Below are 55,483 nucleotides of genomic sequence, written 5' to 3' on the forward strand. Positions count from 1 at the left end.
CGATTCGCTAGCCGCAGCTACTCAGAATCAAGCAGCTCACAGAGCTTGGCCGTCGCGGCGATCATCTGCCCGCTCGGCCGCTCCAGGCCTTTATCGCTGATCAGCAACAACCTGCCTTGGGCCACGGCCTTCAGTTGCGGCCAGGCTTTCCAGGCGTCCAGCTGGGCCTGGGTGCTGGCCAGGATCACTTCAGGGTTACGCTGCAACACCGCCTCGACGCTGACCTGGGGCGCCGGCAGCGGCAGGTCGGCAAACACGTTGCGCGCGCCGCACACACTCAAGGCATCACTGATGATTTGCCCGCCGCCCACGGTGTACAGCGGCTGGTCCCAGACCTGATAAAACACCACCATCGGCGCGCTGCGGGCATAGCGCTGACGCAGGCTGGCCAGTTGCTGCCGCAACTCGTTGGCTCGCACCAGGCCGCGTTGTGGACGTCCGAGCTGGGTGGCGATGGTTTCGATCTGGGTGGTGAGCTGGTCAAGGCTGTGGGGTTCGGCCACCAGGGTCGGGATACCCAGGCGGCTGAGCTGCTCGCGCTGGGCCGGGCCGATGCTGCCGGGCCAGAGCAGGAGCAGATCCGGCTTGAGACTGAGCAGGCGCTCCATGTCCAGCTGGCCGTAGCGGCCCACCGACGGCAGGTGCTGCAATTGAGGGGGACGCTCGCCGGCATCCAGCACGCCGACCAGCAGATCGGCGGAATCCAGCTCGACAACGATTTCCGACAGCGAAGGCGCAAGGCTGACCACACGCTCCACAGCCAGCGCCGGGCCAGCGAAGGCCAGCAGCAGGACTGCCAGCCAGCAGCGCATCAACCGAGCTGACGCGGGATGCGGTAGAGGTAGAACAGCACCGCGGTGGACAGCGCCAGCAGGATCAGCGGCACAGCTTCCAGGCCGACGAACACCGCCAGGGCGCCGACCCAGGCCGGCAGCGCCGCGGCCAGAAATGCCGCGCGGCGGCGGGCCGCCAGTTCGATCCAGGCGGCTGGTTCTTCAGGGGTATCGAGGGCTTTATGGGTGGCGATTAGCGCGCGTTTGTAGCCGCCGAAGAAACGCAGGCTGACAAACATCGAAGCCACCCCGGCAATGAACAACGGCATCGCCAGGATCGGCAGCAGCGGCTCGCCCTGGCCAAACACCAGGTTGAGCACGAACAGCGGCAGCAGCGCCAGCGCCAGGTATTGCCACCAGCTGACGGCCAGGCGCCGCCGGACCTGAGCGCGGGTCACGCCCGGTCTACCTCGCCCTGGTGCTCGTTGCCCATCATGTGGTCGAGCTTGCTGGCCTTGGTGGCCAGGTAGAGTTTGTTGTGCGGGTTGTGGCCGGTATGCAGCGGCACGCGCTCGGCCACGACTATGCCCATCTCGGTCAGGGCTTTGACCTTGCGCGGGTTGTTGGTCATCAGGCGCAGGGATTTCACCCCCAGGTGCTCGAGCATCGGCAGGCACATGGCGTAGTCACGCTGGTCGGCGGCAAAGCCCAGGCGCTCGTTGGCTTCCACGGTGTCGGCGCCGCCGTCCTGCAACTCATAGGCGCGGATCTTGTTGAGCAAGCCAATGCCACGGCCTTCCTGACGCAGGTACAGGAGTACACCACGACCTTCGCGGGCGATCGCCTGCAGGGCGGCTTCCAGTTGCGAACCGCAGTCGCAGCGCTGGCTGAACAGGGCATCGCCGGTCAGGCATTCGGAGTGCAACCGGCCGAGCACCGGAGCGCCATCGGCAATATCACCCAGGCTGAGCACGACGTGCTCGCGGCCGGTGGCTTCATCGAGAAAACCGTGCATGGTGAATTGCGCAAAAGGGGTGGGCAGCTTGGAAGCGGCAACAAAAACGACGGGCACCGTTGTGCTCCTGATCTGTATGGGACTGGAGATTCGCAGAGGCGGCATTGTAACAGCAGCTTCCGACAGACGCTTAGGCTGAATTATCGAGCATAAAGATCGAGAAGTTAGATCAACGGTCGTCAGGCGGACGTCCGGCATCGAACGGATAGGGCTGCTTCCAGCGCTGGAAAATCGGCCGCAAACGGCCGTTCTTCACCAACTCGGCCATCCGCCGATCGAACAGCGCGCGCAGTACCCGGCCCCGTTCATTGTTGGCAAAACCCAGGAACAGCGGCAGTTCGGCCAAGTGAGTGCGCCGGAATTGCGCGCGGTCCTCGGCCTGGGACAGGACAAAATCGACTTCGGTCAGGGCATCGATATAGAAGTCGGCGCGGCCTTGCTGGAGCATCGGCAAAATGCCGACCCGCCGGCGGATTTCATTGAAGCGCTGAATGTTGGGCAAGTAGTCCTGGTAGCGGTAGCCACGTACCCAGACCAGGCGGTAGTTGCCGAGCGTGGCCAGGGTCGGCGGCGGATTCGTCGCCAGACCCAGGCTGTAGATATGGTCGGTATCGTAATTCCAGCGCGGATACAACGCACCGTCGGTTTCGTCCCGATAGGAGCCGACCAGGGCATCGACTTCACGCCGCTGCACCAGCCCGACCGAACGGGTGTAAGGCACGCTGCGCATGTCGAGCTTCACGCCCTGGGTCTCGAAGACCTCGCGCAGGATATCCCAGGCCATGCCCTGGCCATCGGCCTGGGTGTAGCTGTCCCACTCCTCGCTGGCCACCCGGATTTCCCCGGGCAGTGCCGCCGGCTCAGCGGCCCGGACCAGGCTGGCGGCCAAGACACAGAGCGTTACCAGCAGAGCGCGAGCGACCGACATGGCCGATTCCTCAGGCAAAGCACCACACCAGCCCCTGCATCGCCAGCCAGGCGAAGACACCGGCCAGCACGTCGTCGAGCATGATCCCGATACCGCCGTGCACATGCCGGTCGATCCAGCGGATCGGCCAGGGTTTGAGAATGTCGAAGAAGCGGAACATCAGGAAGCCCGCCAGCAACCACTGCCAGCCTTCCGGCACCAGCCACAGGGTGATCCACATGCCGACCATTTCGTCCCAGACGATGCCTTCGTGGTCATGCACCCGCAGGTCGTCGGCCACCTTGCCGCACAGCCAGAAGCCGAACAGCATGGTGATGCCGAGCATCAGCCAGTAGCCCCAGTCCGGCAGCATCTGCCACAGCGGAATGAAAGGCAGCGCCACCAGCGAGCCCCAGGTGCCCGGGGCCTTGGGCAAGGTGCCCGAACCGAAACCGAAGGCCAGGAAATGCCAGGGATTACGCCAGACGGAAGGCGGCACGTTCTCTGCCGGAACCTGTTTGGGATGATCTGTCACGGTGTCTCCGGAAAATGTTGATAGCCCCGAGCGCTCGGGGTGATGTTCCGCCCCTCGGCATCCAGCAGCACCACGCCCTGCCCGGCCACGACCCGGCCCAGCACATGCACTGGCCAACCGGCAGCGAGCAGCGGCGCCAGCTCGGCTTCGGGCAAGGTGAAGACCAGTACGTAGTCGTCACCGCCGCTGAGTGCCGCCGAGCGGGCGCCATTCTCACCGAGAAAGCTCAACAACGCCCGGGACATCGGCAGTTTTTCACTTTCGATCAGCAAGCCGACAGCCGAAGCCGCAGCAATGTGCCCGCAGTCGGCCAGCAGGCCATCGGAGATATCCATGGCCGCGCTGGCCTTGCCGCGCAGCGCCTGGCCCAGGGCCAGTTGCGGTTGCGGCGACCAGTAGTGGGCCAGCAAGGGGCCTGCGATATCCGGATCGGCGCTGCGCTGCCCAAGCACCAGGGGCAAGGCGCCAGCGCCATTGCCCAGCTCGCCGCCAACGCACAGCAGGTCGCCCGGACGGGCACCGCGGCGGGTCAGGGCCTGGCCGGCGGGCACGCGACCGAACACGGTCATGGTCAGGGTCAAGGGGCCGCGCGTGGTGTCGCCGCCTACCAGGCGCACGCCACAACTCTGGGCCATGGCGCTCAGGCCATTGGCATAGGCTTGCAGCCAATCGGCTTCGACCCTCGGCAGGGTCAGGGCAAGGGTGAAGGCGACGGGCGCGGCGCCCATGGCCGCCAGGTCACTGACCGCCACTGCCAGCGAGCGCTGGCCGAGCAGGAAAGGGTCGCAGGGATCTGCGAAATGCACACCGGCCACCAGGGTGTCGGTGGAAATCGCCAACTGTTCGCCAGGGGCAACAGCCAGCAAGGCGCAGTCGTCGCCAATCCCCAGTGCAACGCCCTCGCCGCCCTGCGCACAAGGCGCGGCAGCGAAGAAGTTACGGATCAGCTCAAACTCGCCCATGGCAGCTGCAAGCGCGGATCAGCGCTTGAATGCCTTCACTTCAGCTTCACGCAGACGCGGGGCCAGCTTGTCGAGTACGCCGTTGACGAACTTGTGGCCGTCGGTGGAGCCGAAGACCTTGGCCAGTTCGATACCTTCGTTGATCACAACGCGGTACGGCACGTCGACACGCTTGAGCAGTTCCCAGGTGGACAGGCGCAGGACCGCCAGTTCGACCGGGTCCAGCTCTTCGATGGTGAGGTCCAGGCAAGGGGCGAGCGCGTTGTCGATCTCGTTCTTGTTGGCCGGAACGCCGTGCAGGATCTCACGGAAGTAGGCACCGTCGATGTCGGTGAAATCGTTGTCGACCCGGAACTGCGCTTCGATCTCGTTCAGCGAGTGCTTGGCCATGTGCCATTGGTACAGCGCCTGGGTCGCGAGCTGACGGGCTTCGCGACGCTTGGCGCTCTTGGATGGCTTGCCAGCGTCCGCAGGTTTCGGATCGCGCGGGTTGAAACGATCGCTTTCGTCGCTAATCACTTGGCCTCCAACTGCGCCAGCAGGCTGACCATTTCCAGAGCGGACAAGGCAGCTTCAGCACCTTTGTTGCCGGCCTTGGTGCCGGAACGTTCGATGGCTTGCTCGATCGAGTCGACGGTCAGCACGCCGAAGGCGACCGGTACGCCGAACTCCATGGACACCTGGGCCAGGCCCTTGGTGCATTCGCCCGCCACGTATTCGAAGTGCGGAGTGCCGCCACGAATGACCGCACCCAGGGCGATGATCGCCGCGAACTCGCCCTTCTGCGCGACTTTCTGCGCAACCAGCGGGATCTCGAAGGCGCCGGGGGCACGGATCACGGTGATGTCGCTTTCGCTCACGCCGTGACGGACCAGGGCGTCAACGGCGCCGCTGACCAGGCTTTCGACGACGAAGCTGTTGAAACGGCCGACCACCAGGGCATAGCGGCCTTTGGGGGCGATGAAGGTACCTTCGATGGTCTTCAGGGTCATTCGACAAATCTCTTAAAGAGCCGGAGCGCGTTCACTACGCGCTCACTAGTGATATTTGAACCGCGAATTTCAAGCCGCAGGCAGCCGGCTTTTATTCGGAGGGCACGTATTCTACAACTTCCAGGTCGAAACCGGATATCGCATTAAATTTCATCGGCGCACTCATCAGGCGCATTTTACGCACGCCCAGGTCGCGCAGGATCTGCGAACCGGCACCGACGATGCTGTAGGTGGTCGGTTTTTTCACCGGCTGATGTTCGGCCGTTTCGCGGATATGCGCCAGCAGCACGTCGCCGTCCAGCGGGTGGCCCAGCAACAGCACCACGCCGCTGCCAGCCTCGGCCACCGTGGCCATGGCGGCCCGCAGGCTCCAGCGGCCAGGCTGCTTGACCATCAGCAGGTCGCGCAGCGGATCCATGTTGTGCACGCGAACCAGGGTCGGTTCTTCGGCGCAGATGTTGCCCAGGGTCAGCGCCATGTGCACGTCGCCTTCCACCGAATCACGGTAGGTCACCAGGTTGAACTGGCCCAATTCGCTGTCCAGCGGCTGCTCGGCAATCCGCTGAACGGTACGTTCGTGGATCATCCGGTAGTGAATCAGGTCGGCGATGGTGCCGATCTTGATCTTGTGTTCGGCGGCGAAGGCTTCCAGTTCGGCGCGACGGGACATGGTGCCGTCGTCGTTCATCACTTCGCAGATCACCCCGCTCGGCTCGAAACCGGCCATGCGCGCCAGGTCGCAGGCGGCTTCGGTGTGGCCGGCGCGGGCCAGGGTGCCGCCCGGCTGGGCCATCAGCGGGAAGATGTGGCCCGGGCTGACGATGTCTTCGGCCTTGGCGTCCTTGGCAGCGGCCGCCTGCACCGTGCGTGCGCGGTCGGCGGCGGAGATGCCGGTGGTCACCCCGGTGGTGGCCTCGATGGACACGGTGAACTTGGTGCCGAACCCGGAACCGTTGCGCGGCGCCATCAAGGGCAGCTTGAGCAGCTCGCAACGCTCGCGGCTCATCGGCATGCAGATCAGGCCGCGGGCGTGCTTGGCCATGAAGTTGATGTGCTCGGCCTTGCAGCACTCGGCGGCCATGATCAGGTCGCCTTCGTTCTCGCGGTCTTCGTCATCCATGAGGATGACCATCTTGCCTTGGCGGATGTCTTCAACCAGTTCTTCGATGCTGTTGAGCGCCACGCGGCACCCCCCTTCTTTCAAAATTTGAGGTTCAGGATTTGAGGTAGCCGTTAGCGGCCAGAAAACTTTCGGTAATGCCGCCGCTCGAAGGCTCCGCGGCCTTGTCGCCCAGCAGCAGGCGCTCCAGGTAACGCGCCAGCAGGTCGACTTCGAGGTTGACCTGCCGACCCGGCCGGTAGTCGGCCATGATGGTTTCGGCCAGCGTGTGCGGGACGATGGTCAGCTCGAACTCGGCGCCATTGACCGCGTTGACCGTCAGGCTGGTGCCGTCGACGGTGATCGAGCCCTTGTGGGCGATGTACTTGGCCAGGTCCTTGGGCGCGCGGATGCGGAACTGGATGGCACGGGCATTTTCTTCCCGGGCTACCACTTCGCCGACACCGTCGACGTGGCCGCTGACCAGGTGACCGCCCAGGCGGGTAGTCGGAGTCAGGGCCTTTTCCAGGTTGACCCGGCTGCCGGCCTTCAACTGATGGAAAGCGGTGCAGTCCAGGGTCTCGCGGCTGACGTCGGCCCAGAAGCCGTCGCCCGGCAATTCCACCGCGGTCAGGCAGACGCCGTTCACCGCGATGCTGTCGCCCAGTTTCACGTCGCCCAGGTCGAGCTTGCCGGTTTCCACATACACCCGCACATCGCCGCCTTTGGGAGTCAATGCACGGATGCTGCCGATGGATTCGATGATGCCTGTAAACATGGAGTCCTCCTCGAGAACAGGGTCGCCGCGTGGCGAAGGCCCGAAATTATACGCTCGCTGCTGGCAGAGGAATGGCAATGACTCGCCAGTCATCGCCTACGGCGCGCATTTCAATGATTTTCAGCTGCGGCGCCTCGCGCATCTGCGCCAGCGGCCAGTCGAGCAGCGGTCGCGCCGAGGAGCCGAGGAACTTGCCGGCGACAAAGATCTGGTACTCGTCCACCAGGCCTTGCTGGGCAAAGGCACCCGCCAGGCGTGGGCCGGCTTCCACCAGCACCTCGTTGACGCCACGGGCGGCCAGCTCGCTCAGCAGCCGACGCAGGTCCACCTGGCCATCGGCACCCGGCACGATCAGGCATTCCGGGCCATTGGCGTACTGCTCCTCCACCGCGGCACAGGTAGCGACCAATGCCGGCCCCGCCTTGAAGAACGGCGCATCGAGCGGCACCCGCAGGCGGCCGTCGATCAATACGCGCAAGGGTGGACGGCTCATGGCCAGGGCGGTCTGTTCCGCGTCCAGCCCCAGCTCCTCGGCACGCACCGTCAGTCGGGCGTTGTCCGCCAGCACTGTGTCGGCACCGGTCAGCACCACACTGGCCTCGGCCCGCAGGCGCTGCACCGCGGAACGCGCGGCGGGTCCGGTGATCCACTGGCTTTCGCCGCTGGCCATGGCGGTGCGCCCGTCCAGGCTCATGGCCAGCTTGACCCGCACGAACGGCAAGCCGTGTTCCATGCGTTTGAGGAAACCCCGGTTGAGCGCCCGCGCTTCCTGCTCCATCACTCCGCTGTGGGTGGCAATGCCGGCCTGGGCCAGGCGCTGCAGGCCACGGCCGGCGACTTCCGGATTGGGGTCCTGCATCGCCGCCACGACCCGCGCCACGCCGGCATCCACCAGGGCATCGGCGCACGGCGGCGTACGGCCGTGATGGCTGCAGGGTTCGAGGGTCACGTAAGCGGTGGCGCCGCGGGCGTTGGCACCGGCGGCACGCAGGGCGTGAACTTCGGCATGGGGCTCGCCGGCCCGCACATGCCAGCCTTCGCCGACGACCTGGCCGTCGCGCACGATCACGCAACCGACCCGGGGATTGGGGTGAGTGCTGAAGCGGCCCTTTGCGGCCAGCTCCAGGGCTCGCGCCATATAGTGGGCGTCGAGCACCGCCTGTTCGCCGGAGATGTTCATTCTTTGCCCGGCTCGCGGGCGAGACGGTCGATCTCTTCGCGGAATTCGTTGAGATCCTGGAAGCGTCGGTAGACCGAGGCGAAGCGGATATAGGCCACTTCATCGAGCTTTTGCAGCTCGGCCATCACCAGTTCGCCGACGACCAGGGACTTGACCTCGCGTTCGCCGGTGGCGCGCAGCTTGTGCTTGATATGCACCAGCGCGGCTTCCAGGCGCTCGACGCTGACCGGACGTTTTTCCAGGGCACGCTGCATGCCAGCGCGGAGTTTTTCTTCGTCGAAGGGCTGACGGCTGCCGTCAGTCTTGATCAGGCGCGGCAACACCAGTTCGGCGGTTTCGAAAGTGGTGAAACGTTCACCGCAGGCCAGGCATTCACGCCGGCGGCGCACCTGTTCGCCTTCGGCGACCAGACGCGAGTCGATGACCTTGGTGTCGTTGGCACCGCAGAAGGGACAGTGCATGGTGGCAGGCAACAAAAAAAGGGAGGGCCATGGTAGCGCATCCCACTGGCAAGACAAGCCATAGCCTTTACGGTATACAGACCGACTATTATGTTTTGCACATGGAATTTCGCCTTGTTGGAGCTTCGCATGCCACTACGACCGCTCGTTCTGCTCAGCCTTTTCAGCCTGCTGGTGGCTTGCAGCAGCGACGCCCCGAAACCTGTCGCCTCCACCGTGCCGCCCCAGCAGAGTGTGAAAAAAGCCAAGGAATCCACCGACCTCGGCCCCCTGCCAGCCTACCAGCGTGAACTGAGCGGCACCCTGCAGGGCGTCCCGGCGGGTGCCGAAGTGGAACTGGCGCTGCTGGTGATCGACGAGCGCGGCCGGCCGCAACGTTTGCTGGCCAGCAGCAACCTGATCGGCAACAACAAGGTCCTGCCGTTTCGCCTGCGCTTCAACCCCGATGTCTTCCCGGTGGGCGCCCGCGTCGAACTGCGCGGCCGCGCCAGCCAGTCCGGCCAGTTGATCCTGCACCTGCCGGCGCAACTCATCACCCAGCCGACCACCCAGGCCGTGGGCCAGCTGCAATTCGTCAAAGCACCATGACCCCGCCGCTCGACCTGCAACGTGCCCTGAGCGAACTGCTGGGCGATGCCCAACTGGTGGCCTGCGAACTACCGGACACCGAGCTGAAGCTGTGGTTGATCGATGCCGACAACATGGACCGCGCCTTCACCCCGGAAGAAACCCGGCGAATTCTCCATGAACCGCCGTACTGGAGTTTCTGCTGGGCCAGTGGCCTGGCCCTGGCGCGCTATCTGGCCGAGCGGCCGCAGTGGGTGCAAGGCAAGCGGGTACTGGATTTCGGCGCCGGCTCCGGCGTGGCCGGCATAGCGGCGCTGAAAGCCGGCGCGCTGGAAGTGGTGGCCTGCGACCTCGACCCGCTGGCCATCGCCGCCTGCCGGGCGAATGCCGCGCTCAACGGGGTTGAACTGGGTTACTCCACGGACTTTTTCGCGGAAGCCGACCGCTTCGACCTGATCCTGGTAGCCGACGTGCTCTACGACCGCGCCAACCTGCCGCTGCTGGATCAGTTCCTCAGCCGCGGACGCCAGGCGCTGGTGGCGGACTCCCGGGTCAAGGACTTCCAGCATCCGCTGTACCGACGCCTGGAAATGCTCCACGCCCTGACCCTGCCGGATCTGGCCGAGCCCTGGGAGTTTCGCGAAGTGAGCCTGTATCACGCGCAGCGCGATTGATGCAGGACAGACCACGGTGTGGTCTATCGNGGCTTGCCCGCGAAACAATCTAGCGGCCAACCCATCCCCTGCTTTCAGCCGCCCCCCGCCAAGCCTTATAGTGGCTCCATTCAGGTTTTTTCGAGATCCCCCATGAGTCAGGACACGCCGTACATTTTCGACGCCAGCACCGCCGACTTCGACCAGTCGGTGATCGAGAACTCGTTCCACAAGCCGGTGCTGGTGGATTTCTGGGCCGAATGGTGCGCGCCCTGCAAGGCGCTGATGCCGATGCTGCAACAGATCGCCGAGAGCTATCAGGGCGAACTGCTGCTGGCCAAGGTCAACTGCGATATCGAGCAGGACATCGTCGCCCGCTTCGGCATTCGCAGCCTGCCGACCGTGGTGCTGTTCAAGGACGGTCAGCCGGTGGACGGCTTTGCCGGAGCGCAACCCGAGTCCGCGGTGCGCACCATGCTCGAACCCCATGTGCAGATGCCGCCGCCCAAGGCCGCCGACCCGCTGGAGCAGGCCGAAGCGCTGTTCGCCGAAGGGCGCATCGCCGATGCCGAAGCCACGCTGAAAGTGCTGCTGGGCGAAGACAACAGCAACGCCAAGGCGCTGATCCTCTATGCCCGCTGCCTGGCCGAACGCGGTGAACTGGGCGAAGCCCAGACCGTGCTCGACGCGGTCACCGGCGATGAGCACAAGGCCGCGCTGGCCGGGGCCAAGGCGCAGATCACCTTCCTCAAGCAGGCCGCCGACCTGCCGGACAGCGCCGACCTGAAAAGCCGCCTGGCGCAGAACCCGCAGGACGACGAGGCGGTGTATCAGCTGGCCATCCAGCAACTGGCGCGCCAGCAGTACGACGCGGCGCTGGATGCCCTGCTCAAGCTGTTCATCCGCAACCGCAGCTACAACGAAGGCCTGCCGCACAAGACCTTGCTGCAAGTGTTCGAACTGCTGGGCAACGATCACCCGCTGGTGACCACCTACCGCCGCAAGCTGTTCGCCGCGCTGTACTGATTCACTGCTGTAGACACCGGTGTGCTGGCGATGCGGTGTACCTGGCTCTCCGCGCGAGGTTTATCGCGAGCAAGCTCGCTCCTACAGGTGAGCCGATTCCGGGACGCCTACTCGATCCAGCTGTAGAGCGGCGTATCGCCGCCGCTCACCACCTTGACCTGTGCGCTATGGCGCAGGCGCACCAGCAGGCGCTTGCCCGCCGCGGCGCTGCCGGTCAGGCCTTCCAATTGCTCCAGCAGGTCCGGGCCGCTCAATTGCCCGGCCTTGCGCAGCAAGTCCCGGGCGATCTGCCACAGCGCATCGTCCTGACTCACCGGCTTGGCCACAGGCGCGCCGCTTTCGGCCTTGGCCGTCGGCAACGGCGCCCCCAGCCGGGCACTCAACTGATCCCAGTCGGCCTCGTCCAGTTCCAGGGTCAAATCCACCGGCCATTCGCCGATGCTTCCACGAATCCGCACCATCGCTCTGCTCCCGAATATTTCTGACGAGCATGCTCCCACGCGTCTTGCGCAACGCCAAGCAGGCGGTCAAACTCTCGCCACTATTGTTATAAGATTACATAACATTTTTTTCATGTTCGCTCCCGGAGACTTGCCATGCGTCGTCTGCTGCTCGCCCTGCCGTTCGCTCTGTTGCCCCTGGCCATCGCTCATGCGGCCGAAAAACACGACCACGACCATGAGCACGGCAGCCTCGGCGCTCACGAGCATGGCGTGGCCCGCCTGAACGCGGCGCTGGACGGCCAGACCCTGGAACTGGAACTGGAAAGCCCGGCGATGAACCTGGTGGGTTTCGAGCACGCCGCCAGCACCGACGCGGACAAGGCCAAGGTCGCCGCCGTGCGGGCCCAGCTGGAAAAACCCCTGGCGCTGTTCAGCCTGCCGCCCGCCGCCGGTTGCGTGGTGGCGCAGCAGGAACTGGAAAGCCCACTGTTCGGCGACAAGCCCGAGGATCACGACGAAGACCATGACAAAGCCAAGGATGCCAACGGCCACGAACATCACCACGAACACAGCGAGATCCATGCGCACTACCAGTTCACCTGTGCCACGCCGGGCGCGCTGAAAAGCCTGGACCTGGCCAGCGTGTTCAAGACCTTCCCCGCCACCCAGAAAATTCAGGTACAACTCATCTCGCCAAGTGGCCAGCAAGGCGTGGAAGCGACCTCCAAAGCCGCCAGCCTGAAGTTCTGACTCACCCAATCCTGTAGGAGCGAAGCTTGCTCGCGATAGCGATATCACGGCCAACGAATCATGCAAGCCGGACAACCGCCATCGCGAGCAAGCTTCGCTCCTACATAAGCACCCACTCATGACCTCATGCCCATGACCCAAGCACTGATCCAACTGTCCGACCTGGGCTTCAGCTGGCCCGGCCATCCGCAGTTGCTGGATATCCCGGCGTTTCGCCTGGAAGCGGGTGAAACGCTGTTCCTCAAGGGCCCCAGCGGCAGCGGCAAGACCACCCTGCTCGGCCTGCTCGGCGGAGTGCAGAAACCCGACCGCGGCAGCATCCGCCTGCTGGGCCAGGAACTGACCGAACTCTCCGCCGGCGCCCGCGACCGCTTCCGGGTCGATCACACCGGCTACATCTTCCAGCAGTTCAACCTGCTGCCGTTTCTCTCGGTGCGCGAGAACGTCGAGCTGCCCTGCCACTTCTCCAGATTGCGTGCCGGCCGCGCCGTGCAGCGCCACGGCAGTGTCGACCAGGCGGCGGCCACCCTGCTCGCCCACCTGGGGCTGAAAGATCCCAGCCTGCTAGGGCGCCGCGCCGACTCGCTGTCCATCGGCCAGCAACAACGGGTCGCCGCCGCCCGCGCACTGATCGGCCAGCCGGAATTGGTGATCGCCGACGAACCCACTTCGGCACTGGACTACGACGCCCGCGAAGCCTTTATCCGCCTGTTGTTCGCCGAATGCCGCGAGGCCGGGACCAGCCTGCTGTTCGTCAGCCACGACCAGAGCCTGGCGCCGTTGTTCGATCGCAACCTGTCGCTGGCCGAACTCAATCGCGCCGCCACGCCCGCAGAGGTCTGAGATGTATCTGTTCCGTCTAGCCATGGCCAGCCTGGCTAATCGCCGCTTCACCGCGATCCTCACCGCCTTCGCCATCGCCCTGTCGGTCTGCCTGCTGCTGGCGGTCGAACGGGTGCGCACCGAGGCCCGCGCCAGCTTCGCCAGCACCATCAGCGGCACCGACCTGATCGTCGGTGCCCGCTCCGGTTCGGTGAACCTGCTGCTGTACTCGGTGTTCCGCATCGGCAACGCCACCAACAACATCCGCTGGGACAGCTTCGAGCACTTCGCCAATAGCCCGAAAGTGAAATGGGCGATCCCGATTTCCCTCGGCGATTCCCACCGCGGCTACCGGGTGATGGGCACCACCGAAGCCTACTTCAAGCATTACCAGTACGGTCACCAGCAGAACCTGCAACTGGCCAGCGGCCGCGAGTTCGCCAGCGATCCGTTCGAAGTGGTGCTGGGCGCCGAAGTCGCCGAGGCCCTGCATTACAAGCTCGGCGACAAGCTGGTGCTGGCCCACGGCGTGGCGGCCATCAGTCTGGTCAAACACGACGACAAACCCTTCACCGTGGTCGGCATCCTCAAGCGCACCGGCACCCCGGTGGACCGTACGCTGCACATCAGCCTCGGCGGCATGGAGGCGATCCATATCGACTGGCACAACGGCGTGCCGGCCCAGGGCAGCGGCCGCATCAGCGTCGAACAGGCGCGCAACATGGACCTGACGCCGCAAGCGATCACCGCCTTCATGCTCGGCCTGAACAGCAAGATCGCCACCTTCGCGGTGCAGCGCGAGATCAACGAATACCGTGGCGAGCCGATGCTGGCGATCCTGCCCGGGGTCGCCCTGCAGGAGCTGTGGAGCCTGATGGGCACCGCGGAAAAGGCCTTGTTCGTAGTGTCGTTGTTCGTGGTGCTGACCGGCCTGATCGGCATGCTCACGGCGATCCTCACCAGCCTCAACGAACGCCGCCGGGAAATGGCGATCCTGCGTTCGGTGGGCGCCCGCCCTTGGCATATCGCGACCTTGCTGGTGCTGGAAGCCTTCGCCCTGGCGCTGTTCGGCGTGCTCGCCGGGCTGGGCCTGCTGTACCTGGGCATCGCCCTGGCCCAGGGTTATGTGCAGTCGACCTACGGCCTGTACCTGCCGCTGTCCTGGCCGAGCGAGTATGAGTGGACGCTGCTCGGCGCTATCCTGATCGCCGCCCTGCTGATGGGCAGCGTGCCGGCCTGGCGCGCCTACCGACAATCGCTGGCCGATGGCCTGTCCATCCGTTTATGAGGAACCCCGGTTATGAGGAGCTCCGGCATGCCCCGTGCCCTGCTTGCGCTGTTGATGCTGGTCGCCCTGCCGCTGTGGGCCGCCGAACCCCGGGACCTGGCCTGGTCGGAAATGATCCCGCCGGACGCCCCGGCGGAAGTGCCGAACATGAAGCCGCTGCACGACCTGTCGCAGATGGGCGACGCCCTGGCCGCCGAGTCCGCCCCGGCGGCCAAGCAGGACATGCCCAACGCCCCGGTAGTGCAGAGCCTGGACGGCCTGTCGGTGCGTCTGCCCGGCTACATAGTGCCGCTGGAAGTCAGTGAGGAAGGCCGCACCACGGAGTTTCTGCTGGTGCCGTATTTCGGCGCCTGCATCCACGTACCGCCACCGCCGTCGAACCAGATCGTGCATGTGAAAAGCGAGGTCGGAGTGAAGCTCGACGAGTTGTATCAGCCGTACTGGATCGAAGGGCCGATGCAGGTCAAGGCATCCACCAGCGAAATCGCCGACGCCGGTTACCAGATGGAGGCACAGAAGATCTACGTGTACGAATTGCAGGAGTGAAACCGGCGGTTTTGCAGCGCCCTACATGACCTCATCACGAGCAAGCTCGCACCTACAGGGAACCGCATTGTTCATGTAGGAGCGAGCTTGCTCGCGATCGATTCCAAAGCGCCCGGAGCGCCCCCGAGCGCCTCGCTCCCGCGCTGATCCGGCTTTCATTGAGCTGAGTCAAAGCCTGCTCCTTGACGATCCTTACCATTGGACCTAGCCAACCTGAATCGTCCTTTGGAGTTCCCATGCACAAGTCCCTGCTCAGCGCCTCCCTGTTCGCGCTCGCGCTCGCCGCCCCGATTGCCCACGCCCACGACGCGGGCGACATCATCGTTCGCGCCGGTGCCATCACCGTCAATCCGAAAGCCGACAGCGGCGACGTCAAGGTCGACCGTGGCCCGTTGGCCGGCACCAACCTCGGCGGCAAGGCGACCATGAGCAGCGACACTCAGTTGGGCCTGAACTTCGCCTACATGCTGACCAACAACCTCGGTATCGAACTGCTCGCGGCCACCCCGTTCGAGCATGACGTGAAGCTCAAGGGCACCGCGCTGGACGCCGCCAACGGCAAGCTCGGTACCCTCAAGCACCTGCCGCCGACCCTGAGCCTGGTCTACTACCCGTTCGACCATAAGGCTGCCTTCCAGCCTTACGTGGGTGCCGGTATCAACTACACTTGGATCTATGACGAGCACGTCGGCAGCCGCGCCAGCGCCGCCGGTTTCGACAACTTCCGGGCGAAGAACTCCTGGGGCCTGGCCTGGCAGGTCGGTGCCGACTACATGCTGACCGACAACGTGATGATCAACGCCCAGGTGCGCTACGTTGACATCGACACCACCGCCTACGTGGACAACAACGCGGTCGCCGGCGGCACCCGGGCCAAGGTCGACGTGGACGTCGATCCATGGGTCTACATGGTCGGCCTGGGCTACAAGTTCTAAATCGGCCAGACAAAAAAGGCGCCTGCAAAGGCGCCTTTTTTCATCGCTGGGGGAAAGCTCAGAGGCCCAGCAAACGTGCCAGCCCGACGCTCATCGGCGTCGGCTCGGGGAACTTGAAACGCTGCAACAGGCGCTGGTTGTTCGCCCGCGAATGGCGAATGTCCCCCGAACGCGCCGGGCCGTAGCTGATCGGCGGCAGCTGCCCCACCACCTCGCCCAGGGCCTCGAGCAATTGCTTGAGGGTGGTGGCCTGGTTCAGGCCGATATTCACCGCGCCGACTTCCAGCTGCGGCATTTCCAGGGACTGCACCAGCACGTCCACCAGGTCTTCGACATACATGAAATCGCGGGTCTGCTCGCCATCGCCGAATACGCTGATCGGCAGGCCTTTCTGCGCGCGCTCGCAAAAGATGCTGATGACCCCGGAGTACGGCGAGGACGGATCCTGGCGCGGCCCGAAGATGTTGAAGAAGCGGAAGATCGCCGGCTCCAGGCCATGCTGGCGGCGATAGAAATCCAGGTAGTACTCGCTGGCCAGCTTGTCCGACGCATAGGGCGTCAGTGGCGCCTTGGGGGTGTCTTCGTCGATCGACTCGCCCTCGCCGTTGTTGCCATAGACCGCCGCGCTGGAAGCGAACAGCACGCGCTTGACGCCGGCCTGGCGCATGGCCTCGCAGACGTTGAGGGTGCCGATGAAATTGCTCTGGTGGGTGCGCACCGGGTCGTCCACCGAAGCCTGTACCGAAGCGACCGCCGCCAGGTGCGCCACCGCACGGCAACCGCTCATGGCCCGTGCCACCAGGGCCGCATCGGCGACGTCGCCTTCGATCAGTTCGACCCGCGGGTTGTCCAGCGGCAGGTTGCCTGGTTTACCAGTGGACAGATCGTCGAGGATCCGCACCGAGTAGCCCTTGGCGAGCAAAGCGTCGGTCAGGTGCGAACCGATGAAACCGGCACCGCCGGTGATCAGAATTGGGCCATCAGCCATGACGATAAAACCTATCCAGTAGAGCCGGGAGTGCCGCGCGCCAGGCGCGTGGCTTGATCCCGAAAGTGTGCAGAATTTTTTTGCAGGCCAGCACCGCGTGCTGCGGTTCTTCGGCGGCGTCCGGCCGTGCGGCGTGGGCCTGGGCGGTCGGTGCTTCGATGGCCAGCGGATGCAGGCTGCGGGCCTCGGTGAGGATCGCCTGGCCCAGCGCCAGCGGCGTGGTCGCCTCATGGCCGGCGTAGTGGTAAGTGCCCCACAGCGGCGCGGCGCAATCGAGTTGCTTGAGCACGGAGATGATCACCCGGGCGGCATCGTCCACCGGCGTCGGGTTGCCCCGGCGGTCGTCGGCCAGCAGCAGTTCTTCAGGTTGCTCGGCACGCGCCAGGAACCGCCCCAGGGTGCCGTCGGCGCTATCGTCCAGCAGCCAGCCGAAACGCAGCAGCACATGCTGCGGGCAGGTGGCGCGCACATTCTGCTCGATCCGCCACAAGGCCTGGCCACGCAGGCCCAGCGGCACCGGTTCGTCTTTTTCGCTGTAGGCGGTGGCCCGCGAACCGTCGAACACGCGGTAGCTGGAAGGCTGCAGAAGAATGATGTTGTGATGCTGGCACAGCTCGGAAAGCCGCTCGACCGCCCGCTCCTGGCCGGCCAGACGGGCCTCGGGGACACTCTCCGCCTGGAACCAGTCGAAGTAGTACGCAAGGTTGATCAAGGCATCCGGACGGGTGTCGTCGAGCAGTTGCGTCAGGCTCGCGGCATCCCAGCCGTCTTGCGGCGGACGGGGGGCGAGGAAACCGATGTCTTCCTCTGCACCGAGGCGAATCAGCGCCTGCCCAAGGGCATTTCCGCCGCCCAGTAACATAAGGCGCATTCGCATAGAGTCAGCAGGCCCAATCTGTTCGGAACGATGGTTTGAATCGGCCAGACCCGCGGGTTTGGCCATGAATATTGCTCAGAATCCTTGCATTTTGCGGGTTTCCGGCGCAACCGTCACTGAGAAAGTGCAGCGCGGCAAGTCTTACCGCCCCTGTAGCCGCTGCCGAGCCCGCGAGGCTGCGATCGGCAACGCAGTTGCCGCAAACCCTGAGCCAGCGATCTGTCTGGAAAATCGCATTCGCTGGTTTGGCGACCGCTACGCAGTCGAGCGCAGGCTGCGCCAGCGGCTACAGGGTATGCGGTGCCTGGACCGCCACAAGGCAGACTTGCAACTTCGCCCCGGCGGTCGCATAACGTTGTGCATGAACCTTCCCCAGATCCCCGCCAACGCCCTGCCGGGTTTCCACCCCGCGGTCAGCGCCTGGTTCAACAGCTGCTTCCCCGCGGCGACCGCCGCCCAGGCCCGGGCCTGGCCGCTGATCCGCCAGCGCCGCTCGACCCTGATCGCCGCACCCACCGGCTCGGGCAAGACCCTGACCGCCTTCCTCGCGGTGATCGACGAGCTGGTGCATCGTGGCCTGGAAAACGGTGGCACGCTGCCGGATCAGACCCTGGTGGTGTACGTCTCGCCGCTCAAGGCCCTGAGCAACGATATCCAGATCAACCTGCAGGACCCGCTGGCCGGGATTACCCAACAGCTCGAACGCATGGGCCTGCCGCAATTGCGCATCAGCACCGCGGTGCGCACCGGCGACACCCCGCAAAAAGACCGCAGCGCCATGCGCAAGAGCGCGCCGCATATCCTGGTGACCACCCCCGAATCGCTGTATGTGCTGCTGGGCTCGGGCTCTGGCCGGCAGATGCTCGCCAGCACCCGCACGGTGATAGTCGACGAGATCCACGCCATCGCCGCCAGCAAGCGCGGCAGCCACCTGGCGTTGAGCCTGGAGCGCCTGCAAGCGCTGTGCGGCGAGCCGCTGACGCGCATTGGCCTGTCGGCCACGCAGAAGCCCATCGAAGCGGTATCGCGCTTTCTGGTGGGCCATGAACGCCCCTGCGAGATCGTCGACATCGGCCACGCCCGGCCCCGGGACCTGGCCATCGAAGTGCCGCCCGTGCCGCTATCGGCGGTCATGGCCAACGACGTCTGGGAGCTGGTCTACCAACGTATCGCCGAGCTGGCGCGGGAACATCGCACCACCCTGGTGTTCGTCAACACCCGGCGCCTGGCGGAACGCCTGAGCCGCCACCTGAGCGAGCGCCTGGGCAAGGACGCAGTGGCCGCCCACCACGGCAGCCTGGCCAAGGAGTTTCGCCTGGACGCCGAACAGCGCCTCAAGCGCGGCGATTTGCAGGTGCTGATCGCCACCGCCTCGCTGGAGCTGGGCATCGATATCGGCGATGTCGACCTGGTGTGCCAGATCGGCTCGCCGCGCTCGATCTCGGCGTTCCTGCAAAGGGTCGGGCGCTCCGGGCACCAGGTCGGCGGCACGCCCAAGGGCCGGCTGTTCGCCCTGACCCGCGACGACCTGATCGAATGCGCCGCCCTGCTCGACTGCGTGCGCCGCGGCGAACTCGACACCCTGCAGATCCCCAGGGCGTCGCTGGATGTGCTGGCGCAGCAGATCGTCGCCGAAGTCAGCAACCAGGAATGGCAGGAGCAGCCGCTGCTGGAAATGATCCGCCGCGCCTCGCCCTACAGCGACCTCGACGAAAGACATTTCCAGGCGCTGCTGCGCATGCTCGCCGAGGGCTACAACGGTCGCCAGGGCATTCGCAGCGCCTACCTCCATCGCGATGCCGTCAACCGCAGCCTACGCGGCCGCCGGGGCAGCCAGCTGACGGCGGTGACCAGCGGCGGCACCATCCCCGACAACGCCGACTACGCCGTGTTGCTGGAGCCCCAGGCGCTGAATATCGGCAGCGTCAACGAAGACTTCGCGGTGGAAAGCATCGCCGGCGATGTGTTTCAGCTGGGTAACACTTCGTACCGCATTCTGCGGGTAGAAACCGGCCGGGTGCGGGTCGAGGACGCCCATGGCCAGCCGCCGACCATTCCGTTCTGGCTCGGCGAAGCCCCCGGGCGCAGCGCCGAACTGTCGTTTGCCGTGGCGCGCCTGCTGGCCCGGCTCGACGAACTGCTCGGCGCCACCCCCGGCCACTTGCAGCCGGCCCTCGACTGGCTGGGCGACAGCCTGGGCCTGGACGCCGCCAGCGCCGGACAACTGGTCGACTACCTGGCCCGCGCCCGCCAGAGCCTGGGCGCGCTGCCGTCCCAAGGCACGCTGATCATGGAGCGCTTTTTCGATGAGTCCGGCGGCACCCAACTGATCATCCACACGCCATTCGGCAGCCGGATCAATCGTGCCTGGGGCCTGGCGCTGCGCAAGCGCTTCTGCCGCACCTTCAACTTCGAATTGCAGGCCGCCGCCAGCGAAGACGCCATCGTGCTGTCGCTGTCCACCAGCCACAGTTTCGAGCTCGACGAAGTCTGGCGTTACCTGCACAGCAACAGCGCCGAACACATCCTGGTCCAGGCCGTGCTGGATGCGCCGCTGTTCGGCGTGCGCTGGCGCTGGAATGCCGGGGTGGCCCTGGCGCTGCCGCGCTTTGTCGGCGGGCGCAAGGTGGCGCCGCAGATCCAGCGGATGAAAAGCGAAGACCTGATCGCCAGCGTGTTTCCCGACCAGATCGCCTGCCTGGAAAACCTCGCCGGCGAACGGCAGATTCCCGATCACCCGCTGGTGGAACAGACCCTGGACGACTGTCTGCACGACGCCATGGACAGCGAGGGCTGGCTGGCGCTGTTGCGGCGCATGGAACGCGGCGAACTGCGCCTGATCAGCCGCGACCTGCCGGCGCCCTCGCCCCTGGCCGCGGAAATCCTCAGCGCCAAGCCTTACACCTTCCTCGACGATGCGCCTCTGGAAGAGCGCCGGACCCAGGCCGTGCTCAGCCGCCGCTGGAGCGATCCCGAATCCAGCGACGACCTTGGCGCCCTGGATGCCGAGGCCATCCAGTCGGTGCGCGAGGAAGCCTGGCCCGCCCCCGGCAACCCGGATGAAATGCATGAAGCCCTGATGAGCCTGGCCTGCATCGGCGAACCCGAGGCCCAGGCCAACCCGCGGTGGGCCGGCTGGCTGCAAGCCCTGGCGGACAACGGCCGCGCCAGCCGGTTGCAGATCGGCAGCGGGCAGGCCCTGTGGCTGGCCGTCGAGCGCCTGGGCTGCCTGCGGGCGATTTATCCACAGGCGCCGCTGCAACCGCTCCTGGAGGCTCCGCCCGGCTTCGATGAACAATGGCAGCGCGATGATGCGCTGGTCGAGGTGATTCGCGCCCGGCTCAGTGGCTTCGGCCCCTTGCCGCTGGAAAGCATCGCCACGCCCCTGGGCCTGAGCGCCAGCGAGGTCGCCCAGGCCCTGGCGCAACTGGAAAGCGAAGGTTATGTGCTGCGCGGCCGCTTCAGCCCCGGCGAGGCCCGGGAGGAGTGGTGCGAACGGCATTTGCTGGCGCGGATTCATCGCTACACCGTCAAGCGCCTGCGCCGGGAGATCGAACCGGTGTCGCTGCAGGACTTGATGCGTTTCCTGTTCGACTGGCAGCACCTGTCCAGCGCCACCCAGGGCCAGGGCAGCGCCATGCTGGCGCAGACGCTCACCCAGTTCGAGGGCTATGCCGCCGCAGCCGGCGCCTGGGACAGCGACCTGCTGCCGGCGCGGATCAAGGATTACTCCGCCACCTGGCTGGATGAGCTGTGCCGCAACGGCAAGGTGGTCTGGAGCCGGCTCAGCGCGCCGCACAAAGCCGCCGGTGCGACCCTGCGCAACACGCCGATCGTGTTGCTGCCCCGCAGCCAGGTCGCGCTGTGGAGCGGGTTGGGCGCGCAGCCCGACAGCAGCGAGCTGTCGCCCAAGGCGCAGAAGGTCCATGAAGCCCTGAGCCAGCACGGCGCCTTGTTTTTCGACGAGTTGCAGCATGAAGCCCATGTACTGCGTACCGAGCTGGAGATCGCCCTGCAGGAACTGGTGGCCGCCGGGCTGGTGAATGCCGACAGTTTTGCCGGCCTGCGCGCCTTGATCACCCCGGCCAGCAAGCGCCAGGCCCGCAGCAGCCGGCGCGGGCGCGGAGCCCTGGTCGGCGGCATGGACGATGCGGGGCGCTGGGCCCTGCTACGGCGCCCGTCGCAGGCGCTGGAGGGCCTCGGCAGCCATGGGCAGGCAATCCCAGCGGCCACCCTGGAACACATCGCCATGACCCTGTTGCGGCGTTATGGCGTGGTGTTCTGGCGCCTGCTGGAGCGCGAGGCCGACTGGCTGCCGAGCTGGCGTGAACTGTTGCGCACCTTCCATCGGCTGGAGGCCCGCGGCGAAATTCGCGGCGGGCGTTTTGTCAGCGGCCTGGCCGGCGAGCAATTCGCCCTGCCCGAAGCCATCGCCCTGTTGCGCGAGGTTCGCCGACGCCCACTGGATGGCAGCCTGATCGCGGTGTGTGGCGTCGACCCGCTGAACCTCGCCGGTACCCTGCTGCCCGGGCAGAAGGTCCCGGCCCTGGCCGGCAACCGGCTGGTGTACCGCGACGGCCTGCCCGCGGCCGCCGAGATCGCCGGCAAGCAGCATTTCTGGCTGGAGCTTGAGCCGCAGGCCGGTCTTGAGTTGCGGACTCGGTTGATTCGTCACTGACGCCAGGGCGGGATCTGGCTGGTACATCGCGTTGCCCCTATCGCGAGCAAGCTTCGCTCCTACAGAAGCTTGGTCATTCGATATTTGCTTGCAGGTCAAATATCAAATACCGAAACCGCTATTTTTCCGCACGAGTCGAATCCGGACACTGCGCTCCATTATCGAATCCACCGGAGTTGCAGCCATGCCCATTGCCTTGCTCGCGCTGACCCTCAGCGCCTTCGCCATCGGGACGACCGAGTTCGTCATCGTTGGCCTGTTACCCACCATCGGCGCCGATCTCGGCGTCAGCCTGCCGTCCGCCGGGCTGTTGGTCAGCCTCTACGCCCTGGGTGTCGCCGTCGGCGCGCCGGTGCTCACCGCGTTGACCGGCAAGGTCCCGCGCAAACTGTTGCTGCTGTCGCTGATGGTGCTGTTCACCCTCGGCAACCTGCTGGCCTGGCAAGCGCCCAGCTATGAATCCCTGGTCCTGGCGCGCATCGTCACCGGCCTGGCCCACGGCGTGTTCTTCTCCATCGGCTCGACCATCGCCACCAGCCTGGTGCCCAAGGAAAAAGCCGCCAGCGCGATTGCCATCATGTTCACCGGGCTGACCGTGGCCCTGGTCACCGGCGTGCCGCTGGGGACCTTTATCGGCCAGCATTTCGGCTGGCGCGAAACCTTCCTCGCGGTATCCGCCCTGGGTGTGATCGCCTTTATCGGCAGCCTGATCTACGTGCCGAAAAACATCGCCCACAGCAAACCGGCGTCCTTGCTGCAACAACTGCAAGTGCTGAAACAACCACGCCTGCTGCTGGTGTACGCCATGACCGCGGTGGGCTACGGCGGCTCGTTCATCGCCTTCACCTTCCTCGCGCCGATTCTCCAGGACATTTCCGGCTTCAGCGCCAGCACCGTCAGCCTGGTGCTGCTGGTCTACGGCATCTCGGTCGCCGTGGGCAACATCTGGGGCGGCAAGCTGGCGGACAAGCGCGGCCCGATCAGCGCCTTGAAGCTCATCTTCGCCCTGCTGACCGGCGTGCTGTTGCTGCTCACCTTCACCGCCGGCAACCCTTGGCTGGCACTGGCCACCGTGCTGGTGTGGGGCGCCGTGGCCTTCGGCAACGTACCGGGCCTGCAGGTCTACGTGGTACGCCAGGCCGAACACCACACTCCGCAAGCGGTGGACGTGGCCTCGGGCCTGAACATCGCGGCCTTCAACCTCGGCATCGCCGGCGGCGCCTGGGGCGGCGGCCTGATCGTCGCCCACCTGGGGCTGATCCACACCGCCTGGATAGGTGGCCTGGTGGTGCTGGGCGCCCTGGCCCTGACCGCCTGGAGCGGGCGCCTGGATCGCCTCGGCCCGGTATACGCCGAGCCGGCCGAGGGGTCGAGCCGGATGGTGGTCGGGCACTGAGCCTGACACCGGCGACCAACCGGAAAAACCCAGCCCTGACCGGCTAGTGCCGCTCAGTCAAGGACGATAGTGACGCCACTGTAGGAGCGTCGAAACTTTCCCGTCAGCCGGGCAGTCATCAAAAGACAGAGGCGGTTCGAAGCCCCTGAGACGGGAGCGGACATGGCGGCGATTCATATCGGTATCTCCGGCTGGCGCTACAAGCCCTGGCGTGGAGACTTCTACCCCGAAGGGCTGACGCACAAGCGCGAGCTGCAATTCGCTTCGCGCGCAGTCAACAGCATCGAAATCAACGGTTCGTTCTACGCGCTGCAGACCCCCGACCGTTATGCCGACTGGTATGCCGATACCCCCAGGGACTTCGTGTTCAGCGTCAAGGCGCCGCGCTACATCACCCATATCCTGCGGCTGCGGGATGTGTACCAGCCGATCGCCAACTTCTTCGCCTCGGGGGTGCTGGAGCTCAAGAGCAAGCTCGGCCCGATCCTCTGGCAGTTTCCGCCGAGCTTTCAGTTCGACGCCGAGCTGTTCGGCGCCTTTCTCCAGCAATTGCCCGCCGATACCGAACAGGCCGCCGCCCTCGCCCGCCAGCACGAACCCCGCCTGAACGGCCAGGCCAGCACCAAGGCCTATGGCAAAAGAGCCATGCGCCATGCCGTGGAAATCCGTCATGAGAGCTTTGCCGTGCCCGAATTCACCCACCTGCTGCGCCAGCACGGTGTGGCGCTGGTGGTGGCCGACACCGCCGGCAAGTGGCCCTGTTGCGAGGACCTGACCGGTGATTTCGTCTATCTGCGGCTGCATGGCGACAAGGAGCTGTACGCCAGCGGCTATACGCCCCAGGCCCTGAAGCGCTGGGACGACCGGATCGAGGCCTGGCACAGCGGCAAGCAACCCGCCGATGCCCGGCTGATCGACGCCCGGTACATTCCCAGGACGCGCAAGAGCCGGGAGGTGTTCTGCTATTTCGACAATGACCTCAAGGTCCGCGCGCCCTTCGACGCCCGTCGCTTGCTGCAACGCTTCGGGCTCGACAAGAGGCTGGTGACGGCGCCCGGCGAGCCCGCTGCGCCAGGGGTGCTGCCATGAGCCGTGACGAGTCGGCCAACAGCCCGGTCCCACCCGCGATCGGCTTGGCCAGCGTGTGCCGCTTCACCGTGCTGACGGTCAATACCCACAAGGGTTTCACCGCCCTGAACCGGCGCTTCATCCTCCCCGAACTGCGCGAAGCGGTGCGCAGCGTGGAGGCCGATGTGGTGTTCCTGCAGGAGGTTCACGGCGCCCACGACCAGCATCCGCAGCGCTACAACAACTGGCCGAGCATGCCGCAATACGAGTTCCTCGCCGACAGCATCTGGCCGCAGTTCGCCTATGGGCGCAACGCGGTGTACCCGGAGGGCGACCACGGCAATGCGCTGCTGTCGAAATTCCAGATCATTCGCTACGACAACCTCGACATCTCCCTGTCCGGGCACGAGAGCCGCGGCCTGCTGCATTGCGTGCTGCGCCTGCCCGGCGATGCCCTGGAAGTGCATGCCATCTGCGTGCACCTGGGGTTGCGCGAAAGCCATCGCCAGCAACAGCTGGACCTGCTGCTGCAACTGATCGCCGAGCTGCCCGCCGATGCGCCCTTGATCGTCGCCGGCGACTTCAACGACTGGCGGCTGCGTGCCGATGCCCAGCTCGCGCCCAGCGGCTTGCGGGAGGCCTTTGTCAGCCAGCACGGCAAACCGGCGCGCAGCTTCCCCGCGCGCCTGCCCCTGCTGCGGCTGGACCGGATCTACGTGCGTCACCTGAAAACCCACCGCCCCCAGGTACTGGACACCCATCCCTGGTCCCATCTCTCCGATCACGCGCCGCTGTCGGTCGAGGTCGAGCTATGAACGACATGCCCCTGGAAAAAACCACGGTGGACAGCCTGCCCGATGCCGGGCTGGCCCACGAACCGCCACGGACGGACCTCGAATACGGCTGGCACAGCAACAACCGGGTGGTGCTGCTGGAAAATGGCGAGGCCTATTTCCCCCGGGTGTTCGAAGTCCTGCGCCAGGCGCAGAACGAGATCCTGCTGGAGACCTTCATCCTCTTCGAGGACAAGGTCGGCCATGAGCTGCACCGTATCCTGATCGAGGCCGCACAACGCGGGGTGCGGGTCACCGTCAGCCTGGACGGCTTCGGGTGCGGCGAATTGAGCACCGAGTTCCTTGCCGCCATGAGCAACGCCGGGGTGCGCTTGCAGATATTCGACCCGGCGCAGCCGATTTTCGGGGTGCGCACCAACTGGTTCCGCCGCCTGCATCGCAAGATAGTGGTGGTCGACGGCGCCATCGCCTTTGTCGGCGGGATCAACTTCTCCGCCGATCACCTGGCCGATTTCGGCCCCCAGGCCAAACAGGATTACTCGGTAGAGATCCAGGGCCCGGCGGTGGTGGATATCCACCATTTCGCCCTGCTGCAAGGCGACCGCCCGGCCCGCGCCCGCTACTGGTGGCAACGCCGCCGGCAGCGCCGCGCGGAACTGGCCCTGAGCGACCATGACGGCCAGGTACGCCTGGTCTATCGCGACAACCGCCAGCACCGCAGCGATATCGAAGAGGTCTACCGCCTGGTGCTGCGCGGGGCCCGGCAGCGGGTGGTGATCGCCAATGCCTACTTCTTCCCCGGCTATCGGCTGCTGCGCGAGATCCGCAACGCCGCGCGCCGTGGTGTCGAGGTGCGGCTGATCCTGCAAGGCGAGCCGGACATGCTGGTGGCCAGGCTGGCGGCACGCATGCTCTACGACTACCTGATCAAGGATGGCGTGACCATCTACGAATATTGCGAGCGGCCGCTGCACGGCAAGGTGGCGCTGGTGGACGACGACTGGAGCACCGTGGGCTCGAGCAATCTCGACCCGCTGAGCCTGTCGCTGAACCTGGAAGCCAATGTGCTGATTCGCGACCGCGCGTTCAATCGCGACCTGTTCGAGCGCCTCGACCGGCTCAGCCGCGAGCACTGCCAGGCCATGCCGGCCAAGGGCTCCGAGCGTGGCCGCTTGTGGCGCCTGACCGTGGGTTTCCTGGTGTTCCACGTCCTGCGTCATTTCCCGGCCTGGGCCGGCTGGCTGCCCGCGCACAAGCCGCAATTGAAACCCTTCGGCCAGGCCGACACCGGGCAGGATTCGCGTCATGAGCCGCACTGACGCCCATGGTTCGACGCCCGCTGCCTCGCACTCCCGGTCGCGCTGGCAACGCCTGAAGAAACCGCTGACCGTCGCCTTCTTCCTGCTGCTGATCCTGATGTTCACCCTACTGGCCCGGCGCATCGACTGGAGCGAAGTGCTCGGCACCCTGGCCGACTTCAAGGTGCGCACCCTGGTCATCGCCGCGGGCCTGACCCTGGCCAGCTTCCTGGTCTACGCCTGCTTCGACCTGATCGGTCGCACCTACATCCGGCAGAACCTCGGCTGGCGGCAGATCCTGCCGGTGGGGTTCATCAGCTACGCCTTCAACCTCAACCTCAGCGCCTGGGTCGGCGGGATCGCCATGCGCTACCGGCTGTACTCCAGGCTCGGGGTGAGCGCCGGCAACATCGCCAAGATCCTCGGCCTGAGCCTGGCCACCAACTGGTTCGGCTACATGGCCCTGGCCGGCGTGGTGTTCGCCAGCGGCCTGATGAAGCTGCCGCCCGGCTGGCAACTCAGCAACGACGCCTTGCAAGGCGTGGGCGTCCTGCTGCTGGTACTGGGCGTGGCTTACCTGGCGGCCTGCCGGTTTTCCCGACGCCGCGAGTGGTCGATACGCGGGGTCGAGATCGACCTGCCCTCGCTGCCCATGGCCCTGTTGCAACTGGCCCTGGGCGCACTCAACTGGTCACTGATGGCCGCGGTGATCTTTACCCTGCTGCCCAGCAAGCTCGATTACCCAGTGGTGCTCGGGGTGTTGCTGATCAGCAGCATCGCCGGGGTCATCACCCATATTCCGGCGGGGCTCGGGGTGCTGGAGGCGGTGTTTATCGCCCTGCTGCAACATCAGGTGTCCCGCGGCAGCCTGCTCGCCGGGTTGATCGCCTACCGGGCGATCTACTTCATCCTGCCGCTGCTGATCGCGTTGCTGATGTACCTGCTGGTGGAAGCCAAGGCCAAGGCATTACGCGTGAAGAAGCCGCGCAAAGGCAGCTGACACCATCGCCAGCAAGCTCGCTCTTGCATGGGGAACGCAGACCTTTGTAGGAGCGAGCTTGCTCGCGATGAACGCGCCAGCGTTCGCCCCTTTGCCCACACTCGGCACGACTGGATGATGCTCAACCGCTCTCCCACCAGCATTTCCGTGATCCCGTCCACCAGGATCGAGGTGTAGGCCTGCTGCGACAAGGGATCGCTCAGGGCATGGGCACGCCAAGGCCATGGAAGGGCCAATGCCCCCATGGATAAGCGGCCTGTGGCACAGCTGCCTGTTTTACCTTGCACGACCCGCGGGGTCAGCCCTGCTCTGCCCGCGCCAGCGGTGTCGGCGGCGTCACGCCGAAACGCGCGCGATATTCGCTAGGTGCAAGCCCGGTGATCTTCTTGAAGGTGGCGCGGAACGCCCCCGGGTCCTGGTAACCGACCGTCCAGGCGATATGGTCGATGGTGCCGTTGGTGAACTCGAGCATTTCCCGTGCCTTGCCCACCCGCAGGTGCTGGCAATATTCGGTGGGCTTGAGCCCGGTGGCGGCCCGAAAGCGCCGCAGGAAGGTGCGTTCCTCCAGCCCGGCCTGTTGCGCCATGACGGCGAGGGAAACGTCCACCGCGCCATTGGCCTGCAACCAGTGCTGCACCCTGAGGATCGCCCCGTCGCCGTGGCCGAGGATAGGCGCGAAGTTGCTGCCGCACTGGCTGGCGCTGTCGCTGTGTTCGATCACCAGGAAACGCGCGGTGCCGCTGGCGATGCTCGGGCCCAGCAGGCGGTCGACCATGCGCAACCCGAGCTCGGACCAGGCCATCAGGCCGGCGGTGGTGATCAGGTCGCCATCATCGACGATCGGCTTGTCGGCGTTCAGGCGGATGTTCGGGTAGCGCTCGGCGAACTGCTTCGCCGAGGTCCAGTGAGTGGTGGCGCTGCGGCCGTCGAGCAGGCCACTTTCGGCCAGCAGGATCGAGCCGACACAGACCCCGCCCAGGGTCGCGCCCTTGGCATGTTGCTGGCGCAGCCATTGGGTCAGCGCCAGCGTTGCCTGCGCCTGGGAGAAGCCGGCCACCGAGGGTGGGATCAACACCGCCAGCAATGGACCCTCAGCCCCAGGGTGACTGTCGTATACCCGTATGGGCGCCTGGTCGGCCTGTGCCTGCCAGTGGCTGATGCGCAGCAGCGGCAACTGTGCGCTGCGCTGTTCGGCGGCGATGCGGTTGGCGACCCCGAACAGGTCGGTCAGGCCATGCACCGCGGCCATCTGTGCACCGGGATAGATCAGCACGCCCAGCTCGGCGACTGCGCTTTCCATACCCATTGTCAGTTTTCCCCCTGCTATTGTCGGTGCGGCCAATCCTCGACCGGCCTGCCGGAGCCAATACTGGACTCCACAGCCAACCACTACTTCAGAGGAAACACCCATGGCCAAGCAAGCGCTCATCCTAGTCGATATCCAGAACGACTACTTCCCCAACGGCAAGTGGCCCCTGGTCGGGGTCGAAGCCGCCGCTGACAACGCCGCGCGGCTGATCCAGGCCTTCCGTGACAGCGGCCGGCAGGTGGTGCACATCCGCCACGAATTCACCTCCGACAGCGCGCCGTTCTTCACCCCCGGCTCCAGCGGCGCGCAACTGCACGCCAAGGTCAGCAACCGCGCCGACGAGCCAGTAGTGCTCAAGCACTTCGTCAACTCGTTCCGCGAAACCGAGCTCGAAGCCATTCTCGACCAGCAGGGTATCGAGCAACTGGTGGTGGTCGGCAGCATGAGCCACATGTGCATCGATGGCGTCACCCGCGCCGCCGCCGACCTGGGGTACGACGTCACGGTGATCCATGACGCCTGCGCCACCCGCGACCTCGAATTCAACGGCGTGGTGGTGCCGGCGGCCCAGGTGCACGCCGCGTTCATGTCGTCCCTGGGGTTTGCCTACGCCAGCGTGGTGTCCACCGATGAGTTTCTGGCGGGCAACCGCTGATTCTGTCGGGCCGCCTGCACCAGGGCTGGCAACGTTAGGCTTAACCACCTGCGCCACTCTAGGGCCGCACAGTGTTCACTCGCTGTGCGGCCTTTTGGGGTTATCTTCCAGCGAACTCGCGCTCTGGCGATTATCACCGTAGACGTAACAATCCCCCCGGGCCTGAGTTGCCTTTCACCTCAGGCACGGAAGATGCCTGCCAACATGCAATAAAAAAAGACGGCGAAAATCCCCCTCGGCACAGGTGATCCGACGAAATACCTCGTGGCTGTGACGCGCGAAAAAAATGCCTCATGCGTCGCCAAGTTAATGATTACAGTCATCAAATTTGCCTACCCTCGAAGCAGTGGAATCATCTTAATATCAGTTCAGATCATTCCTACCCGAGCCCTGGATCCAATTTCTCTTGACACCCTAAATAGTCGAAGCTATTCATAATCCGCACATCATGGAAATGATGAATAGCGGTTCTTTACACTAATAAGAAAGGATTCGTCGATGAGCGTTAACCCCTGAACTGCCTTATCTATTTTCGCCCCCCTGACAAGATTATTTATTCACTAAATAATCCCGCCGTGGTCATGACGCGATTCTTTGGCAATATATCCAACAGCGATAAACAGCACGACTCATGCCCTTTTGAAATCGGCATATAGTGCTTTATCCGGCGTGGTGGGTTTACTCATCCCTGAAACTATTACTTCTATAGGGAGATCGATAGTGAAATTGGAAAGTGCCGTACCCCGTGAACTCGCAGCCGATATTATTGAGGACCTTACTGGCGGATCCATATGGGATACATGGCTGGATAGCGACTCGCTGAATCAGTTGGTTAACCATCCGCTGCTTCTGGCCATGCAAGAGGGGAATATCTCCTTAAAAGGCATGCGCTTTTTCCTGGTACAACATCATCACTACTCTCGCAACTTCACCCGTTTTCTCTGCGCCATCATCAACCGGCTTGAGAGCCTGGATGACATCAAGCACCTGATGGAAAACATGCAGGAGGAAATGGGAATCGACGGCGTGGGCAAAGTGACTCATGCAGAGCTGTTCCAGAGAACCCTGCGCGCCGCCGGAACCCATGCCATGGCCGAAAAGGCCTTGCCGCAAACCCAGGACTTCACTCAGACCGTCATGGAGTTCTGTCGCTCCGAAAACTCCATCGAGGGCCTGGCGGCCCTGTGCATGGGGGCCGAAGCGATAGTGCCGCTGATCTACAGGCCCGTCCTGCAGGCCCTGGAGCGCCTGAATGTCAGCGAGGAAGGCCTGGAATTCTTCCGGGTGCACATCGAAGAGGATGAGGACCACGCGATCACGATGCTGGGCATCCTGGAACAACTGGTCCAGTGCTCACCTGGAGCAAGACTCCTGGCCAAGGACGTCGGGCGTCAGATCATTCTCAAGCGCTGCGCAATGTTCGATGCCATCTGGCAGAAGGTCGGCCAGGAGCCCGCGCACGCTCATGATGAGCAGCCCGCACAGCCGGACAAACTCACCTGGCTGAATGCCGTGACCACTGTTCCTATCCAGCTGCCGCGCCGCTTGCTGCATGTTGCAGTCGAGGGCGAGCGTGGTGCGCCACGGGCCACATCAAATTCGAGCCAGAAAAGCAGTGTCGTGGATTTGCCGGTGCAAACAATGCGCATGAGCCTGGAACAACTCGCTCCCAGCGCACAAACCCGCCTGCACAGACATAACTACGAAACCGTCATTTATGTTCTAAGCGGAAGTGGCGCCACTTACATTGAAGAGAAAGTTCTTCACTGGGAAGCCGGCGACGCTATCTATGTGCCCGCCTGGGCCGGGCACTACCATGTCAGCGACCATCAGCAAACAGTCTCCTATATTGCCTGCGAAAACTCTCCGCTATTGGCCAGCCAGGGGAAGATTGTTATTCGCGAAGAACTCTGAAACCAGCATCCGCATGCCGTAGTTCACCCCATTCAATCTCACTATCTGGATTCAAGTGAAGTTAATTCCATTGGAAGGATATTGACGTGAATAACTTTATTGCTGAAGCGGTCTCACTGATCAGTGAAGACCCCGCCGATACATTTTTCAATCACGAGTCCGCAGTCAGAAGTTACTGTCGAAAGTTTCCAGCCATTTTCGCCACCGCCCGCAATTCGATATTGACCGATATCAATGGCACTTCGTACATCGACTTTCTGTCCGGGGCGGGTTCATTGAACTATGGACATAACAATCCAATGATCAAGGAGGCATTACTGGAGTACTTGCGAAGCGACGGTATTACCCATTCTCTGGACTTGCACACCAGCGCCAAGAAAACCTTCATCGAGGCATTCAACCGGGTCATCCTGGCCCCCAGAGCACTGAACTACCGCCTTCAATTCACCGGCCCGACCGGCGCCAATGCTATCGAAGCAGCGATGAAACTCGCCCGTAAAGTCACCGGCAGAACCAACATCGTCGCCTTCAGCAATGCCTTTCACGGCATGTCCCTGGGAGCCCTCGCCGCATCGGCCCGAAGCGCCAAGCGTGCCGCGGCCGGTGTCTCCTTGCCGGACATCACACGGATGCCCTACGAAGGATTTCTCGGCCAGCAGGTGGACAGCCTGAGCGTGCTGGAAAACATGTTGACCACACCCGGATCGGGGATCGACCTGCCGGCCGCGTTCATCGTCGAATCGGTGCAAGCCGAAGGCGGCGTGAACGTTGCCAGCCCCCAATGGCTGCGAGGTCTCGCCCAACTGGCCAGCCGCCACGGCATCCTGCTGATCGTCGATGACATCCAGGCCGGATGCGGGAGAACCGGGACTTTCTTCAGCTTCGAGAGGGCGGGTATCCAGCCCGACCTCGTATGCCTGGCCAAGTCCATTTCCGGCTATGGCTTGCCCATGTCCCTGGTATTGATCAAGCCCGAGCTGGATCTCTGGCAACCGGGAGAACACAACGGCACCTTCCGTGGCAACAACCTGGCATTCATCGCCGCCGCCCAGGCCCTGCGCTACTGGCAGGACCGCGACTTCATGGACGCCCTGGGCCAGCGCTCGAAACAGATCGCCGACACCCTTGCACACTGGCAAGAGACCTGGCCCCAGCTGATCAAGGCCGTCCGCGGACTGGGAATGATCTGGGGAATCGAGCTGCCCGATGCCCCCACCACCCAGCGGGTCAGTGCCCAGGCCTATGCCGGCGGGCTGATCGTCGAAACCTGCGGCGCGCAGGACAACGTCATCAAACTGCTCCCTCCGCTCACCATCGACCCACAGTCCCTCGACAAAGGGCTCGCCCAGTTGGCCCGCGCCCTGAGTAGCGCTGCAAAAAAATAACCGTCCAAGCCCGAGGAAATCCATATGAACAATAACGCCTTAGCCTGCACGCCCAACACCAGCCTTTTCGAGGCGGACGATCGCCTCATCGAGCAATCCCTCGCCCACCTGACAGCGGATGCGCGCAAACGACTGATCGCGGCGCAAAAACGTTTTTGCGATTCGCTGTCCAGCGAAGGGCTGAATTTCGAAGGTAAAAGCTACCCCGTCTCCATCCGTCCCCTGATCCTGTCCAACGAGACGGTCGCGCAATTGCAGACCCTCGGCGAGGGCTTCGCCCGGGTGTTCGATCACGCCGCGAGAATCTACGTCGAGAACGAACAGGTGCGCGCGCTGTTTCCTGCCTACAAGAACAGCGAACACCTGACCTTCAACCTGCCGGCGCATTCGCCGCTGGTACGTATTTTCAGACTCGACGGGTTATTCGACAGCGAGGGCATCTACCAGATCCTGGAGACCAATACCGACTGCCCCGGCGGCGTGATCCAGAACGGACTGGCCGGCCGCCTCTGGGCCGAGATCGACAATCCCCTGCTGGCGGGCATCGGCCACAGCGTCGATTTCCAACCCTTCGTGAGCGACCCGGACCTGTTCCTCAAGGAGCTCCTGAGCGCCCACTTTCAGCGCACCGGACAACCGGCCCGGCGAGCGGCCATCGTGACCTTCAAAGGGCGCTTCAAAAACGAAGTGACCCAGATGGTTGCCGGCCTGAATCGCCTCGGCGTGCCCACCGAGGAAGTCGATGCGGCCGACCTCAAGCGGCGCGACGGCCACCTGGTCGACCCCCAGGGGCGCGTCATCGACATGACCTACAACAAACTCGACTTGCGCGACCTTATCGACGAACCGCTGGTCAGTGAGTATCTCGAAGCGGCGTCGAACGCAGAGGTGACGTTCCTCAATCCGTTGATCAGCCAATGGCCCCTTGCAGACAAGGCCATCATGGCCCTGTTGAGCGATCCCAAGATGTTGGCGCTGCTGCCCGAGGAAGATCGGGAGCTGTGCCGCACGCACATTCCCTGGACCCGTCTGCTGGCTGCCGGCAAGAGCAGCAACCCCCAGGGACAGCCGATCGACCTGATCAGCTATGTCAGGCGGCATCGCCCACACCTGGTGTTGAAGCCCTCAAACGCGACCCGCGGCGAAGGTCTGCTGGTAGGGCCTTTCGCGACACAGGAGCAATGGGAGCAAGGGATCTGCAGCGCACTGGAAGGGCCACACAGCTTCGTGGTTCAGCAGTACATCCAGGGCCGGACGCTTTCTGCCGTTCATCCAGAACTCGGCGTGACCGAGTCGATGTGGTCAGGGGTGGATACCTACGTATACGGCGGACGCTTCGCCGGCTTCCAGGCACGCGCCAGTTTCGACCCGGTCATGAATGTAGGCCGCAAAGGCATCCTGCTTCCCGTCATTACCCTCAAGGAGCTCGCTCGATGAATCTGCCGCAACTGCAAGCGACCGTAGTGGCCGTCCCCATTCATGCCCATCGCGTGGCCATGCATCGAGGTACCCGACAGGGTGACGCAAGCCTGATCCTCGACGATCCGGATGGCTGGAAGTACATCGCCCTTCACTTGATGAACGGTCAGAACGACCTGGCCTGGATTGCCCAGCAACTGGATACCCAGGGCCACCCGGCTCAGTACGATGACCTCTTGGCGCTGGTCGAGGACCTGCGGGTACAGAATCTGCTCCAGGACCGTTCGTTCTTCCAGCCCCAGCAGCTGCGGCCCGACCAGACCGACCGCTACTCTCGCAACCTCAATGGCTTTGCGGCCTTGGCCCGGGACGGCCGGACACCGGCCGAGCTACAGACCCGCCTGCTCGAGGGGCATGTCCTGATGCTCGGCTGCGGAGGCTTGGGCAGTTGCACGGCGACCGCCCTGACAATGGCCGGCTGCGGGACCATCACCCTGGTGGATTTCGACGAAATCGAATTGGGGAACCTCAACCGCCAGCTGTTCACGGTCCAGGATATCGGCCTGAAAAAAGTCGATGGGCTCAAGGCCCGACTGAGCGCCATCAACCCGGACGTCAGGGTAAATACCGTCTTCGAGCGCCTGACCGGCACCGAGGCCGTCACTCGGCTGATCGACGAGTTCAAGCCCGACATCCTGGTCGCCGCCATCGATCGGCCGGTGATCGCCGCTGATCGCTGGATCAGCGATGCCTGCTTTGCCAGAGGCGTACCAGCGGTCTTCAACAGCGTCTCGGCCGGCATGGGCATGCTCTGGACCAAATTTCCCGGGCAGTCCGGCTGTTTTCGCTGTGACGAAAAATGGTCCCAGGAACACAACCCCGATCACCATGCCACCCGTCAGTATCGCGAACAGCATGACCTGATCCCCGCGACCTCGGCCTTCAGCCATTGCGCCATGACCGTGGGCGGCATGATGTCGGCGGACATCGTCCGTCATCTGGTCGGCTGGCCCATGAGCTCGGCGGGGAAGCTGGTCACCATCGATTTCGCGACCCTGCAAACGACCATCATCGACAAACCGCAACATCCCGCCTGCACGGTCTGCAGCGCCTGAGGAGTCCCCGATGAACATCGAACACAACGGGCATTCGCCCGTCGCGGTCGACGACCCCGCCGTCTGGACCGCGGCCACGCTCAAGTCCAAGGCCGATGTCCTGCTGAACATGGGCGAGCCCGAGCTGCAATGCATCGAGCAACTGTTGGCCAATAGCGCCCACAAGCCGATGTACAGCCTGACTCGGGAGGACTTCGCGGCGCCTGCCATTCAGGGCCTGCTGGGCAAATTGCACCAGGCGCTTCAGGACGGTCCCGGAGTCGCGGTGCTACAGGGCATCGACATTGCTCGCTTCACCGGCGAGGCCCTTGAACGCCTGTTCTGGGGGCTGGCCCTGCACCTGGGGCGCCCCGTGGTACAGAGCACTCGCGGTGATCGTATCGGCCATGTGCGCCACGAGCCGTCCAACCCCAAGAATCGCGGCTACCAGTCCAACAGAGAGCTCGGGTTCCATTCGGACGCCTTCGAGATCATCGGGCTGCTGTGCCTCAGCGGGGCCGCCAGCGGCGGGACCACGGAGATTGTCAGTGGCCTGGCGGTGCACAATCAGTTGGTGGCCGAAAACCCGCAGCTGCTGCCGGCGCTGTACGAAGGTTATCCCTATGCCACCGCGGAACGCTCTCAGTCCCGCACGCCGGTAACGGACTACCGGATTCCGGTGTTTTCCCGGGTCGGCAGCACGCTGAGTTCGATGTGCGTGGGCAATTACATGCGGGCCGCCGCCCAGACGCTGGGGCAGGCGTTTCCCGCGAGACTGGACGCCGCGCTGAAAGCCTTCTACGAGATCTGCAATCGAAAATCCTTTCAGCTCGAGTTCCTGCTGGAGCCCGGGGAAATCCTGTTCCTGAACAACTACACCACCCTGCATTCCCGTACCGAATTCCAGGACTCGGACAGCCAAAAGCGGCACTTGCTGCGGTTGTGGCTGGACGTTCCTGACGGACGACCTGTCGTTCCCGTACTCAAGGCCCGGGGTACCGACTACGAGCTTCTCTACCTTGAAACGGACCAGGACAGGCAGGGTAACGAGCGCCACATGGCCAGTCGGACCGGCACAACGCGATGAGCCGGCGCCCCCTTTCTCTCCTGCACGTTGGACTTTCGAAATGACAGAAGTGAAACCCCTGGATCGCCAGCACGACTTTGTCGTCACGGTTCACGAGAACGCCCCGGCCGCCGGTCGTGGCCGGATCAACGAGTTGCTGGATCAATACAATGTGTCGCAAACCGGAATCAGCGACAACGAGCCCCTGGACCTCACGGTCACGGATCCTCTCAGCGGCGAGGTGGTAGGCGGCCTGGTCGGCAGGACATCCCTGGGAGTGTTCTTCATCAACTACTTCTATCTGCCCGACACCCTGCGCGGCAAAGGCTATGGTTCTCAGATCCTGCGCCAGGCCGAACGCCTGGCCGCCCTTCGCGGATGCCGGACCGCCCTGCTGTTCACCATGGAAATCCAGGCACCGGCGTTCTACGAAAAAAACGGCTATGAGGTGTTCGGCCGCGTCGAGTGCAATCCCAGGGGCAATGCACGGCTGTTCATGCGCAAACCGATCCAGCCACTGGACTGAAGCACCGGCCAATGACAGGGAGATGACATGGCTATCTTGTGTTTAGGCAGAAGCATCAAAATAGATTTCGCCCAATGGCTGGCCGAGCGGGACCAGGACCTGTACCTGATCAGCTCGACCCCCTTCCCATCCCAGCACAAGTACCGTCTGGTCAAGCGCCTGGAGGATCTGGACGCCGATTCGCAGGCCGAAATCACCGCGCTGGACTTCGCGGCAAGCACCCGGTTTTCCCGAATCCTGCCGCATTCGGAATTCGACTTGATCCGTGCCGCCCGCTTGCGCGAACACCTCGGCGTACCGGGCCAGAGCCTGGAAAGCGCTATCGCCTACCGCGACAAAGTGGTCATGAAGGAACATATGAACAGGGCCGGTATCCCCGTCGCCCACTTCAAGCGCCTGCAGTCGTCGCTGGATGTCATTGAATTCATCAAGCGTCATGGCTACCCCAGCATCGTCAAGCCGGTCGATGGTTGCAGCTCGAAAGATATCCAGGTCATCAAAAGCCGCTCGGACCTGGCCGCGCTGTTCCGCAAGCCAACGCTCGACGGCTACATGATCGAGTCATTCGTCGAAGGCCGGATGTTCCATGTCAATGGCGTTGCAACGGCAGAGGGCAGGACGTTTTTTGCGCCATGCGCCTATATCAACGGTTCACTGGACTTCCAATGGGCCGGTACGTTTGGCAGCCGCACGCTGGAGCCCGACACCCCGATCGCCCGGCGCCTGGTCGAGTTCACCCGCAAGGTGATTGCCGCGCTGCCCGAAACATTCCCCCTGGGCTTCCATGCGGAAATCTTCCAGACCCCGGACGATCGACTGGTGCTGTGCGAGATTGCAGCACGAACGGCAGGCTCCCTGACCGGCGAACTGATCGAACTGAGTTATGGCATCAACATTCACAGGGCCTGGATCAGAGCCTGCGCGGGCATCGAAGACGAGTTGCCCATCGGCCGCGCGCCTGCCTGTGTCGCGGCATCGGTCCGCGTGCCGATACGTGACGACCGGCTTGTGAAGATCCCTGCATCCCTACCCTTCGACTGGGTCAGCACCCTATGTATCACCGGCATCGAAGGATCGGCCTACCAGCCTGCCCAAACCTACACCGACGATGTGCTTAGCGCGATTCTGGTCGGCGACAGCGATGAGCAACTGCTGGAGCGCATCGACAGCTTCCACGACTGGCTGAACGGTTCAGTCCTGTGGGAGTCCGCGAAACTGACGAGTTGATTGTCTTCTTCCATACACAGGGAGCGTTATATGAAAGTGCTAATCGTAGGTTGCAGCTCGGGCGCACATGCACTGGCGTGGAAGCTGATCCAGTCCGATCAGGTCGAGAAAGTGTATGTGGCCCCCGGCAGCCCGGGTACCGCGGACGAACCGAAAGTCGAGAATCTGGAGGTGGAGACCACCGACATACCTGGCCTGGCGAACGCCGCGGCACAGTACGACGTGGACTACACCTTGATCACCCCGACCCAGGCACTGGCTGCGGGTATCGTGGACTATTTTCAAGAGCGCGGCCTGAAGGTCCTGGCGCCTACCCGAGAAGCCTCGAAACTTGAATGGTCGAAGGAGTACTCCAAGCAGTTCATGCAGCGACACCAGATCCCTACGCCTGGTTTCAAAGTGTTCGCAGACGCTCTCAGCGCCCGACAATACGCCCACACACGCTCCCTGCCCCTTGTCCTGAAGGTCGATGGCATGGCCAACGGTGGCCTGGGCGTGGTGATCGCTCATGAATGGCAGGCCGTCGACGAGACGATCGAACACATGTTCACCACCTATGGAGGCCCGATCATCGTTGAAGACTTCCTGGTGGGCGAGGAAGTCAGCTTTACCGTCCTGTTCGATGGCAGCCACTACGTCCCCATGGTCGAAAGCCGCGACTACAAAAGGCTGCGCGATAACGACGAGGGCCCCAATACCGGAGGGATGGGGGCGTACTCACCGGTCATTTCCCAGGCGCTGTCGCAGAAGATCATCGACCGTCTCGTCGAACCGACGATCAGGGCCATCAAGGAGGAGGCAATCGACTACCTGGGCTTCCTGTACTTCGGCGTGATGATCGACCCGGAGCAGGAAGTCCATCTGCTGGAAATCAACTGCCGCCTCGGCAACCCGGAACTGTTCACGATGCTCGAGCGCATGGACAGTGAACTGGGCCCGCTGCTCGAACTGGCATTGGCAAGACGGCTGCACCAGGCAGAGGTCCGCTGGAACGCCAAATGCGCAGTAGCCCTGCAAATCAGCTCCGCCGGTTATCCGGGAGTCAAACGCACCGGCGACGTCATCTCGCTTCCTTCGGGAGAGCAGGAGGCCAAGATCTTTCATGCCGCCGTATCGAGCGCGCAGGGGCAACTGGTGACCAAGGGTGGACGAATCATCTCGCTGAGCGCCTCGGCAGACACTCTTGAAGCGGCCCGGGAACGTATTTACGCGGTGGCACGCAAGATCCACTTCGATGGCATGCATTACCGAAAAGATATCGCGACACTCGGCGCCCGCTGATCCTTCCTGGCGCCAGTCCCTGGCGCCGGTAACCCGACGACATCGAGCCATGATGAATACCGACAAGAACCAGCGTCTCGTGCTACTGGCGGCCAATATCAGCTACATATTGGTCCTTCTCGACTCCTCTATCGTCAATGTCGCCCTGCCAGCGATCAGAAACGGACTGGCCATCGGCACCGATACGCTGCAATGGGTGGTCAACGTCTACCTGGTGATTTTCGCCAGCCTGCTGCTGTCGGGGGGCGCCCTGTGCGACCGCCTCAGCGCGAAAACCGTCTATATGGCCGGCCTGCTGTTGTTTGTCGCCGCCTCCCTGCTATGCGGTCTGAGCGCCAGCGCGGCGCAACTGCTGGCTGGGCGGGCCTGCCAGGGGATTGGCGCGGCGTTGCTGGTGCCCAGCTCGCTGGCGCTGATCACCCATACCTACACAGAGAGTTCCGCACGGGCAAAAGCCATCGCCAGCTGGTCCAGTTGGGGGGGGATCGCGCTGGTCATGGGACCCTTGATAGGCGGGCTCCTGACTCAATACCTGTCATGGCGCTCGATCTTTCTGGTCAACATTCCCGTCGGCCTGCTTGGTGTCTGGCTGACCTCTCGAATCGAGACCCCGATAGCACCCCATAAGGAAAAACACCTCGATCTGAAAGGACAGTTCACTGTCACGCTGATGCTGCTGAGTCTCATCGCGATACTGATCGAGTATCCCCGGTTAAACACGGACTCCGTTTATCTGCTGCTGGGCGTACTGACCTGTGCGGTGTCGCTGATCGCCTTTGTCCTGATCGAGGTCCGTGGGCCTCATCCGATGCTGCCCCTGACGCTGTTCAGGAATACCAACGTCAGCACCATCGCCTACATCTTTTTTGCCGGGGCCTTTTCGTTCTTCGGCACCCTGTTCATCCTCACGTTCTACTTCCAGGACTACCTGCACTACAGCGCGCTCGAAACCGGGCTTGCCCTGCTGCCCCTGTCCCTCTGCGTGATAGTCGGCAACAAGGTATCCGGACGCTGGGTGGACCGATTCCCGCCGCGCCAGTTGATGATCGCCGGGGCTTTCATCCGCCTGATCGGATTTTGTGGATTACTGTTGCCTCAATACTCCACGCACTACCCCTGGTTGCTCATCCCCCTGATATTGATCGGATTCGGAGGAGGACTTGGGGCCCCCATGTCCACCTCGGTATTCATGCAAAGCACGCCGAAGATATACACCGGCATCGCCGCGGGCTTTTCCAGAGCAACCGGGCAAATAGGTTCTGCATTTGGAGTCGCGGTGTTCGGGCATTTCATCAACGACACCGAGTTTTTTCTGAGACATATGAAACTGGCCGTACTGACGATCGTCATCGCGACGCTGTCGATCCTGGTCATGTCGATCATGTTTGTCAGCGACGGGCGCAACGACTATGCCGAGCTGCCTGAGCCGGAGAAGGCGGAGTGACGCCCCTGATCACCCGACTGACCGCCGTTGAACTGATGACGCTGATCCAGGCCCGGGATCTGTCGCCGGTCGAAGTGACCGAGGCGTTCCTGGAACGCATCCTCGACACTCGCACCTCATCGAACGCCTTTGTCGATATCTATGAATGCCAGGCCCGTGCAGCGGCACACAGGGCCTGCAAGGCCATAAGCAGTGGCCAGGCATCAAGTTCGCTGCACGGCATGCCCATTGCCCTGAAAGACTTGTTCCATGTGAAAGGTGAGCTTACGACGGCGGGCTCCTTGTGCTGGAAGCAGCGTCGAGCACAAACGACTTCGACGGTTGTCGAGCGGCTGTTGAGCAAAGGCATAGTCATCCTGGGCAAGACCCATACCGTCGAATTCGGCCTTGGCGCCTTTGGCGTCAACGAGCATTTCGCGACTCCACGCAATCCGTGGAGCCGCCAGACCGAATTGGCACCCGGCGGATCCAGCAGTGGATCGGCGGTAGCCGTAGCCACCGGGCTGACCCCCTGGGCCTTGGGCACCGATACCGGCGGTTCAGTGCGTATTCCCGCCTCCTGGTGCGGCATTGTCGGCCTCAAGCCCAGCCACGGCCAGATCGAAATGACCGATGTCGTTCCTCTGAGCCAGACGCTCGATTCGGTGGGCGTCCTTGCCAGATCCGTCGAAGATGCATCGCTGCTCTATGCTCATCTGCTCGACGAGCCCCCACGCCAATGCCTTGCAGACAATGTCGAAGGCTTCGGACAGGTGGCGCTCAGCCGATATCGCGTGGCCACCTTGCCGTTGCACGAGCGTTCATGGGTCTCTGCCGACGTCCTGGCCTGCTACGACACCGCCGTTGCAGTGCTGCGGGACGCCGGCATCCAGACCCGGGCCGGAGAATTCCCCATGCCCCTGGAGGAGTACCTGAGGAAAAACTCCCTGATCACTTTTTATGAGGCCTTGGCCAACTACAGAACGCTGCATGCCGAGGCTCAAAGTGGCCTGGGCGAGTCGGTGCGGGCGCGACTGTCACGTGGCGCCGGGATCTCCCAGGCGGAGTACCTTAATGCCCTGCAGGAAATGGCCAGGCTGCGTAGCCTGTTCGAGCGCATCTATGATCAGGTCGAAGCCATAGTCCTGCCCACGACACAAATGCCCGCCTGCGCCGTGGACGATATCGAGCACCTTGCGCCTCCCAATCACTTCACTCGCTTCGTCAACTTTCTGGGCCTGTGCGCAATTGCCGTCCCTGCGGGTTTTACAGCAGACAACCGTCCTTGCTCGCTGCAATTCGTCTGCAAGCGAAACCAGGAACATATCGCCATCGGCCTTGCCCGCGCCTATGAAGCCCGGACGCCCTGGCATTCGATACACCCACCAGCGTTCCTGCTTCCTGGCTGAAATACAGCCACAAAAAAGCCTTTGGTGCATACACACCAAAGGCTTTGTTCGAACCGCGGTCCAAGGCTGGCCTTAGAACGGGATATCGTCATCGAAGCTGTCGTCGAAGTTCTGCGCCGGCTGCGGCGAGGACTGCTGAGGCGCTGGACGCGATTCGCGCTGTGGCGCCTGCGAAGGCTGCGGACGCGACTGCTGCGGACGTGGCGCGGAGTTGCCCATGCCCTGGCCCTGGTCGCCCTGTGGACGGCCGCCCAGCAGCTGCATGGTGCCCTGCATGTCGACGATGATTTCAGTGGTGTAACGCTTGATGCCGTCTTTTTCCCACTCGCGGGTCTGCAGCTTGCCTTCGATGTAGACCTGCGAACCTTTACGCAGGTACTCGCCGGCGATTTCCGCGACCTTGCCAAACATCGACACACGGTGCCATTCGGTCTTCTCGACTTTCTGACCGGTCTGCTTGTCGGTCCATTGTTCGCTGGTGGCCAGACTCAGGTTGGTCACGGCGTTACCGTTAGGCAGGTAGCGAACTTCAGGATCCTGGCCGCAAGTGCCGACCAATATGACTTTGTTAACCCCACGGGCCATAACGTTCTCCTAGGCTTCGCACGCCGATCGGGCTGGGTTGACCAGCTGCTCGAGGGTCGCGCGATCCAATAATTCGGTGTCCAATTTGATGTAAATGGCGGCTTCTTCGGCCACCATCACTGCATCTGTTACCCCAACAACGGCCTTCAGGCGCTCGACCAGACCGGCTTCGCGGATCGCTTCGGGCGATAACGGCAAGCGCAGGCTCGTCACGTAAGGTGGTTCGCGCATGGTAACAGCAAAGGCCAACCACAGGGCAGCAAGTCCTGCACACCCCAGGAATACAACCGACAAACCGCCATGCTGGAACAACCAGCCACCGAGAATGCCACCCAGCGCCGAACCGAGGAACTGGCTGGTGGAATAGACCCCCATGGCCGTGCCCTTGCCGCCGGCCGGTGAAACCTTGCTGATCAGCGACGGCAGCGAAGCTTCCAGCAGGTTGAACGCGGTGAAGAACACCACCGTGCCGATCACCAGCGCCTGCAGGCTGTCGCCGAACTCCCAGAAGAATAGCTCGGTGAGCAGCAGCGTACTGACCGCGCCCAGCAGAACTCGTTTCATTTTGCGTTTCTTCTCGCCGTAGATGATGAACGGGATCATGGCGAAGAAGGAGATCAACAGTGCGGTGAGGTAGACCCACCAGTGCTGTTCCTTGGGCAAGCCGGCCTTTTCCACCAAGGCCAGCGGCAAGGCGACGAAGCTCGACATCAGCATCGCGTGCAACACGAAGATACCAAGATCCAGGCGCAGCAGGTCCGGATGCTTGAGCGTCGGCAACAGGGCCTGGCGCGCGACCCCGGATTCACGGTGCTGCAACGGGCCGGTCGAGTGCGGCACCATGAAGGCGACGATGAAAATGCCCAGCAGCGCCATGCCGCCGGTGGCGAAGAACAGCCCGGACAAACCGAAAGCGCGGGTCAGCAGCGGGCCGGCTACCATGGCCACGGCAAAGGACAAGCCTATGGTCATGCCGATCATGGCCATGGCTTTGGTGCGGTGCTGCTCGCGGGTCAGGTCCGACAACAGCGCCATGACCGCCGCGGAAATCGCCCCGGCGCCCTGCAGGATGCGCCCGGCGATCACGCCCCAGATCGAATCGGCGTTGGCCGCCAGCACACTGCCCAGGGCAAAGACGATCAACCCCAGGTAAATCACCGGACGACGGCCGATACGGTCGGAAATGATCCCGAACGGGATCTGGAAAATCGCCTGGGTCAGGCCGTAAGCGCCGATCGCCAACCCGATCAGGGCCGGGGTCGCTCCTGCCAGATCCATCCCATAGGTCGCCAGGACCGGCAACACCATGAACATGCCAAGCATACGGAAGGCGAACACCAGGGCCAGACCGCTTGCCGCGCGGGTCTCGGCGCCACTCATGCGTTCGCTGTGGGGATCATGCATGGAAAAACCTCGTGTGAACCGGCGGCGATTCTACCAGTCCGATCGATTGACGGGGTATATGGCGACGCTTTGCCGCGCAGGTTTCATCTACGGCTGCACAGACCTCATTTGATAGTGTGCATCCATCCAGTATTTGCCCTTATACTCCTACGTTTTCGACGCCCGCCGAGCGAGGCCACTTTGGACAAGATCCTGATTCGTGGGGCCCGAACCCACAACCTGAAGAACATCGACCTGACCCTGCCACGGGACAAACTGATCGTCATCACCGGCCTGTCCGGATCCGGCAAATCGTCTCTGGCGTTCGATACGTTGTACGCCGAAGGCCAGCGCCGTTATGTCGAGTCGCTGTCGGCCTATGCCCGGCAATTCCTGTCGATGATGGAAAAACCCGACGTCGACACCATCGAAGGTTTGTCGCCGGCGATTTCCATCGAGCAGAAATCCACCTCGCACAACCCGCGCTCCACCGTCGGCACCATCACCGAGATCTACGACTACCTGCGCCTGCTGTATGCACGCGTGGGTACGCCACGCTGCCCGGACCACGACATCCCGCTGGAAGCCCAGACCGTCAGCCAGATGGTCGACCTGGTGCTGGCCCAGCCGGAAGGCAGCAAGCTGATGCTGCTGGCGCCGGTGATTCGCGAGCGCAAGGGCGAGCACCTGTCGGTCTTCGAGGAACTGCGCGCCCAGGGCTTCGTCCGCGCCCGGGTCAACGGCAAGCTCTACGAGCTGGATGAGCTGCCGAAGCTGGATAAACAGAAGAAGCATTCGATCGATGTGGTGGTCGACCGCTTCAAGGTCCGCGGCGACCTGCAGCAGCGTCTGGCCGAGTCGTTCGAGACCGCGCTGAAGCTGGCCGACGGTATTGCCCTGGTGGCGCCGATGGACGACGAACCCGGCGAAGAAATCATCTTCTCCGCGCGCTTCGCCTGCCCGATCTGCGGCCACGCCATCAGCGAACTGGAACCCAAGCTGTTCTCCTTCAACAACCCGGCCGGCGCCTGCCCGACCTGCGACGGCCTGGGGGTCAAGCAGTTCTTCGACATCAAGCGCCTGGTCAATGGCGAGCTGACCCTGGCCGAAGGGGCGATTCGCGGCTGGGACAGGCGCAACGTCTATTACTTCCAGATGCTCGGCTCGCTGGCGTCGCATTACGGCTTCAGCCTGGAAGTGCCGTTCAACCAGCTGCCGGCCGACCAGCAGAAGGTCATCCTCAACGGCAGCGGCACACAGAACGTCGACTTCAAGTACCTCAACGATCGTGGCGATATCGTCAAACGCTCCCACCCGTTCGAAGGCATAGTGCCGAACCTGGAACGTCGCTACCGCGAGACCGAGTCGGCCACCGTGCGCGAGGAGCTGGCCAAGTTCCTCAGCACCCAGCCATGCCCGGACTGCCGCGGCACCCGCCTGCGTCGCGAAGCGCGCCACGTGTGGGTCGGCGAGAAGACCCTACCGGCCGTCACCAGCCTGCCGATCGGCGATGCCACCGATTACTTCGGCACCTTGTCGCTGACCGGACGCCGTGGCGAGATCGCCGACAAGATCCTCAAGGAGATCCGCGAGCGCCTGCAGTTCCTGGTCAACGTCGGCCTGGACTACCTGACCCTGGATCGCAGCGCCGACACCCTGTCCGGCGGCGAGGCCCAGCGAATCCGCCTGGCCAGCCAGATCGGCGCCGGCCTGGTGGGGGTGATGTACATCCTCGACGAACCCTCCATTGGCCTGCACCAGCGCGACAACGACCGCCTGTTGGGCACCCTGAAACACCTGCGGGATATCGGCAACACGGTGATCGTGGTCGAACACGACGAGGATGCCATCCGCCTGGCCGACTATGTGGTGGACATCGGCCCGGGCGCCGGCGTGCATGGCGGACAGATCGTCGCCGAGGGCACTCCCGACGAGGTGATGTCCCACCCCGACTCGCTGACCGGCAAGTACCTGTCCGGGCGGGTGAAGATTGCTGTGCCGGCCAAGCGTACGCCGCGCAACAAGAAGCTTTCGCTGTCCCTCAAGGGCGCCCGCGGCAACAACTTGCGCAACGTCGACCTGGAGATTCCGATCGGCCTGCTGACCTGCGTGACCGGTGTCTCCGGCTCGGGCAAGTCGACCCTGATCAACAACACCCTGTTCCCCCTCAGCGCCACGGCCCTGAACGGCGCAACCACGCTGGAAGCCGCCACGCACGACAGCATCAACGGCCTGCAGCATCTGGACAAGGTGGTGGATATCGATCAGAGCCCGATCGGCCGCACACCGCGCTCCAACCCGGCGACCTACACCGGGCTGTTCACGCCGATCCGCGAACTGTTTGCCGGGGTTCCCGAATCGCGCTCGCGCGGCTACGGCCCGGGCCGCTTCTCCTTCAACGTCAAGGGCGGACGCTGCGAAGCCTGCCAGGGCGACGGCCTGATCAAGGTGGAAATGCACTTCCTGCCGGATATCTACGTGCCGTGCGATGTGTGCAAGAGCAAGCGCTACAACCGCGAAACCCTTGAGATCAAATACAAGGGCAAGAGCATCCACGAGGTCCTGGAAATGACCATCGAGGAAGCGCGGGAGTTCTTCGACCCGGTGCCGGCGCTGGCGCGCAAGCTGCAGACGCTGATGGACGTGGGGCTGTCCTATATCAAGCTGGGGCAGTCGGCAACGACTCTGTCCGGCGGTGAAGCGCAGCGGGTCAAGCTGTCTCGCGAGCTGTCCAAGCGTGACACCGGCAAGACCCTCTACATCCTCGACGAACCGACCACCGGTCTGCACTTCGCCGATATCCAGCAGCTGCTGGACGTTCTGCATCGCCTGCGCGACCACGGCAACACCGTGGTGGTGATCGAGCACAACCTGGACGTGATCAAGACCGCCGACTGGCTGGTGGACCTGGGGCCAGAAGGCGGTTCCAAGGGCGGGCAGATCATTGCCGTGGGTACACCGGAGCAATTGGCGGAAATGCCGCAATCCCACACCGGTTACTACCTCAAGCCACTGCTGACCCGCGACCGGGCCTGAGCCCAATGAAAAAGCCCCTGCCATTGTGAAATGGCAGGGGCTTTTTTGTGCCCGTCAGGATCCCACATTTGCCTGTAGGAGCGAGCTTGCTCGCGATCCAGCGCCACGCGCTGGCGAACGCATCAGAACTGCGATTGCAGGTAGTTTTCCAGACCGATCGACTTGATCAGGCCCAACTGCTTTTCCAGCCAGTAGGTGTGGTCTTCTTCGGTATCGGCCAACTGCACACGCAGGATGTCGCGGCTGACATAGTCCTTGTGCTTCTCGCACAGTTCGATGCCCTTGCACAGCGCGGCGCGGACCTTGTACTCCAGGCGCAGGTCGGCGGCGAACATGTCCGGCACGGTGGTGCCGATATCCAGATCGTCAGGGCGCATGCGCGGCGTGCCCTCAAGCATCAGGATGCGACGCATCAATGCATCGGCGTGTTGAGTCTCTTCTTCCATCTCGTGATTGATGCGCTCGTAGAGCTTGCTGAAGCCCCAGTCCTCGTACATACGCGAATGGATGAAATATTGGTCACGTGCTGCCAGCTCGCCCGTCAGCAACGTGTTGAGGTAATCGATTACGTCCGGGTGACCTTGCATCGCCCTACATCTCCCTGCTTGAAAGTCTGTATTTTGAACCAAGCTGACTTGCAGGTCACTGTAAAAACGCTAACAAAGTGAAGATTTTCAGAGAAAAGTAGCCGAAAAAACGCAAAAACCGCCCAAATGAGGGCGGTTCTGCTTCTCGTTTAGACTTAGTTAAGCTGTACGCCCAACGCCTTTGCGATACCTTCTCCATAAGCCGGGTCGGCCTTGAAGAAATGCTGCAGCTGACGCTGGACCACATCCGAACTGACACCCGCCATTGCGCCGGCGATGTTGTTGATCAACAGGGCTTGCTGCTGATCGTTCATCAGGCGGAACAGGGCGCCTGCATGGCTGTAGTAGTCGGTGTCCTCACGGTGATCGTAACGATCGGCCGCACCACTGAGTGCCAGGGCCGGCTCCGCGTAGCGAGGAGCCTGCTTAGGCGCGTCGGCATAGCTGTTCGGCTCATAGTTCGGCGCCGCGCCACCATTGCTGCCAAAGGCCATGGAACCATCACGCTGGTAGCTGTGCACCGGGCTGCGTGGGGCGTTGACCGGCAGTTGCTGGTGGTTGGTGCCAACACGATAGCGATGAGCATCGGCGTAAGCGAATACGCGGCCTTGCAGCATGCGGTCCGGCGACAGGCCGACGCCTGGAACCATGTTGCTAGGACCAAAGGCAGCCTGCTCGACTTCAGCGAAGTAGTTCAGCGGGTTGCGGTTCAACTCCAGCTCACCGACTTCGATCAGCGGGAACTCTTTCTGCGACCAGGTCTTGGTCACGTCGAACGGGTTCTCGTAGTGAGCGGCCGCCTCGGCTTCGGTCATGATCTGAATGCACACGCTCCATTTCGGGAAGTCGCCGCGCTCGATCGCGCTGAACAGGTCACGCTGGGCGTAATCCGGATCGGTACCCGCCAGGCGGGCAGCCTCGGCCGGGGCCAGGTTCTTGATGCCCTGCTTGGTCTTGTAGTGCCACTTCACCCAGTGACGCTCGCCCTTGGCGTTGATCAGGCTGTAGGTGTGGCTACCAAAGCCGTGCATATGACGATAACCGTCCGGAATCCCGCGATCCGAGAACAGGATGGTGACCTGGTGCAGCGCCTCGGGCGAGTGCGACCAGAAGTCCCACATCGCCTGGCCGCTCTTCAGGTTGCTCTGCGGCAGACGCTTCTGGGTGTGGATAAAGTCGGGAAACTTCAACGGGTCACGAATGAAGAACACAGGCGTGTTGTTGCCGACGATGTCCCAGTTACCTTCTTCGGTATAGAACTTCAGGGCAAAACCGCGTGGGTCGCGCTCGGTATCAGCCGAACCACGTTCGCCGCCCACAGTCGAGAAACGCAGGAAGGTAGGGGTTTGCTTGCCCACGGACTCGAAAAGCTTGGCGCTGGTGTATTCGGTGATGTCACGGGTCACGGTGAAGGTACCGTAAGCACCCGAGCCCTTGGCGTGTACACGACGCTCAGGAATGTTTTCACGGTTGAAGTGGGCCAGCTTCTCGATCAGATGAAAATCATCGAGCAGCAGCGGGCCACGAGGGCCAGCAGAACGGGAATTCTGGTTATCGGCGACTGGAGCGCCACTTGCGGTGGTAAGCGTTTTGTTTTGGCTCATGCTCAATCTTCCTCTGTCAGTCTTGGAACTGCCGGCTAATCGGCTGACGAGGAGTATCGACCATCAAGATGACAGCATCAAATTCATTAAATGATTACTATCGATAGATTTTTTCTAATACAGCAGACACAAAAAACCGGGCACTAGGCCCGGTTTTTTGTATTTGACGTCTTACTCAGCGGATACAGCTTCACCGCCGACAGCACGATCAACCAACTCGACGTACGCCATAGGCGCGTTGTCGCCAGCGCGGAAACCGCACTTGAGGATGCGCAGGTAGCCACCCTCACGGGTAGCGTAACGCTTGCCCAGGTCGTTGAAGAGCTTACCAACGATAGCTTTCGAACGAGTACGGTCGAAAGCCAGACGGCGGTTAGCCAGGCTGTCTGTCTTGGCCAAAGTGATCAGCGGCTCAGCAACGCGGCGCAGTTCTTTAGCTTTCGGCAGTGTAGTTTTGATCAGCTCGTGCTCGAACAGCGACACCGCCATGTTTTGGAACATGGCCTTGCGGTGCGAGCTGGTGCGGCTCAGGTGACGACCACTTTTACGATGACGCATGGTTCATTCCTTACCAAACACTACGTTCGGTGATTACGACGATCAGGCAGTCGCCTTGTCGTCCTTCTTAAGACTTGCAGGCGGCCAGTTGTCGAGGCGCATGCCGAGGGACAGACCGCGGGAGGCCAGAACGTCCTTGATTTCGGTCAAGGATTTCTTGCCAAGGTTCGGAGTCTTCAACAGTTCTACTTCGGTACGCTGAATCAGGTCGCCGATGTAGTAAATGTTTTCCGCCTTAAGGCAGTTAGCCGAACGTACAGTCAGTTCCAGATCGTCAACCGGGCGAAGCAGGATCGGATCGATCTCGTCTTCCTGCTCGATTACCACTGGCTCACTGTCACCCTTGAGGTCGACGAACGCAGCCAACTGCTGTTGCAGGATGGTTGCAGCACGGCGGATAGCCTCTTCAGGATCCAGAGTACCGTTGGTTTCCAGATCAATAACCAGCTTGTCCAGGTTGGTACGCTGCTCGACACGGGCGTTTTCCACCACGTATGCGATACGGCGAACCGGGCTGAACGAAGAGTCGAGCTGCAAGCGACCGATGCTGCGGCTTTCGTCTTCATCGCTCTGACGCGAGTCTGCCGGTTCATAACCACGACCACGAGCTACTACGAGCTTCATGTTCAGGGCGCCGTTAGACGCCAGGTTAGCGATTACGTGATCGGGGTTAACGATCTCGACATCATGATCCAGCTGAATATCGGCAGCGGTAACCACCCCCGAACCCTTCTTCGACAAGGTCAGCGTAACTTCGTCACGGCCGTGCAGCTTGATAGCCAGACCTTTAAGGTTCAACAGGATTTCAATTACGTCTTCCTGTACACCTTCGATGGCGCTGTACTCGTGGAGCACACCGTCAATCTCGGCCTCGACTACTGCACAGCCGGGCATTGAGGACAACAGGATGCGGCGCAGCGCGTTGCCCAGGGTGTGGCCAAAACCACGCTCGAGAGGCTCGAGGGTGATCTTGGCGCGGGTTGGACTGACAACCTGCACATCAATATGGCGGGGTGTCAGGAACTCATTTACCGAAATCTGCATGGATGCACCTATTTTCTAGCCCTTACTTGGAGTAGAGCTCGACAATCAGGCTTTCGTTGATGTCGGCGGACAGATCACTGCGAGCTGGAACGTTCTTGAAAACGCCCGACTTCTTCTCAGTGTCTACTTCTACCCATTCTACGCGGCCACGTTGGGCACACAGATCGAGAGCTTGGACAATGCGAAGTTGGTTTTTTGCTTTCTCGCGAACAGCAACCACGTCACCAGCACGAACCTGGTAGGACGGAACGTTAACGGTCTGACCGTTTACGCTGATCGACTTGTGCGATACCAGCTGACGGGATTCGGCACGAGTCGAACCGAAGCCCATACGGTATACAACGTTGTCCAGACGGCATTCGAGCAGTTGCAGCAGGTTTTCACCGGTTGCACCTTTCTTGCCAGCAGCTTCTTTGTAGTAGCCGCTGAATTGACGCTCGAGAACGCCGTAGATACGACGGACCTTCTGCTTTTCACGCAGTTGGGTGCCGTAGTCGGACTGGCGACCGCGGCGCTGGCCGTGGATACCAGGTGCTGCTTCGATGTTGCACTTGGATTCGATAGCGCGCACGCCGCTCTTCAGGAAGAGATCGGTGCCTTCGCGACGAGCCAGTTTGCATTTTGGACCAATGTAACGAGCCATTCTTTACAATCTCCTGGATTACACGCGGCGCTTCTTCGGCGGACGGCACCCGTTATGCGGGATTGGCGTCACGTCGGTGATGCTGGCGATCTTGTAGCCACAGCCGTTCAAAGCGCGGACTGCGGATTCACGACCTGGACCTGGGCCCTTGACGTTAACGTCGAGGTTTTTCAGGCCATATTCCAGCGCAGCTTGACCAGCACGCTCAGCAGCTACTTGAGCAGCGAACGGGGTGGACTTGCGGGAACCGCGGAAACCCGAACCACCGGAGGTTGCCCAGGAAAGAGCGTTACCTTGACGGTCGGTGATGGTCACGATGGTGTTGTTGAAAGACGCGTGGATGTGGGCGATGCCATCAACCACTGTCTTTTTAATCTTTTTACGAGGACGAGCAGCAGGTTTTGCCATGACTAAATTCCTGTCGATTCGCTGGTGCGATTACTTGCGGATCGGCTTACGCGGACCTTTGCGAGTACGCGCGTTGGTCTTGGTACGCTGACCGCGTACTGGCAGACCACGACGATGGCGCAGACCGCGGTAGCAGCCCAGATCCATCAAGCGTTTGATTTTCATGTTGATTTCGCGACGCAGGTCACCTTCAGTGGTGAACTTCGCCACTTCGCCACGCAGCTGTTCAATTTGCTCGTCGCTCAGATCCTTGATCTTTGCGGCTGGGTTGACCCCAGTCTCTGCACAGATTTTCTGCGCAGTCGTGCGACCAACACCATAGATGTAGGTCAGCGAGATAACAGTATGCTTGTTATCTGGAATGTTAACGCCTGCAATACGGGCCATTCAGTGGGACTCCAATTGACAGCTACCTACGCCCCGGAAGCCAAGAAATAGGGCGCGAGATAATATCGCTGTAATAACAAATAATCAACCCAGCAGCGCACTAGCTGCTGGGCTTGAAGCACAATCACACTCAGCCTTGGCGCTGTTTGTGACGCGGTTCCGCGCTGCAAATTACTCGAACAACACCTTCGCGGCGAATAATCTTGCAGTTACGGCACAGCTTTTTCACCGATGCACGAACTTTCATCACCAACTCCTCGAACCTTATGGGTCAGCGCAGCATGCCGCTGCCGTAACCCTTCAGGTTGGCTTTCTTCATCAGGGATTCGTACTGGTGCGAAACGAGGTGCGATTGTACTTGCGACATAAAGTCCATAACAACCACGACCACGATCAGCAACGAGGTCCCGCCAAGGTAGAACGGAACGTTTGCTGCAACCACCAGGAACTGGGGCAACAGGCAGACGGCCGTCATATATAGAGCACCGAACATGGTCAAGCGGGTCAGAACGCCATCAATGTAGCGCGCAGACTGCTCACCTGGACGGATGCCCGGAATAAAGGCACCGGACTTCTTCAGGTTTTCCGCTACGTCTTTCGGATTGAACATCAACGCCGTATAGAAGAAGCAGAAGAAAATAATCCCTGCACTAAACAGCAGAATATTCAACGGCTGACCAGGAGCGATCGACTGCGAGATGTCCTGCAACCAGCCCATACCTTCAGACTGACCGAACCAGGCACCCAACGAAGCCGGGAACAGCAAAATGCTGCTCGCGAAAATAGCAGGAATTACGCCTGCCATATTCACTTTCAGCGGCAAGTGGCTAGTCTGCGCAGCAAACACCTTGCGGCCCTGCTGACGCTTGGCATAGTGAACAGCAATACGACGCTGACCACGCTCAATGAACACCACAAAACCGATAATCGCTACTGCCAGCAAACCGATGGCAACCAGGGCAAAAATGTTGATATCACCCTGACGCGCAGACTCGAAAGACTGCCCGATCGCTCTCGGAAGACCGGCGACGATACCTGCGAAAATCAACATCGAGATACCGTTGCCAACACCACGCTCAGTAATCTGCTCACCCAGCCACATCATGAACATCGCACCAGCCACAAAAGTGGATACCGCGACGAAATGGAAGCCAAAGTCACCAGTGAACGCAACGCCCTGCCCCGCCAGGCCAACGGACATGCCGATGGCCTGAACAAGAGCTAGGACGACAGTGCCGTAGCGGGTGTACTGGCTGATCTTGCGACGGCCAGCTTCACCTTCCTTCTTCAACTGCTCCAGCTGCGGGCTGACGGCAGTCATCAGCTGCATGATGATCGATGCCGAGATGTACGGCATGATCCCCAGTGCAAAGATGCTCATCCGCTCCAGCGCGCCGCCGGAAAACATGTTGAACAAGCTAAGAATGGTCCCCTCATTCTGTCGAAACAGGTCTGCGAGTCGGTCAGGGTTGATACCTGGAACCGGGATGTGTGCGCCTATTCGGTAGACGATAATCGCCAAGAACAGAAAACGCAGACGAGCCCAGAGTTCAGACATACCGCCTTTGCCGAGCGCAGAGAGAGCACCTTGCTTAGCCATTTATTCCTCGAACTTGCCGCCAGCTGCTTCGATAGCCGCACGCGCACCTTTGGTGGCTGCGATGCCCTTGATAGTCACAGCGCGAGTAACTTCGCCGGACAGCATGATTTTCACACGCTGTACGTTCTGGTTAATCACGTTGGCATCTTTCAGGGACTGCACGGTGACGATGTCGCCTTCCACTTTAGCCAGCTCGGACAGACGCACTTCTGCGCGATCCATGGCTTTCAGGGATACGAAACCGAACTTCGGCAGGCGACGATGCAGCGGCTGTTGACCGCCTTCAAAGCCTGGAGCAATGGTGCCACCGGAGCGGGAAGTCTGACCTTTGTGACCACGGCCACCAGTCTTACCCAAACCACTACCGATACCACGGCCCGGACGATGCTTTTCGCGACGGGAACCCGGCGCTGGACTCAGATCATTGAGTTTCATCGATTAACCCTCGACACGCAGCATGTAGTAAGCCTTGTTGATCATCCCGCGGTTCTCGGGAGTATCCTGGACTTCTACAGTGTGACCGATGCGACGCAGACCCAGACCCTTAACGCACAGTTTGTGGTTAGGGATACGGCCGGTCATGCTTTTGATCAGCGTTACTTTAACGGTAGCCATGATCAGATGATCTCCTGGACGCTTTTGCCACGCTTGGCGGCAATGGATTCAGGGGACTGCATTGCTTTCAAACCCTTGAAAGTGGCGTGAACCACGTTTACTGGGTTAGTCGAGCCGTAGCACTTGGCCAGAACGTTCTGAACGCCAGCAACTTCGAGGACAGCACGCATAGCGCCGCCAGCGATGATACCGGTACCTTCAGAAGCAGGCTGCATGTACACCTTCGAAGCGCCGTGAGCGGACTTCATTGCGTACTGCAGAGTGGTGCCGTTCAGGTCAACTTGGATCATGTTGCGGCGAGCAGCTTCCATTGCCTTCTGGATCGCAGCAGGCACTTCACGCGACTTGCCACGGCCGAAGCCAACGCGACCTTTACCATCACCAACCACGGTCAACGCGGTGAAAGTGAAGATACGGCCGCCTTTTACGGTTTTGGCTACGCGGTTAACTTGAACCAGCTTCTCGATGTAGCCTTCGTCGCGCTTTTGGTCGTT

Annotated in this window: 56 protein-coding genes and 1 pseudogene (1 of these 57 running past the window's edge); 26 read left to right on the top strand and 31 right to left on the bottom strand. The window is 62.5% G+C overall.

The features are described from left to right. Positions 1-17 precede the first annotated feature (17 nt). The 12 genes from ACTJKT_RS27065 to nrdR form a co-directional block, all read right to left on the bottom strand. Entirely contained in the window at positions 18-812 is a 795-nt protein-coding gene (locus ACTJKT_RS27065; protein WP_440789271.1) for a cobalamin-binding protein, read from the bottom strand. Then, positions 812-1,231: an MFS transporter gene (locus ACTJKT_RS27070; protein ID WP_440789273.1), complete on the bottom strand. Its 420-nt coding sequence runs from the start codon at positions 1,229-1,231 to the stop codon at positions 812-814. Before ACTJKT_RS27070 ends, ACTJKT_RS27065 begins: the two co-directional genes overlap by 1 nt. Continuing rightward, positions 1,228-1,845: a GTP cyclohydrolase II gene (gene ribA, locus ACTJKT_RS27075; protein WP_007924108.1), complete on the bottom strand. Its 618-nt coding sequence runs from the start codon at positions 1,843-1,845 to the stop codon at positions 1,228-1,230. The genes ACTJKT_RS27070 and ribA overlap by 4 nt, the downstream gene beginning before the upstream one ends. A gap of 112 nt (positions 1,846-1,957) precedes the next feature. Next, positions 1,958-2,716 carry a substrate-binding periplasmic protein gene (locus ACTJKT_RS27080; RefSeq protein ID WP_440789275.1) on the bottom strand — a complete coding sequence of 253 codons (759 nt, stop codon included), beginning with the start codon at positions 2,714-2,716 and terminating at the stop codon, positions 1,958-1,960. 10 nt (positions 2,717-2,726) lie between these two features. Then, positions 2,727-3,230, bottom strand: coding sequence for a phosphatidylglycerophosphatase A family protein (locus tag ACTJKT_RS27085; RefSeq protein ID WP_097305275.1), 504 nt, complete (start codon positions 3,228-3,230; stop codon positions 2,727-2,729). After that, positions 3,227-4,192 carry a thiamine-phosphate kinase gene (gene thiL / locus ACTJKT_RS27090; protein ID WP_440789277.1) on the bottom strand — a complete coding sequence of 322 codons (966 nt, stop codon included), beginning with the start codon at positions 4,190-4,192 and terminating at the stop codon, positions 3,227-3,229. The genes ACTJKT_RS27085 and thiL overlap by 4 nt, the downstream gene beginning before the upstream one ends. 18 nt (positions 4,193-4,210) lie before the next feature. Further along, positions 4,211-4,711: a transcription antitermination factor NusB gene (gene nusB, locus ACTJKT_RS27095; protein WP_009051090.1), complete on the bottom strand. Its 501-nt coding sequence runs from the start codon at positions 4,709-4,711 to the stop codon at positions 4,211-4,213. After that, positions 4,708-5,184: a 6,7-dimethyl-8-ribityllumazine synthase gene (ribH, locus tag ACTJKT_RS27100; RefSeq protein ID WP_007924117.1), complete on the bottom strand. Its 477-nt coding sequence runs from the start codon at positions 5,182-5,184 to the stop codon at positions 4,708-4,710. Before ribH ends, nusB begins: the two co-directional genes overlap by 4 nt. Before the next feature lie 91 nt (positions 5,185-5,275). Next, entirely contained in the window at positions 5,276-6,367 is a 1,092-nt protein-coding gene (gene ribBA / locus ACTJKT_RS27105) for a bifunctional 3,4-dihydroxy-2-butanone-4-phosphate synthase/GTP cyclohydrolase II (protein ID WP_063433169.1), read from the bottom strand. Positions 6,368-6,398: 31 nt separating this feature from the next. Then, complete coding sequence (locus ACTJKT_RS27110; protein ID WP_007924128.1) at positions 6,399-7,061, bottom strand: riboflavin synthase; 663 nt, start codon at positions 7,059-7,061, stop codon at positions 6,399-6,401. Positions 7,062-7,107: 46 nt separating this feature from the next. Beyond that, positions 7,108-8,241, bottom strand: a complete 1,134-nt coding sequence (gene ribD, locus ACTJKT_RS27115) for a bifunctional diaminohydroxyphosphoribosylaminopyrimidine deaminase/5-amino-6-(5-phosphoribosylamino)uracil reductase RibD (protein WP_102677164.1) — start codon at positions 8,239-8,241, stop codon at positions 7,108-7,110. Further along, on the bottom strand, positions 8,238-8,702 hold the full coding sequence (gene nrdR / locus ACTJKT_RS27120; protein WP_007924133.1) for a transcriptional regulator NrdR: 465 nt from the start codon (positions 8,700-8,702) through the stop codon (positions 8,238-8,240). The genes ribD and nrdR overlap by 4 nt, the downstream gene beginning before the upstream one ends. 129 nt (positions 8,703-8,831) lie before the next feature. Between nrdR and ACTJKT_RS27125 the strand changes: the two genes are divergently transcribed. The 3 genes from ACTJKT_RS27125 (at position 8,832) to trxA (ending at position 10,948) form a co-directional block, all read left to right on the top strand. Continuing rightward, a complete protein-coding gene (locus ACTJKT_RS27125) occupies positions 8,832-9,290 on the top strand; it encodes a hypothetical protein (protein ID WP_440789281.1) in 459 nt (152 codons plus the stop codon). Continuing rightward, positions 9,287-9,943, top strand: a complete 657-nt coding sequence (locus ACTJKT_RS27130) for a class I SAM-dependent methyltransferase (protein ID WP_440789283.1) — start codon at positions 9,287-9,289, stop codon at positions 9,941-9,943. The genes ACTJKT_RS27125 and ACTJKT_RS27130 overlap by 4 nt, the downstream gene beginning before the upstream one ends. Before the next feature lie 132 nt (positions 9,944-10,075). Continuing rightward, positions 10,076-10,948, top strand: a complete 873-nt coding sequence (gene trxA / locus ACTJKT_RS27135) for a thioredoxin (protein ID WP_440789285.1) — start codon at positions 10,076-10,078, stop codon at positions 10,946-10,948. A 107-nt stretch (positions 10,949-11,055) separates the two neighbouring features. Here trxA and ACTJKT_RS27140 read toward each other — a convergent pair whose 3' ends face one another. After that, on the bottom strand, positions 11,056-11,409 hold the full coding sequence (locus ACTJKT_RS27140; protein WP_063433172.1) for a hypothetical protein: 354 nt from the start codon (positions 11,407-11,409) through the stop codon (positions 11,056-11,058). Between the two features lie 135 nt (positions 11,410-11,544). Here ACTJKT_RS27140 and ACTJKT_RS27145 point away from each other — a divergent pair, with 135 nt between their 5' ends. The 5 genes from ACTJKT_RS27145 to ACTJKT_RS27165 all read left to right on the top strand — a co-directional run bounded on the left by ACTJKT_RS27145 (position 11,545) and on the right by ACTJKT_RS27165 (position 15,732). Further along, a complete protein-coding gene (locus ACTJKT_RS27145; RefSeq protein WP_440789287.1) occupies positions 11,545-12,141 on the top strand; it encodes a DUF2796 domain-containing protein in 597 nt (198 codons plus the stop codon). 132 nt (positions 12,142-12,273) lie between these two features. After that, complete coding sequence (locus ACTJKT_RS27150) at positions 12,274-12,984, top strand: ABC transporter ATP-binding protein (protein ID WP_440789289.1); 711 nt, start codon at positions 12,274-12,276, stop codon at positions 12,982-12,984. A 1-nt stretch (position 12,985) separates the two neighbouring features. Then, positions 12,986-14,251, top strand: coding sequence for an ABC transporter permease (locus ACTJKT_RS27155; RefSeq protein ID WP_440789291.1), 1,266 nt, complete (start codon positions 12,986-12,988; stop codon positions 14,249-14,251). Positions 14,252-14,278: 27 nt separating this feature from the next. Then, positions 14,279-14,797 (top strand): DUF3299 domain-containing protein, encoded by a 519-nt coding sequence (locus ACTJKT_RS27160; protein WP_025807811.1) that lies wholly within the window; start codon positions 14,279-14,281, stop codon positions 14,795-14,797. A gap of 236 nt (positions 14,798-15,033) precedes the next feature. Then, positions 15,034-15,732 (top strand): OmpW/AlkL family protein, encoded by a 699-nt coding sequence (locus ACTJKT_RS27165; protein WP_440789293.1) that lies wholly within the window; start codon positions 15,034-15,036, stop codon positions 15,730-15,732. 58 nt (positions 15,733-15,790) lie between these two features. Here the strand turns inward: ACTJKT_RS27165 and ACTJKT_RS27170 are convergent, their stop codons facing one another. Both ACTJKT_RS27170 and ACTJKT_RS27175 read right to left on the bottom strand, forming a co-directional pair. Continuing rightward, positions 15,791-16,720: an NAD-dependent epimerase/dehydratase family protein gene (locus ACTJKT_RS27170; protein WP_440789295.1), complete on the bottom strand. Its 930-nt coding sequence runs from the start codon at positions 16,718-16,720 to the stop codon at positions 15,791-15,793. After that, complete coding sequence (locus ACTJKT_RS27175) at positions 16,713-17,597, bottom strand: sugar nucleotide-binding protein (RefSeq protein WP_036998133.1); 885 nt, start codon at positions 17,595-17,597, stop codon at positions 16,713-16,715. The genes ACTJKT_RS27170 and ACTJKT_RS27175 overlap by 8 nt, the downstream gene beginning before the upstream one ends. Positions 17,598-17,958: 361 nt before the next feature. On the opposite strand from ACTJKT_RS27175, the gene ACTJKT_RS27180 reads away from it, so the two are divergent. From ACTJKT_RS27180 to ACTJKT_RS27205, 6 genes are all read left to right on the top strand, one after another. Beyond that, positions 17,959-22,275 carry a DEAD/DEAH box helicase gene (locus tag ACTJKT_RS27180; RefSeq protein WP_440789297.1) on the top strand — a complete coding sequence of 1,439 codons (4,317 nt, stop codon included), beginning with the start codon at positions 17,959-17,961 and terminating at the stop codon, positions 22,273-22,275. A gap of 184 nt (positions 22,276-22,459) precedes the next feature. After that, positions 22,460-23,671, top strand: a complete 1,212-nt coding sequence (locus ACTJKT_RS27185; protein ID WP_440789299.1) for an MFS transporter — start codon at positions 22,460-22,462, stop codon at positions 23,669-23,671. 162 nt (positions 23,672-23,833) lie between these two features. After that, positions 23,834-24,760 (top strand): DUF72 domain-containing protein, encoded by a 927-nt coding sequence (locus tag ACTJKT_RS27190; RefSeq protein WP_440789300.1) that lies wholly within the window; start codon positions 23,834-23,836, stop codon positions 24,758-24,760. Beyond that, positions 24,757-25,554 (top strand): endonuclease/exonuclease/phosphatase family protein, encoded by a 798-nt coding sequence (locus ACTJKT_RS27195; RefSeq protein WP_440789302.1) that lies wholly within the window; start codon positions 24,757-24,759, stop codon positions 25,552-25,554. The genes ACTJKT_RS27190 and ACTJKT_RS27195 overlap by 4 nt, the downstream gene beginning before the upstream one ends. Further along, complete coding sequence (gene clsB, locus ACTJKT_RS27200; RefSeq protein ID WP_440789304.1) at positions 25,551-26,852, top strand: cardiolipin synthase ClsB; 1,302 nt, start codon at positions 25,551-25,553, stop codon at positions 26,850-26,852. The genes ACTJKT_RS27195 and clsB overlap by 4 nt, the downstream gene beginning before the upstream one ends. Next, positions 26,839-27,831 (top strand): lysylphosphatidylglycerol synthase domain-containing protein, encoded by a 993-nt coding sequence (locus ACTJKT_RS27205; RefSeq protein WP_440789306.1) that lies wholly within the window; start codon positions 26,839-26,841, stop codon positions 27,829-27,831. Before clsB ends, ACTJKT_RS27205 begins: the two co-directional genes overlap by 14 nt. A 116-nt stretch (positions 27,832-27,947) precedes the next feature. Here ACTJKT_RS27205 and ACTJKT_RS27210 read toward each other — a convergent pair. Together ACTJKT_RS27210 and ACTJKT_RS27215 are read right to left on the bottom strand one after the other, a co-directional pair. Next, positions 27,948-28,040: pseudogene (locus ACTJKT_RS27210) on the bottom strand (alpha/beta hydrolase); the annotation flags it as partial. An 89-nt stretch (positions 28,041-28,129) separates the two neighbouring features. Further along, the gene (locus ACTJKT_RS27215; RefSeq protein WP_440789308.1) at positions 28,130-29,137 is read right to left on the bottom strand and encodes a GlxA family transcriptional regulator; all 1,008 of its coding nucleotides are present in this window, start codon (positions 29,135-29,137) and stop codon (positions 28,130-28,132) included. 103 nt (positions 29,138-29,240) lie between these two features. Between ACTJKT_RS27215 and ACTJKT_RS27220 the strand changes: the two genes are divergently transcribed. The 11 genes from ACTJKT_RS27220 to ACTJKT_RS27270 all read left to right on the top strand — a co-directional run bounded on the left by ACTJKT_RS27220 (position 29,241) and on the right by ACTJKT_RS27270 (position 42,539). Continuing rightward, positions 29,241-29,795 (top strand): cysteine hydrolase family protein, encoded by a 555-nt coding sequence (locus ACTJKT_RS27220; RefSeq protein ID WP_440789310.1) that lies wholly within the window; start codon positions 29,241-29,243, stop codon positions 29,793-29,795. A 720-nt stretch (positions 29,796-30,515) separates the two neighbouring features. After that, entirely contained in the window at positions 30,516-31,709 is a 1,194-nt protein-coding gene (locus ACTJKT_RS27225) for an iron-containing redox enzyme family protein (protein ID WP_440789312.1), read from the top strand. 86 nt (positions 31,710-31,795) lie between these two features. Continuing rightward, positions 31,796-33,094, top strand: coding sequence for a diaminobutyrate--2-oxoglutarate transaminase (gene ectB, locus ACTJKT_RS27230; protein WP_440789314.1), 1,299 nt, complete (start codon positions 31,796-31,798; stop codon positions 33,092-33,094). A gap of 24 nt (positions 33,095-33,118) precedes the next feature. Continuing rightward, the gene (locus tag ACTJKT_RS27235) at positions 33,119-34,531 is read left to right on the top strand and encodes a hypothetical protein (protein WP_440789316.1); all 1,413 of its coding nucleotides are present in this window, start codon (positions 33,119-33,121) and stop codon (positions 34,529-34,531) included. Then, positions 34,528-35,628: a ThiF family adenylyltransferase gene (locus tag ACTJKT_RS27240; protein ID WP_440789318.1), complete on the top strand. Its 1,101-nt coding sequence runs from the start codon at positions 34,528-34,530 to the stop codon at positions 35,626-35,628. The genes ACTJKT_RS27235 and ACTJKT_RS27240 overlap by 4 nt, the downstream gene beginning before the upstream one ends. Positions 35,629-35,638: 10 nt before the next feature. After that, positions 35,639-36,694 (top strand): TauD/TfdA family dioxygenase, encoded by a 1,056-nt coding sequence (locus ACTJKT_RS27245; RefSeq protein ID WP_440789320.1) that lies wholly within the window; start codon positions 35,639-35,641, stop codon positions 36,692-36,694. 40 nt (positions 36,695-36,734) lie between these two features. Next, positions 36,735-37,199 (top strand): GNAT family N-acetyltransferase, encoded by a 465-nt coding sequence (locus tag ACTJKT_RS27250; protein ID WP_440789322.1) that lies wholly within the window; start codon positions 36,735-36,737, stop codon positions 37,197-37,199. A gap of 27 nt (positions 37,200-37,226) precedes the next feature. Next, a complete protein-coding gene (locus ACTJKT_RS27255) occupies positions 37,227-38,426 on the top strand; it encodes an ATP-grasp domain-containing protein (RefSeq protein ID WP_440789324.1) in 1,200 nt (399 codons plus the stop codon). 30 nt (positions 38,427-38,456) lie between these two features. After that, positions 38,457-39,707 (top strand): phosphoribosylamine--glycine ligase, encoded by a 1,251-nt coding sequence (gene purD / locus ACTJKT_RS27260; RefSeq protein ID WP_440789326.1) that lies wholly within the window; start codon positions 38,457-38,459, stop codon positions 39,705-39,707. A 52-nt stretch (positions 39,708-39,759) separates the two neighbouring features. Beyond that, positions 39,760-41,151 carry an MFS transporter gene (locus ACTJKT_RS27265; RefSeq protein ID WP_440789328.1) on the top strand — a complete coding sequence of 464 codons (1,392 nt, stop codon included), beginning with the start codon at positions 39,760-39,762 and terminating at the stop codon, positions 41,149-41,151. Beyond that, entirely contained in the window at positions 41,148-42,539 is a 1,392-nt protein-coding gene (locus ACTJKT_RS27270; protein ID WP_440789330.1) for an amidase, read from the top strand. The genes ACTJKT_RS27265 and ACTJKT_RS27270 overlap by 4 nt, the downstream gene beginning before the upstream one ends. Before the next feature lie 72 nt (positions 42,540-42,611). Here ACTJKT_RS27270 and ACTJKT_RS27275 read toward each other — a convergent pair whose 3' ends face one another. Both ACTJKT_RS27275 and ACTJKT_RS27280 read right to left on the bottom strand, forming a co-directional pair. Next, a complete protein-coding gene (locus tag ACTJKT_RS27275; protein WP_009045846.1) occupies positions 42,612-43,124 on the bottom strand; it encodes a single-stranded DNA-binding protein in 513 nt (170 codons plus the stop codon). A gap of 9 nt (positions 43,125-43,133) precedes the next feature. Next, positions 43,134-44,528 (bottom strand): MFS transporter, encoded by a 1,395-nt coding sequence (locus ACTJKT_RS27280; protein ID WP_440789332.1) that lies wholly within the window; start codon positions 44,526-44,528, stop codon positions 43,134-43,136. 180 nt (positions 44,529-44,708) lie between these two features. Between ACTJKT_RS27280 and uvrA the strand changes: the two genes are divergently transcribed. After that, positions 44,709-47,543, top strand: a complete 2,835-nt coding sequence (uvrA, locus tag ACTJKT_RS27285; RefSeq protein WP_440789334.1) for an excinuclease ABC subunit UvrA — start codon at positions 44,709-44,711, stop codon at positions 47,541-47,543. 122 nt (positions 47,544-47,665) lie between these two features. Here the strand turns inward: uvrA and bfr are convergent, their stop codons facing one another. The 12 genes from bfr to rpsE all read right to left on the bottom strand — a co-directional run. Next, complete coding sequence (gene bfr / locus ACTJKT_RS27290; protein ID WP_007924173.1) at positions 47,666-48,130, bottom strand: bacterioferritin; 465 nt, start codon at positions 48,128-48,130, stop codon at positions 47,666-47,668. Positions 48,131-48,285: 155 nt separating this feature from the next. Beyond that, complete coding sequence (locus tag ACTJKT_RS27295) at positions 48,286-49,734, bottom strand: catalase (protein WP_440789336.1); 1,449 nt, start codon at positions 49,732-49,734, stop codon at positions 48,286-48,288. A 171-nt stretch (positions 49,735-49,905) separates the two neighbouring features. Continuing rightward, complete coding sequence (rplQ, locus tag ACTJKT_RS27300; RefSeq protein ID WP_007924175.1) at positions 49,906-50,292, bottom strand: 50S ribosomal protein L17; 387 nt, start codon at positions 50,290-50,292, stop codon at positions 49,906-49,908. A 42-nt stretch (positions 50,293-50,334) separates the two neighbouring features. Continuing rightward, a complete protein-coding gene (locus tag ACTJKT_RS27305; protein WP_007924176.1) occupies positions 50,335-51,336 on the bottom strand; it encodes a DNA-directed RNA polymerase subunit alpha in 1,002 nt (333 codons plus the stop codon). A 22-nt stretch (positions 51,337-51,358) separates the two neighbouring features. Beyond that, complete coding sequence (gene rpsD / locus ACTJKT_RS27310) at positions 51,359-51,979, bottom strand: 30S ribosomal protein S4 (protein WP_003176404.1); 621 nt, start codon at positions 51,977-51,979, stop codon at positions 51,359-51,361. A gap of 18 nt (positions 51,980-51,997) precedes the next feature. Further along, positions 51,998-52,387 (bottom strand): 30S ribosomal protein S11, encoded by a 390-nt coding sequence (gene rpsK, locus ACTJKT_RS27315; RefSeq protein WP_007924177.1) that lies wholly within the window; start codon positions 52,385-52,387, stop codon positions 51,998-52,000. Between the two features lie 30 nt (positions 52,388-52,417). After that, a complete protein-coding gene (rpsM, locus tag ACTJKT_RS27320; RefSeq protein ID WP_009045849.1) occupies positions 52,418-52,774 on the bottom strand; it encodes a 30S ribosomal protein S13 in 357 nt (118 codons plus the stop codon). A 130-nt stretch (positions 52,775-52,904) separates the two neighbouring features. Beyond that, positions 52,905-53,021, bottom strand: a complete 117-nt coding sequence (gene rpmJ / locus ACTJKT_RS27325) for a 50S ribosomal protein L36 (protein ID WP_002555468.1) — start codon at positions 53,019-53,021, stop codon at positions 52,905-52,907. A 24-nt stretch (positions 53,022-53,045) separates the two neighbouring features. Next, positions 53,046-54,374, bottom strand: a complete 1,329-nt coding sequence (gene secY / locus ACTJKT_RS27330) for a preprotein translocase subunit SecY (protein ID WP_007924182.1) — start codon at positions 54,372-54,374, stop codon at positions 53,046-53,048. Beyond that, entirely contained in the window at positions 54,375-54,809 is a 435-nt protein-coding gene (gene rplO, locus ACTJKT_RS27335; protein ID WP_007924183.1) for a 50S ribosomal protein L15, read from the bottom strand. A 3-nt stretch (positions 54,810-54,812) separates the two neighbouring features. Then, a complete protein-coding gene (gene rpmD, locus ACTJKT_RS27340; RefSeq protein ID WP_003176408.1) occupies positions 54,813-54,989 on the bottom strand; it encodes a 50S ribosomal protein L30 in 177 nt (58 codons plus the stop codon). Positions 54,990-54,991: 2 nt separating this feature from the next. Beyond that, positions 54,992-55,483, bottom strand: partial view of a 30S ribosomal protein S5 gene (rpsE, locus tag ACTJKT_RS27345; RefSeq protein WP_007924184.1) — the 3' portion only. 9 nt of this gene lie beyond the right edge of the window; 492 of the gene's 501 nt are visible here — the last part of the coding sequence; the start codon falls outside the window, past its right edge; the stop codon is at positions 54,992-54,994.

The sequence above is a fragment of the Pseudomonas sp. 22526 genome (genome assembly GCF_052044735.1).
GTDB classification, from domain to species: Bacteria; Pseudomonadota; Gammaproteobacteria; order Pseudomonadales; family Pseudomonadaceae; genus Aquipseudomonas; species Aquipseudomonas piscium.

What these genes read in the sequence shown, in the direction of transcription:
- ACTJKT_RS27065 (WP_440789271.1), bottom strand. Translation starts at nt 812, where the DNA reads ATGCGCTGCTGGCTGGCAGTCCTGCTGCTGGCCTTCGCTGGCCCGGCG.
- ACTJKT_RS27080 (WP_440789275.1), bottom strand. Translation starts at nt 2,716, where the DNA reads ATGTCGGTCGCTCGCGCTCTGCTGGTAACGCTCTGTGTCTTGGCCGCC.
- thiL (WP_440789277.1), bottom strand. Translation starts at nt 4,192, where the DNA reads ATGGGCGAGTTTGAGCTGATCCGTAACTTCTTCGCTGCCGCGCCTTGT.
- ribH (WP_007924117.1), bottom strand. Translation starts at nt 5,184, where the DNA reads ATGACCCTGAAGACCATCGAAGGTACCTTCATCGCCCCCAAAGGCCGC.
- ACTJKT_RS27110 (WP_007924128.1), bottom strand. Translation starts at nt 7,061, where the DNA reads ATGTTTACAGGCATCATCGAATCCATCGGCAGCATCCGTGCATTGACT.
- ribD (WP_102677164.1), bottom strand. Translation starts at nt 8,241, where the DNA reads ATGAACATCTCCGGCGAACAGGCGGTGCTCGACGCCCACTATATGGCG.
- nrdR (WP_007924133.1), bottom strand. Translation starts at nt 8,702, where the DNA reads ATGCACTGTCCCTTCTGCGGTGCCAACGACACCAAGGTCATCGACTCG.
- ACTJKT_RS27125 (WP_440789281.1), top strand. Translation starts at nt 8,832, where the DNA reads ATGCCACTACGACCGCTCGTTCTGCTCAGCCTTTTCAGCCTGCTGGTG.
- ACTJKT_RS27130 (WP_440789283.1), top strand. Translation starts at nt 9,287, where the DNA reads ATGACCCCGCCGCTCGACCTGCAACGTGCCCTGAGCGAACTGCTGGGC.
- trxA (WP_440789285.1), top strand. Translation starts at nt 10,076, where the DNA reads ATGAGTCAGGACACGCCGTACATTTTCGACGCCAGCACCGCCGACTTC.
- ACTJKT_RS27140 (WP_063433172.1), bottom strand. Translation starts at nt 11,409, where the DNA reads ATGGTGCGGATTCGTGGAAGCATCGGCGAATGGCCGGTGGATTTGACC.
- ACTJKT_RS27145 (WP_440789287.1), top strand. Translation starts at nt 11,545, where the DNA reads ATGCGTCGTCTGCTGCTCGCCCTGCCGTTCGCTCTGTTGCCCCTGGCC.
- ACTJKT_RS27150 (WP_440789289.1), top strand. Translation starts at nt 12,274, where the DNA reads ATGACCCAAGCACTGATCCAACTGTCCGACCTGGGCTTCAGCTGGCCC.
- ACTJKT_RS27155 (WP_440789291.1), top strand. Translation starts at nt 12,986, where the DNA reads ATGTATCTGTTCCGTCTAGCCATGGCCAGCCTGGCTAATCGCCGCTTC.
- ACTJKT_RS27160 (WP_025807811.1), top strand. Translation starts at nt 14,279, where the DNA reads ATGCCCCGTGCCCTGCTTGCGCTGTTGATGCTGGTCGCCCTGCCGCTG.
- ACTJKT_RS27165 (WP_440789293.1), top strand. Translation starts at nt 15,034, where the DNA reads ATGCACAAGTCCCTGCTCAGCGCCTCCCTGTTCGCGCTCGCGCTCGCC.
- ACTJKT_RS27170 (WP_440789295.1), bottom strand. Translation starts at nt 16,720, where the DNA reads ATGGCTGATGGCCCAATTCTGATCACCGGCGGTGCCGGTTTCATCGGT.
- ACTJKT_RS27175 (WP_036998133.1), bottom strand. Translation starts at nt 17,597, where the DNA reads ATGCGAATGCGCCTTATGTTACTGGGCGGCGGAAATGCCCTTGGGCAG.
- ACTJKT_RS27180 (WP_440789297.1), top strand. Translation starts at nt 17,959, where the DNA reads ATGAACCTTCCCCAGATCCCCGCCAACGCCCTGCCGGGTTTCCACCCC.
- ACTJKT_RS27185 (WP_440789299.1), top strand. Translation starts at nt 22,460, where the DNA reads ATGCCCATTGCCTTGCTCGCGCTGACCCTCAGCGCCTTCGCCATCGGG.
- ACTJKT_RS27190 (WP_440789300.1), top strand. Translation starts at nt 23,834, where the DNA reads ATGGCGGCGATTCATATCGGTATCTCCGGCTGGCGCTACAAGCCCTGG.
- ACTJKT_RS27195 (WP_440789302.1), top strand. Translation starts at nt 24,757, where the DNA reads ATGAGCCGTGACGAGTCGGCCAACAGCCCGGTCCCACCCGCGATCGGC.
- clsB (WP_440789304.1), top strand. Translation starts at nt 25,551, where the DNA reads ATGAACGACATGCCCCTGGAAAAAACCACGGTGGACAGCCTGCCCGAT.
- ACTJKT_RS27205 (WP_440789306.1), top strand. Translation starts at nt 26,839, where the DNA reads ATGAGCCGCACTGACGCCCATGGTTCGACGCCCGCTGCCTCGCACTCC.
- ACTJKT_RS27215 (WP_440789308.1), bottom strand. Translation starts at nt 29,137, where the DNA reads ATGGGTATGGAAAGCGCAGTCGCCGAGCTGGGCGTGCTGATCTATCCC.
- ACTJKT_RS27220 (WP_440789310.1), top strand. Translation starts at nt 29,241, where the DNA reads ATGGCCAAGCAAGCGCTCATCCTAGTCGATATCCAGAACGACTACTTC.
- ACTJKT_RS27235 (WP_440789316.1), top strand. Translation starts at nt 33,119, where the DNA reads ATGAACAATAACGCCTTAGCCTGCACGCCCAACACCAGCCTTTTCGAG.
- ACTJKT_RS27240 (WP_440789318.1), top strand. Translation starts at nt 34,528, where the DNA reads ATGAATCTGCCGCAACTGCAAGCGACCGTAGTGGCCGTCCCCATTCAT.
- ACTJKT_RS27245 (WP_440789320.1), top strand. Translation starts at nt 35,639, where the DNA reads ATGAACATCGAACACAACGGGCATTCGCCCGTCGCGGTCGACGACCCC.
- ACTJKT_RS27250 (WP_440789322.1), top strand. Translation starts at nt 36,735, where the DNA reads ATGACAGAAGTGAAACCCCTGGATCGCCAGCACGACTTTGTCGTCACG.
- ACTJKT_RS27255 (WP_440789324.1), top strand. Translation starts at nt 37,227, where the DNA reads ATGGCTATCTTGTGTTTAGGCAGAAGCATCAAAATAGATTTCGCCCAA.
- purD (WP_440789326.1), top strand. Translation starts at nt 38,457, where the DNA reads ATGAAAGTGCTAATCGTAGGTTGCAGCTCGGGCGCACATGCACTGGCG.
- ACTJKT_RS27265 (WP_440789328.1), top strand. Translation starts at nt 39,760, where the DNA reads ATGAATACCGACAAGAACCAGCGTCTCGTGCTACTGGCGGCCAATATC.
- ACTJKT_RS27275 (WP_009045846.1), bottom strand. Translation starts at nt 43,124, where the DNA reads ATGGCCCGTGGGGTTAACAAAGTCATATTGGTCGGCACTTGCGGCCAG.
- ACTJKT_RS27280 (WP_440789332.1), bottom strand. Translation starts at nt 44,528, where the DNA reads ATGCATGATCCCCACAGCGAACGCATGAGTGGCGCCGAGACCCGCGCG.
- bfr (WP_007924173.1), bottom strand. Translation starts at nt 48,130, where the DNA reads ATGCAAGGTCACCCGGACGTAATCGATTACCTCAACACGTTGCTGACG.
- ACTJKT_RS27295 (WP_440789336.1), bottom strand. Translation starts at nt 49,734, where the DNA reads ATGAGCCAAAACAAAACGCTTACCACCGCAAGTGGCGCTCCAGTCGCC.
- rplQ (WP_007924175.1), bottom strand. Translation starts at nt 50,292, where the DNA reads ATGCGTCATCGTAAAAGTGGTCGTCACCTGAGCCGCACCAGCTCGCAC.
- ACTJKT_RS27305 (WP_007924176.1), bottom strand. Translation starts at nt 51,336, where the DNA reads ATGCAGATTTCGGTAAATGAGTTCCTGACACCCCGCCATATTGATGTG.
- rpsD (WP_003176404.1), bottom strand. Translation starts at nt 51,979, where the DNA reads ATGGCTCGTTACATTGGTCCAAAATGCAAACTGGCTCGTCGCGAAGGC.
- rpsK (WP_007924177.1), bottom strand. Translation starts at nt 52,387, where the DNA reads ATGGCAAAACCTGCTGCTCGTCCTCGTAAAAAGATTAAAAAGACAGTG.
- rpsM (WP_009045849.1), bottom strand. Translation starts at nt 52,774, where the DNA reads ATGGCCCGTATTGCAGGCGTTAACATTCCAGATAACAAGCATACTGTT.
- rpmJ (WP_002555468.1), bottom strand. Translation starts at nt 53,021, where the DNA reads ATGAAAGTTCGTGCATCGGTGAAAAAGCTGTGCCGTAACTGCAAGATT.
- secY (WP_007924182.1), bottom strand. Translation starts at nt 54,374, where the DNA reads ATGGCTAAGCAAGGTGCTCTCTCTGCGCTCGGCAAAGGCGGTATGTCT.
- rplO (WP_007924183.1), bottom strand. Translation starts at nt 54,809, where the DNA reads ATGAAACTCAATGATCTGAGTCCAGCGCCGGGTTCCCGTCGCGAAAAG.
- rpmD (WP_003176408.1), bottom strand. Translation starts at nt 54,989, where the DNA reads ATGGCTACCGTTAAAGTAACGCTGATCAAAAGCATGACCGGCCGTATC.